The 57671-nt window shown below is 59.1% G+C and carries 37 protein-coding genes and 12 pseudogenes (1 of these 49 only partly in view); 20 read left to right on the top strand and 29 right to left on the bottom strand.

The features are described 5' to 3' along the window. The 3 genes and pseudogenes from ABIA42_RS01540 to ABIA42_RS01530 form a co-directional block, all read right to left on the bottom strand. A protein-coding gene (locus ABIA42_RS01540; protein WP_370115734.1) for a porin crosses the window boundary here: on the bottom strand, positions 1–351 show its 5' end (the start). It extends 1221 nt beyond the left edge of the window; 351 of the gene's 1572 nt are visible here — the first part of the coding sequence; its start codon is at positions 349–351; its stop codon lies beyond the left edge, outside the window. 107 nt (positions 352–458) lie between these two features. After that, a pseudogene (locus ABIA42_RS01535) lies at positions 459–665 on the bottom strand (hypothetical protein); the annotation flags it as partial. 1224 nt (positions 666–1889) lie between these two features. Beyond that, a complete protein-coding gene (locus tag ABIA42_RS01530) occupies positions 1890–3224 on the bottom strand; it encodes an IS5 family transposase (protein WP_370115736.1) in 1335 nt (444 codons plus the stop codon). Between ABIA42_RS01530 and ABIA42_RS01525 the strand changes: the two genes are divergently transcribed. Next, the gene (locus ABIA42_RS01525) at positions 3217–3522 is read left to right on the top strand and encodes a hypothetical protein (protein WP_370115738.1); all 306 of its coding nucleotides are present in this window, start codon (positions 3217–3219) and stop codon (positions 3520–3522) included. The two genes, ABIA42_RS01530 and ABIA42_RS01525, sit on opposite strands and share 8 nt — an antisense overlap. A gap of 95 nt (positions 3523–3617) precedes the next feature. On the opposite strand, the gene ABIA42_RS01520 is transcribed toward ABIA42_RS01525, so the two are convergent. Then, positions 3618–3866, bottom strand: coding sequence for a hypothetical protein (locus ABIA42_RS01520; RefSeq protein WP_368731219.1), 249 nt, complete (start codon positions 3864–3866; stop codon positions 3618–3620). A 388-nt stretch (positions 3867–4254) separates the two neighbouring features. Continuing rightward, positions 4255–4425, bottom strand: a pseudogene (locus ABIA42_RS01515) (transcriptional regulator domain-containing protein); the annotation flags it as partial. A 948-nt stretch (positions 4426–5373) separates the two neighbouring features. On the opposite strand from ABIA42_RS01515, the gene aepX reads away from it, so the two are divergent. The 6 genes and pseudogenes from aepX to ABIA42_RS01485 all read left to right on the top strand — a co-directional run. After that, positions 5374–6279: a phosphoenolpyruvate mutase gene (gene aepX / locus ABIA42_RS01510; protein ID WP_370123673.1), complete on the top strand. Its 906-nt coding sequence runs from the start codon at positions 5374–5376 to the stop codon at positions 6277–6279. Positions 6280–6337: 58 nt separating this feature from the next. Further along, entirely contained in the window at positions 6338–7528 is a 1191-nt protein-coding gene (locus ABIA42_RS01505) for a pyridoxal phosphate-dependent aminotransferase (protein WP_370115740.1), read from the top strand. Between the two features lie 46 nt (positions 7529–7574). Beyond that, on the top strand, positions 7575–8369 hold the full coding sequence (locus ABIA42_RS01500; RefSeq protein WP_370115741.1) for a phosphocholine cytidylyltransferase family protein: 795 nt from the start codon (positions 7575–7577) through the stop codon (positions 8367–8369). Positions 8370–8479: 110 nt separating this feature from the next. Continuing rightward, on the top strand, positions 8480–8992 hold the full coding sequence (locus ABIA42_RS01495) for a hypothetical protein (RefSeq protein ID WP_370115743.1): 513 nt from the start codon (positions 8480–8482) through the stop codon (positions 8990–8992). Positions 8993–9350: 358 nt separating this feature from the next. Next, a complete protein-coding gene (locus ABIA42_RS01490) occupies positions 9351–9779 on the top strand; it encodes a hypothetical protein (protein ID WP_038937011.1) in 429 nt (142 codons plus the stop codon). Between the two features lie 257 nt (positions 9780–10036). Then, positions 10037–10338: pseudogene (locus ABIA42_RS01485) on the top strand (integrase core domain-containing protein); the annotation flags it as partial. A gap of 150 nt (positions 10339–10488) precedes the next feature. Here ABIA42_RS01485 and ABIA42_RS01480 read toward each other — a convergent pair. From ABIA42_RS01480 to ABIA42_RS01470, 3 genes are all read right to left on the bottom strand, one after another. Continuing rightward, complete coding sequence (locus ABIA42_RS01480; protein ID WP_370143734.1) at positions 10489–12942, bottom strand: CoA transferase; 2454 nt, start codon at positions 12940–12942, stop codon at positions 10489–10491. Between the two features lie 746 nt (positions 12943–13688). Next, positions 13689–14474 (bottom strand): SDR family NAD(P)-dependent oxidoreductase, encoded by a 786-nt coding sequence (locus ABIA42_RS01475; RefSeq protein ID WP_370115749.1) that lies wholly within the window; start codon positions 14472–14474, stop codon positions 13689–13691. A gap of 495 nt (positions 14475–14969) precedes the next feature. Beyond that, a complete protein-coding gene (locus ABIA42_RS01470; RefSeq protein ID WP_049803137.1) occupies positions 14970–15890 on the bottom strand; it encodes a 3-keto-5-aminohexanoate cleavage protein in 921 nt (306 codons plus the stop codon). 881 nt (positions 15891–16771) lie between these two features. Between ABIA42_RS01470 and ABIA42_RS01465 the strand changes: the two genes are divergently transcribed. The 8 genes from ABIA42_RS01465 (at position 16772) to ABIA42_RS01430 (ending at position 27245) form a co-directional block, all read left to right on the top strand. Beyond that, a protein-coding gene (locus ABIA42_RS01465) for an IS3 family transposase (protein ID WP_370115751.1) occupies positions 16772–17961 on the top strand; the annotation gives its coding sequence in 2 pieces (ribosomal slippage) (positions 16772–17018 and positions 17018–17961; 1191 coding nt in all). 89 nt (positions 17962–18050) lie between these two features. Then, the gene (locus tag ABIA42_RS01460; protein ID WP_370115753.1) at positions 18051–19094 is read left to right on the top strand and encodes an IS110 family transposase; all 1044 of its coding nucleotides are present in this window, start codon (positions 18051–18053) and stop codon (positions 19092–19094) included. Positions 19095–19951: 857 nt separating this feature from the next. Then, positions 19952–20482: a carboxymuconolactone decarboxylase family protein gene (locus ABIA42_RS01455; protein ID WP_370115755.1), complete on the top strand. Its 531-nt coding sequence runs from the start codon at positions 19952–19954 to the stop codon at positions 20480–20482. Between the two features lie 188 nt (positions 20483–20670). Then, positions 20671–20850, top strand: a complete 180-nt coding sequence (locus ABIA42_RS01450) for a hypothetical protein (RefSeq protein WP_370115757.1) — start codon at positions 20671–20673, stop codon at positions 20848–20850. A 1376-nt stretch (positions 20851–22226) separates the two neighbouring features. Beyond that, complete coding sequence (locus ABIA42_RS01445) at positions 22227–22877, top strand: gluconate 2-dehydrogenase subunit 3 family protein (RefSeq protein ID WP_370115759.1); 651 nt, start codon at positions 22227–22229, stop codon at positions 22875–22877. Then, the gene (locus ABIA42_RS01440) at positions 22877–24640 is read left to right on the top strand and encodes a GMC family oxidoreductase (RefSeq protein ID WP_370115761.1); all 1764 of its coding nucleotides are present in this window, start codon (positions 22877–22879) and stop codon (positions 24638–24640) included. Before ABIA42_RS01445 ends, ABIA42_RS01440 begins: the two co-directional genes overlap by 1 nt. Next, positions 24637–25695 (top strand): cytochrome c, encoded by a 1059-nt coding sequence (locus tag ABIA42_RS01435; RefSeq protein WP_370115763.1) that lies wholly within the window; start codon positions 24637–24639, stop codon positions 25693–25695. Before ABIA42_RS01440 ends, ABIA42_RS01435 begins: the two co-directional genes overlap by 4 nt. Before the next feature lie 789 nt (positions 25696–26484). Further along, positions 26485–27245, top strand: a protein-coding gene (locus ABIA42_RS01430) for an IS5 family transposase (RefSeq protein ID WP_370115764.1) whose coding sequence is annotated in 2 segments (ribosomal slippage) — positions 26485–26824 and positions 26824–27245 — 762 coding nt in all. Because the reading frame shifts where the segments join, the coding sequence is not laid out codon by codon here. A gap of 56 nt (positions 27246–27301) precedes the next feature. Here the strand turns inward: ABIA42_RS01430 and ABIA42_RS01425 are convergent. The 3 pseudogenes from ABIA42_RS01425 to ABIA42_RS01415 all read right to left on the bottom strand — a co-directional run. Beyond that, positions 27302–28174 (bottom strand): annotated as a pseudogene (locus tag ABIA42_RS01425) (IS3 family transposase); the annotation flags it as partial. A gap of 33 nt (positions 28175–28207) precedes the next feature. Beyond that, a pseudogene (locus ABIA42_RS01420) lies at positions 28208–28822 on the bottom strand (iron-containing redox enzyme family protein); the annotation flags it as partial. A gap of 1324 nt (positions 28823–30146) precedes the next feature. Further along, a pseudogene (locus ABIA42_RS01415) lies at positions 30147–31042 on the bottom strand (IS630 family transposase). A 737-nt stretch (positions 31043–31779) separates the two neighbouring features. Between ABIA42_RS01415 and ABIA42_RS01410 the strand changes: the two are divergent. After that, on the top strand, positions 31780–32094 hold the full coding sequence (locus ABIA42_RS01410) for an N-acetyltransferase (protein ID WP_080588789.1): 315 nt from the start codon (positions 31780–31782) through the stop codon (positions 32092–32094). A 551-nt stretch (positions 32095–32645) separates the two neighbouring features. On the opposite strand, the gene ABIA42_RS01405 is transcribed toward ABIA42_RS01410, so the two are convergent. From ABIA42_RS01405 to ABIA42_RS01360, 10 genes and pseudogenes are all read right to left on the bottom strand, one after another. Beyond that, on the bottom strand, positions 32646–33740 hold the full coding sequence (locus tag ABIA42_RS01405; RefSeq protein WP_370115766.1) for a KamA family radical SAM protein: 1095 nt from the start codon (positions 33738–33740) through the stop codon (positions 32646–32648). Between the two features lie 687 nt (positions 33741–34427). Further along, a protein-coding gene (locus ABIA42_RS01400) for an IS3-like element ISRj2 family transposase (RefSeq protein ID WP_109866565.1) occupies positions 34428–35557 on the bottom strand; the annotation gives its coding sequence in 2 pieces (ribosomal slippage) (positions 34428–35305 and positions 35305–35557; 1131 coding nt in all). Positions 35558–36444: 887 nt separating this feature from the next. Continuing rightward, a pseudogene (locus ABIA42_RS01395) lies at positions 36445–36678 on the bottom strand (IS5/IS1182 family transposase); the annotation flags it as partial. 486 nt (positions 36679–37164) lie between these two features. Further along, positions 37165–38316: pseudogene (locus tag ABIA42_RS01390) on the bottom strand (porin); the annotation flags it as partial. Positions 38317–38454: 138 nt separating this feature from the next. After that, complete coding sequence (gene istB, locus ABIA42_RS01385; protein ID WP_014497900.1) at positions 38455–39264, bottom strand: IS21-like element ISBj11 family helper ATPase IstB; 810 nt, start codon at positions 39262–39264, stop codon at positions 38455–38457. Further along, positions 39261–40811: an IS21-like element ISBj11 family transposase gene (gene istA / locus ABIA42_RS01380; protein WP_080769320.1), complete on the bottom strand. Its 1551-nt coding sequence runs from the start codon at positions 40809–40811 to the stop codon at positions 39261–39263. Before istA ends, istB begins: the two co-directional genes overlap by 4 nt. 166 nt (positions 40812–40977) lie before the next feature. After that, positions 40978–41373: pseudogene (locus ABIA42_RS01375) on the bottom strand (porin); the annotation flags it as partial. Between the two features lie 597 nt (positions 41374–41970). Beyond that, positions 41971–42377: pseudogene (arfB, locus tag ABIA42_RS01370) on the bottom strand (alternative ribosome rescue aminoacyl-tRNA hydrolase ArfB); the annotation flags it as partial. A 141-nt stretch (positions 42378–42518) separates the two neighbouring features. Next, complete coding sequence (locus tag ABIA42_RS01365; RefSeq protein WP_038950801.1) at positions 42519–43883, bottom strand: pitrilysin family protein; 1365 nt, start codon at positions 43881–43883, stop codon at positions 42519–42521. Further along, positions 43880–45223 (bottom strand): M16 family metallopeptidase, encoded by a 1344-nt coding sequence (locus ABIA42_RS01360; RefSeq protein WP_370123675.1) that lies wholly within the window; start codon positions 45221–45223, stop codon positions 43880–43882. Before ABIA42_RS01360 ends, ABIA42_RS01365 begins: the two co-directional genes overlap by 4 nt. Before the next feature lie 667 nt (positions 45224–45890). Here ABIA42_RS01360 and ABIA42_RS01355 point away from each other — a divergent pair. After that, on the top strand, positions 45891–46124 hold the full coding sequence (locus ABIA42_RS01355; RefSeq protein ID WP_148311848.1) for a hypothetical protein: 234 nt from the start codon (positions 45891–45893) through the stop codon (positions 46122–46124). Positions 46125–46816: 692 nt separating this feature from the next. On the opposite strand, the gene ABIA42_RS01350 is transcribed toward ABIA42_RS01355, so the two are convergent. Continuing rightward, positions 46817–48649 (bottom strand): ABC transporter ATP-binding protein, encoded by a 1833-nt coding sequence (locus ABIA42_RS01350; protein WP_370115769.1) that lies wholly within the window; start codon positions 48647–48649, stop codon positions 46817–46819. A gap of 590 nt (positions 48650–49239) precedes the next feature. After that, positions 49240–50383: pseudogene (locus ABIA42_RS01345) on the bottom strand (TlpA disulfide reductase family protein). Between the two features lie 988 nt (positions 50384–51371). Between ABIA42_RS01345 and ABIA42_RS01340 the strand changes: the two are divergent. Further along, the gene (locus ABIA42_RS01340) at positions 51372–51695 is read left to right on the top strand and encodes a hypothetical protein (RefSeq protein WP_370115771.1); all 324 of its coding nucleotides are present in this window, start codon (positions 51372–51374) and stop codon (positions 51693–51695) included. Positions 51696–52004: 309 nt separating this feature from the next. Continuing rightward, the gene (locus ABIA42_RS01335) at positions 52005–52286 is read left to right on the top strand and encodes a helix-turn-helix domain-containing protein (RefSeq protein ID WP_080584305.1); all 282 of its coding nucleotides are present in this window, start codon (positions 52005–52007) and stop codon (positions 52284–52286) included. 52 nt (positions 52287–52338) lie between these two features. On the opposite strand, the gene ABIA42_RS01330 is transcribed toward ABIA42_RS01335, so the two are convergent. The 3 genes from ABIA42_RS01330 to ABIA42_RS01320 form a co-directional block, all read right to left on the bottom strand. After that, positions 52339–53193: a carbohydrate ABC transporter permease gene (locus ABIA42_RS01330; RefSeq protein WP_370115773.1), complete on the bottom strand. Its 855-nt coding sequence runs from the start codon at positions 53191–53193 to the stop codon at positions 52339–52341. A gap of 12 nt (positions 53194–53205) precedes the next feature. Further along, the gene (locus tag ABIA42_RS01325; protein WP_011084695.1) at positions 53206–54168 is read right to left on the bottom strand and encodes a carbohydrate ABC transporter permease; all 963 of its coding nucleotides are present in this window, start codon (positions 54166–54168) and stop codon (positions 53206–53208) included. A 69-nt stretch (positions 54169–54237) separates the two neighbouring features. Further along, a complete protein-coding gene (locus tag ABIA42_RS01320) occupies positions 54238–55623 on the bottom strand; it encodes a sugar ABC transporter substrate-binding protein (protein WP_011084694.1) in 1386 nt (461 codons plus the stop codon). Positions 55624–55981: 358 nt separating this feature from the next. Between ABIA42_RS01320 and ABIA42_RS01315 the strand changes: the two genes are divergently transcribed. Next, the gene (locus ABIA42_RS01315) at positions 55982–56200 is read left to right on the top strand and encodes a hypothetical protein (RefSeq protein ID WP_161966258.1); all 219 of its coding nucleotides are present in this window, start codon (positions 55982–55984) and stop codon (positions 56198–56200) included. Positions 56201–56244: 44 nt separating this feature from the next. Here the strand turns inward: ABIA42_RS01315 and ABIA42_RS01310 are convergent. The 3 genes and pseudogenes from ABIA42_RS01310 to ABIA42_RS01300 all read right to left on the bottom strand — a co-directional run. Next, a pseudogene (locus ABIA42_RS01310) lies at positions 56245–56500 on the bottom strand (IS5/IS1182 family transposase); the annotation flags it as partial. A gap of 79 nt (positions 56501–56579) precedes the next feature. Then, on the bottom strand, positions 56580–56942 hold the full coding sequence (locus tag ABIA42_RS01305; RefSeq protein WP_026312353.1) for a Wadjet anti-phage system protein JetD domain-containing protein: 363 nt from the start codon (positions 56940–56942) through the stop codon (positions 56580–56582). Then, the gene (locus ABIA42_RS01300; protein ID WP_014497905.1) at positions 56939–57283 is read right to left on the bottom strand and encodes a hypothetical protein; all 345 of its coding nucleotides are present in this window, start codon (positions 57281–57283) and stop codon (positions 56939–56941) included. Before ABIA42_RS01300 ends, ABIA42_RS01305 begins: the two co-directional genes overlap by 4 nt. Positions 57284–57671: the final 388 nt, after the last annotated feature.

Genomic DNA, 57671 nt, shown 5'->3' with positions numbered 1-57671 from the left:
CGCCGTTCGTGTATCGATATTCAAATCTCCTCGGGAGCGCGACGTATAGGCATTACTGAGGCGCGTCCGGGCGCCCGCCACTCCATTGTAAGCCGGATCGAAATCACTGTTGCTATTCACGACCAAGTCAGTGCGCAGGTAACCGCCGAGTTTGACGCAGGTGTCCGTGCCTGGAATGTAATAGAAGCCAGCGCCATATAACGAGCAGACCTTCACGTACGCGACCGTTTTGTCCCTCAGCGGCAGGTCCGCCGCTTGTGTGCCGCTCCACTCCGCCAATCCTGCGGCAAAGCTGAGAATACCTAACGCAGTCCTGTAGTTAGAATGAGAATACTTACGCCCGAACGTCATTGCCTCTCTCCTTGCCAGCCTTTGTGGCCCGCCCAAGTAGCGTCGGGGAACAACCGTTCGGTGACACGCATCGAATAATGCGATCGAACCCTCCAATTCGATGATGCTTATAGGTAGGTTATAATCAGTGGTTTGATGGCCATCCAAATGGCTGCCTTCGCGGATGGTCGCCGAAAGAACGTCTCAAGGACTGACTGTGCGAACCGCGTGCGCGCCTGGTATGGCAGCGGCGCCGAGAAACAGTCCGATCTGCTCCAACCGCCCAGCGAAATCAGGATTCGAAGCTCCGGGCTCTGCTGCTTCAATTCGGCGAGCTCAGCGAATTGCCACTGATGGAATTAAGGCGCAGTTCTGTCGCAGCAGTCGATATGACCGCCGTATCGACGCTCAGCCGACAGGGCTGATCGTATCGGCGGCGCGATCCAAAGCGGGGACGGGCCCTTCTTGAGAACGGACGTTCTAGGAAGGACCTGAGTCCGGGTCTCATTCGGCTTATGCACCTGCCTAGCTGACGCCAGCCGAATCCGGAAAATCGATGATCCTGTCCGCGTTTAAGGTGTCCTTCCACGGGGGCGCGCAGTGCAACGAAGGCAGCACCCACGACGGACGATTTCCATAACGCAACACCAGTATTTTGCCGCATTCGAGAAAGGATCTCTTTAGTCAATCAATAGAGACCGCCAAACGCCTACAGGAGACCGGGACAAAGCGAAGTTTTTCGCATCAATCGCCACGTTCGCCGTTGCGACACCAACATCCTGCGGACCAACAATCGGCCATGCGCCGCTTTGACCGTCAGCGCGCTATGGCTACGCATTACCGCGACTCTCCCGTTGCTAGAACTGATAGGAGAACCCGGTTCGCAATTCAGGTACCCTACACCAGCTGTGCTTGGCACGACCTAACCGCATTAGCCTATGCGGCCGCCACGAAGATGATCCTTGATGTCATTCCATCATGCGCAGTATAAGTCGCCTGGTGAGCCCCGTTCGCGTGACTCCGCCCCACGGATTGTTCTCGTTGGCCGAGATCGGGCCGGTAACTGGGTCGCCTGCGAACGACGGGGCGCGTTTGGCGGCTTCTTTATCAGCCGCACCCAAGCTCTGAGATATGCTCTCTTCGAGAACGGCGGCCATCCGGAGTGCATCATCGAGGTAACGCGTGCAATTGAACTCGATTTTCGGACGCCACAGCCCGAACAGTAGGACGCTCCGCGGCGTCATGCGCTCCGCTACGGGCGAACTCGTATAGTATTATCAGAAGAGCTTTCAGGACGGCCCCGATGCTTTGCTCTCGAACCCTTCCGCACATCACCACGGTGTTGAGCTAAAGCGCAGATCGGCTTCGCCGGCTCAACTCCCGACCCGGAGATCCCGCTTTTCTCTTAGTGTCACCTACCATTTCGAGCAATTGATCGAGATGACAGAAGCACATCATTTGTCGAGCGATGAACGTTGATCTATCGTCGCGCGGCAGTCTGCACCGGCGCCTGGCCGGCGTGGTGTCGTCCGCCGTGAAGAACGCGGACGAGCGCTGATTTAAGCGATCTTTTGTGGCAGGACGGTTTCAGCCAACGCCCGGATGATGACGCGCAAAAGCTCTGCGAGCCATCGTAGGAGCAGGCCGAAGTTGTAGCCGGCAGCGGCGAGGACGGCGTTGATGCGGTCGCCGAGGCGTCCCTTGAGATAGTTTCGATCCATGCGGTGCTCGGCCTTGATGTGGCCGATGACGGGCTCGACAGCCGCGCGACGCTTCATCTCGCGACGGATGGAAGCCGTGACGCGACGAACCTGACCAGAGATCCAGACCCTGAACCGATGCGGGTGGTTGTGACCGCGGTACCCTTTGTCGACGTGGATGCGACGAGCCTCCACGCCGGTCAGCTTCTCCATGTCGGCGATCACGGGGCCGAGCGTGTGGCCGTCGAAGGGATTGCCGTGCAGCGCTTTGGCATGGAGCACGAACTGTCCGCCCTTCGGAGACGTCACGGGGGTGGCGATACTGATCTTGCAGCCGAACTCGTAAGGCGCGCGGGCTTTGCCTTTGCCGATGCACTCGACCTCCGGCGCATGTAATGCATAGACCTTGGGGCCGCGCTGATGCTGATCCTGGCTGCGCACCTGCTGCGCTAAACCGAGCAGCGGGCCGAAGCGAGCTTCCAGCACCGCATCGCCATCAATCTTGCGGCGGATGTCGCGGATGATCCGGCCAAGCCGTGTCCGCAGGAACTTGAGCTGGCGCCGGGCGCGTTTGAACTGGTGGGCGTGGGTATAGCGGCCGACCATGATGGCGGCGCGCTTGGCCAGGCGCAGATAGCTCTGGCGCAGCGGCACACGGTTGCGCTTGGCGAGCCCGACGAGCTTGATGATGGCCCGATGCATCAGCCGCGCGTCGGTCGGGTGCGCAACTGCCTTGGGCTGCACCGTGGTATCGACCACCACCCGCTCCAGGTCCTTAGGGCCGATGGCGCCAGTCTTGTGCGCCACCGACAGACTTTCCTGGATGAGCGCGACGAGTTGCTCCTCGCCGAGCCGCTGGCGCCAGCGTGTCATCGACGATCGATCGAACGGCAAACGGTGGCAGAAGCTCAACTCGCCACAGAAGTATTGGTAGTAGGGATTCTCAATCCACCGGGCGCACAGCGCCTCATCTGACAGATTGTGCATGTGCTTCAGGATGAACAGGCCGGCGACAAGCCGCGTCGGCAGGCCTGGCTGCCCCGGACCGGCCTGGCACACCGAACCAAAGCGGTCATCCAGAAACTTCCAGTCGATCAGCGCCGCCAACCGCACCAGCGGGTGGCCCATGTCGAGGATTTGATCAAGCGCCGGAAGCAACAGGTCCTTCTGGCGATCGTCCCGCGGTTTGCTCATCGCCGTTCCCAATGCCGATGACCCGCGGTCAGGGAATCACGAATCGCGCGAAAGCAAAATCCCAAAACGCAAGAATGCGCGGCCCGACACCCGGCTTTCCTGCAAAATCGAATACTTTATCGAGACAACTTCTGCCTATCTCTCAGGCCGATCTGCATTCTTCACGAACGACGGTGTCGCCTTGCTGCATCAGCACGCATCCGCACCGAACGCAAACAACCCAATCGCTGATCTTTCGGCGATTAACTGCCTTCTTCCACAGCCTGTAGCCGCCGACCGGAACAGCTTCACGACATGAGCCTTCATGGTACGGCAGGCTGACGGGCAACCATTGATCACTTAGCTGTCAGCTCATGTTTTACGATCCGACTTACTATTGATGTCGAGAGCTCTTCAACTTTGATTCGATTGAACCGACGTGCACGCGTGATTTGGACTAGCGCTCAGGATTCGTGTGCTTGTCTTTGCTCTTGTAACGGAGCAACTCACGATAACCGCCCGCATGAGGCGCAGCCCCACCTTAACCAGGCGAATGGACCGGCTGCGCAGATCGTGTGTTTTCCCGCCTCGGTAATGCGAGCTTTGCCAAAAAATGCCTACCGCGATGTTGCGATGGCTGTTGCCTTCCAGCCACCCATCCACTGCACGCAAAGCGAGAATGTGCCGGGTGTCGCGTTCCGATTGATCGACTAAGAGGGGACGATCCAACGGGACGCTGTTCGAGTGCCAACCCGAAACGATGTGCAGCTTGTAAACGGATGGCGAAGTTGCGGTCGAGCGGCAAGTCGAACACGATCATTGTTCCACTCGGCGGGAGTTCTGTTAGCCAAAGCCGATGCTTCGCTCCACCGAGTGGCACGACAGCATGCCATCCGGCCGGTGCTTCACGCAACTCGCTGCCTGTCAGGTCGGCGAAATCAAGGTATACACGGCTTAGACACCATCGAGCCGACCGCCGTGTGGACGATCAGCACGCTCGACGGCGCCTCAGGCGACCAGAAAACAGCCTGTTTGTCGAAAGTCTTCCGGATCAGCCGGAAAACGTCAGTCCCCAGTTACGCCGGAAGTGGTCCGTCGTGCTGGACCGTTTGCTCCTGTGCAGAGTCCTGAAGTCTTTTTGATAGTCGTGGTCGCGGCGTAGCCACTCCCACGCTATGTCGGCCGCTTCTGCCCGCTTGACTTCGTGGTATGCGCACTTTGATCTCCAGTCGGCAGCATGGCACTATTTCCCCGCATGTCCGAATGCACGTGCAAAAGAAACTGCGCGGTCGTGACGATTTATGGCTGCACAGCCACAAACCGTTCAAGATTGATGCGTTTTGGCGATGGAACAATCAACTTCAGCGATTTGAAAAGGACCCACCTCGGCTTCGGAACTGTCACTCTTCCTTCTCGGCAATTCGGTGCGGGCGATCGCGATTACTTCGGCGTGCCCTACCAACAGGCTGGTGGTGCGCGAATACGAGGAAATGAGGCATTGGCCGTGCCTCGCGCACCACGCGATCCCCAACTGTCCGCGAACCGACACTGGGCATTCTTGCTTTCGTTTCCGCCCAACCGAGCTCCGGACTGGTATGGCTCCCCTAAGCCTCAGTCCGAGGTTAATCGGTTATGCCGAAGCGTAAACTGGGACGGAATGCTAGTCGACCAGGCGCCAGCGACGCCTGCGACGATTCTTGATCACTGCTTCCAGCTCGTGATGGGCGCCCTTGTGCCTCGATAACCGCCCGATCGACGGATGATGGCTTTAACACGCCCGCTCACGGATGACACCGAAGCACACATCTGGTCACCAGCGAAGGGCGGCCTGGATTGGATTTGATGCTGCGTATCCGAATGTGTAACCAGCAAGACCATCGTGGCAGGCGCCGCGGCAAAGCATTGGTCCAGGACGCGCAAGTGACACTATTGCGCACACATGCAGCGGCGGAACATGCCCCCTCCGTCTCAGCCAAGTTCCTGCGGATTTGACGCAACGATCTAGGGTCCAGTCAACTACCAAACCTCGCAATTGATTCACATGACAGATGGATGTCATCTTCACTGCACGAACGTCGGCCGATCAAGCGAGGAATTTGGCATGCAAGATCAATCCCAATCAGTTCTCGCCAATCGTCCAGATCATTCCGCTGATTCTTCAGTTGCAGAAATGTTGCGGGCCGAGGTCTGCTCCAGCAGCCAACTCTCGTTCCTTATGGAAGCACATGACGGCCTCTCCGCCGCGATCGCCGAGCGCGCGGGCTTCAAAGGGCTCTGGGCATCTGGTCTGTCGATCGCGTGCTCGCTCGGTTACCGTGACGCGAACGAAGCGTCCTGGAGCCAACTCGCCGACGTAGTCGAGCGGATCGTGGACTCGAGCCGACTGCCTGTCCTCGTCGACGGTGATGGAGGCTTCGGTAACTTCAACAATGCTCGTCTGCTGGCACGCAAACTCCATCAACGGGGTGCAGCCGGTGTCGCGCTGGAGGACAGCTGCTTTCCCAAGATGAATTCGTTTGTTGGCGATCGACATCCGCTCGCCGAAGTCAACGAATTCTCCGGCCGTCTGCGCGCGGTGAAGGATGCATTGGCCGAAGACTTCGTTCTTGTGGCCCGCATCGAGGCACTGATTGGTGGTAAAGGGATGGACCAGGCCATTATGCGCGCTCACGCTTACGCGGACGCCGGAGCCGACGCGATCCTCATTCACTCGCGAAGGAATGCCGCAGATGAGATCGTTGCGTTCGCACGCGCTTGGCAGAACAAGTTGCCTCTCGTGATCGTTCCCACGAAATATTATCGAACACCAGCCTCTGTGTATCGCGAAGCTCGCATCTCCACAGTGATCTGGGCCAATCACTCGATGCGAGCGGCAATGGCAGCAATGGGGCAAGTCTGTCGTCGTATTATGACCGAGGAAAACACTGCGAGCATTGAGCCTGGTATCGCGACCCTTGATGAGGTCTTTGAATTGCTAAGATATGACGAATTGGCACGAGCGGAAGCTCGATATCTGCCTGGGCAGCGATGCGGGGCTTTTCATTCAGACGGCGGCATCGATTTTGTAGGGGGCTGACATGAAAGGTTCGCCTCGCAGCGCCAATCGTGACATGCCGGGTTAAAGGAGAGCGCACATGCTGGCGGAGCGAACAGCCCTGTTCAAACACTCGGACAGAGCTGCGGCATGGACCGCGGCCAAAGCGGCTATCTTGAGCGCCGAGCAGATCATCGATCTGACCGCTGAAGAGATCCGGAGTGATCTACCGCCGATGGTGCGCGAGGGCACCATCATCGCGATCAATCGCAGTATCAACCGCGACACTGAGACAGGCGCCCCGACGGAGCTCCGAGAGGCGATCGCTCGCAGAATTTCCTCCGAGACTGGTCAACCCTGGTCAATGGATGAAGTCGCAGTTACGAACGGCTCCAGCCACGCTCTCTTCAGCGCAGCTATGGTGCTTCTGAATCCGAAAGATGAGGTGCTCATCCCCGTTCCGCATTGGACTTCTTTCCCCGCGCAGGTTCTCTTGGCAGGCGGAGTTCCGATTTTCATCGAGACCAGGGACAACAATTACGTGCCGAAGCCTTCAGATCTCGCTGCGGCAGTTACGTCAAGGACTAAAGCGATCGTTGTCAACACCCCGAACAATCCGACAGGCACGATTTACGACCGCGAAACTCTTACTGAAATTGCGCAGCTTGCGGCTGAGCGGGATCTCTGGATTGTGTTCGATGAATGCTATGGGGCTTTCGCCCATGCTCCACACACCCATCATCCGATTGTGTCGGTCGCTCCTGCGGCGCGTCGTCGCACGCTAATCGTTAATTCGTTCTCCAAATCCCTCGCCCTGAGCGGCTGGCAGATTGGTTATCTCGCCGGCCCCAAATGCGTTATAAGCGCCGCGCTGGCGCTACAACGCGATACGGCCTGCAACCCAGATGTTCTTTCCCAACATGCACTGCTCCATCATTTGGATTCGGGTGATGACGTCTTCCAACAAAAACTTCAACGTCAGGTCAGCGAGGCGCGAACGCTTGGGCTCTCGGTTCTTTCGACCCTGAAGTCGATCCCGCAACCTGCAGCTCAAGGCGGATTCCACTTCTATCTAGATATCAAAGGGTGGCGGCAAAGCACCAAGGGACCAGGCCCCGAATTCAACGCCGATGACGTCGTTGACGTATTGCTGATGGACGCTGGTGTCGCGGCAGCTTCGGGCACGATCTTTGGCGATTCAGACGGGGTCCGGCTCTCCTATGGAATTGACCTTGGCTCGCTCGACAAGGGCTTGCGGCGTTTGTCCGCAACTCTAAACACGTGGCATTGAAGTCCTGGTGGGTTCGGCATGCTTAGCGTTGCGGAAGGTTAGCACTATGGCTGAAGTTCCTTGCCGCGCTATCGTGCTTGCAGCCGGCCTCGGCTCGCGCCTGCGGCCGCTGACGGATCTGCGGCCAAAACCACTGGTCGAGGTTAACGGCATGCCGATCCTGCACAACGCCCTGCGGAATCTGGAGGCCATCGGCGTCGGTGAGGTGACGGTTGTCGTGGGCTACCGCAAGGACGCCATCCAGTATGCCTGCGGCAGCCGCTTCGGCGGGGTTGAGATCAACTATGTCGAATCGACGGTTTTCGATCGCACCGGGAGCGCTTATTCCCTGTGGTTGGCGCGTGAGGTACTGCTTTCGGGAGACTGCCTCCTCCTCGAGGGAGACGTTTTCTTCGAGCAAGATGCATTGCGCCGCCTGAGCGGTCCAGCGAGCGATGTGGCAGCAGTAGCTCCCTTCGAAAAATCGATGGAAGGGTCTGCAGCTCTTTTGTCTGATGACGGCTTCATCACAGCTTTCCGCATGAAGCAAACGGCGGCCAACATCATCACAGCCGGCCCGCAGCTTTTCAAAACTATGAACCTGCTACGATTTTCAGGCTCGACCCTCAAGGCAACGATCGTTCCAGCACTGGACGATGTTATCGGGTCCGGAGCCAGGCAGGCCTACACCGAGGAGCTTCTTGGCTATTTGGTGGAGAGGCGTGGCCTGCAGCTTGCAGCCGCGCGATGCGATCGTCTCAGGTGGTGCGAAATCGATACCGCCGAAGATCTGCATCTCGCAGAGCGCATTTTCTCACGAGCGCATGCCGCTCGCCAATCGTATGACCAACGGGATCAGTGAGGTGCCAATGCTAAGATACCTTTTGGATCCCGCAAATGCCATCACTGCGTGGGGCTTGTTTTTCTTCCGCTAGTCTATTCCTCGCTCTATCCGGAGAGCTTGAGCTATCAGTGGCAGTGGCTCTTTGGGCTGTCCTGGCAGATCACATCGACGGAATCGTGGCCAACCGGACGCCGAACCGTGACCCGGACGCTGCAAAAATGGGCAAGAGCCTGGACGGGTTCGGGGACATTATCTATGGAGCCGTCTTGCCCACGGCAATTGTGATTCAGCTCAGCCACGCCTCCATTCTTTCCCTTGCGACGGCCACTGCTCTGCTCGTGGCGGGGGCCATCAGGCTTAGCTATTTTGCAAATTTCGGCCGATCATCCGACGGGCGCTTCTTGGGTGTGCCTTTGTCGTACGACGTGCCGCTACTGGCTCTCTTGTTCCTTTTACAACCGTTCATTGGAGCCGAACTATTTGAGTGGTTCGTCAACGTCTGTTTCCTGCTGCTTGCCGCCGCCCACGTGGCGTCTATTCGCGTGCCGTCACCCAGCCCGGCAATGTATGCGGCAATCAGCATCTTCGTCGTGGTGTCTTCGGCCGCCTTAGTCATGGGCAGATTGTCGAGCCACGTGTAGGCGGGCATGATCCGAGCAGCTGGTAGGGTTCCTGGCCGGACGACCTGCTATATTCGGGTCCGTAGCCGCTTGCCTGAACGTTGTACCTCTCTGAGCTCCGAAACAGCTCGGCATCACGTACTTGGTCGTGAGATACTTATTGTCGGGGCGTTCATCGTACCTGCATCGAGGTGGCTGGCATGACCATCCGGCCTGAACTCTTGCAGCGACCCGATCTGCGTCAACGAGAGCACGAGCGAGGCTGGATCTTTCGGGAAATCGGCGTCGAGCCGTTCATTCAATGCACCGGTGTGCGCACATTATTTGGAGCAAGCAATCCGAGTGAAGAAGTCACGCGGCTGCAGAGGCTTTCGTCGATATGGATGAATTGGCTGAGGCTGCAGGTCGACGGCTCGCTGAACTCACGGGCGCCGAATGGGGTGTGATTACCGCCGGCACTGCGGCGACACTGGCGCTAGCCACAGCGGCGTGCATCGCCGGAAACAATCCTGAATTGATGTTGCGATTGCCGGAAACATCGGTGCTACCCAACAAGGAATTGATCCCCTCTGACCAACGGTTCTCCTATGAACAGGCAATCCGTATCGCAGGCGGCGAGATTGTGAGTGTTGCCACTGTAGAACGGCTTGCAGAGGCATTGGACGGAAGCGCCGCGATGATCTGCCTGCTCGGCCGCATGGATTCAGCGTCCGTTTTGCCATTGAGCGCAGCCGTCCCTCTCGCGCGATTTCCTCACGTTCAGCCAATGAAAGGTAGCGCCCGGAGAGAGGCTTGCCCGAAGATCTAAACATCGCTGGTGGCATGCCGCCTGCCTTTCGGAACAATCTGCTTCCGACAGGTTGCGATAGTCCGGCCTCAAGCGCAGCATCTTCGCTGCTCTGCCCTGTGGCAATCGCCTTCCAAAATCTATTCTGTTCATCGCGTCCCGTCGCAGACGGCCGGCCTGGCGATGGCGATGGCGCCCGTCCTGACCGCGGCGAACGTCGACTTACAACTTTCATCGCAACCTCCAACTTCTTGGTGTTGCGACGACCGCTTGAATCCGCCCAATACGTCTCGATCAAATATACCGAGCGCCTGGCTGAAGCAGGCGTGGAGCCCTCCGTCGGCAGCGTTGGAGATTCCTATGACAATGCTCTCGCCGAAACCATCAACGGCCTCTACAAGGCCGAGGTGATCCATCGGCGTGGGCCATGGCGCAGCTTCGAGGCTGTCGAGTTCACCACCCTGGAATGGTCGATTGGTTCAACAACCGAAGGCTCCTGGAGCCCATCGGCAACATACCGCCGGCCGAAGCCGAGCAACGCTGCTACGCCATGCTGGAACAACCCGACATGGCGGCATAACTTAAACCAAACGGCCTCCGGCAAACCCGGAGCGGTTCAGTTGATCATCAGCCGACCGGCATTCCACTTCCAGGCTTCGACATGGCAGCTCGAACGTGGCTCTATGATCCCCTGGATTTCTTCTTCCAACCTGGGCGAAATTCAGGTTTATCACCCTGATGCACTGCGCTTTCTCTTTGTTCTTGCGAGGTCGTCTTCGGAGAGCATTTTCGTGCCGATGATTCCCGCGCTCGTCAATTGCGCGATTTCGGCATCCGACAGTCCCAAAAGTCCCGATAGTATCTCTCTGTTATGTTCCCCGAGCGTCGGCGCCGCTGCTCGGATCGGATACGGTCTTTCTCCTTCGCGAATTGGCATCGAGGGCTGCGGGTGCAACCCAACGAAGGCGCGTTCCACTTCCTGCATAAACGCGCGCGAGCGGAGATGTCGATCTTTGAGTAGGTCAATCGGCAGGCGGGCAACGCCGGCAGCTACATTTGCTGCTTGCAACTCAGCCATAGCCTGATCTGCATCGCGGGTCGACGTCCATGCTTCGATGCTAGCCTCAATCACATCTTCGATGTCGCGTCGCGCTTCCGCGGACATCAGTGAAGCGTCTATGGCCCAGTCAGGTCGACCAATGACTACGGCAAGGTTCCGCCACATATCTGCGCTGGTCACAGCGATCATGATCCAGTTATCTTCACCCGCACATCGGAAGCAGCCATGTGGTACGAATTGCGGATGTCGATTGCCATACTTTCGAGGTGGCTTACGACTAGTCGATTGGACAATGATCCATGGCGCCGCGAACGGCATCATGCACTCGATCTGCGCAAGATCAATGAACTGGCCTTCTCCATTTGTACGGGCGTGAACCAGTGCAACCAGAACAGCAGCGCAGCCATTCAATCCCCCGACGGCATCGCCAAAGGCGATGTGGCTCATCACTGGGGGGCCGTCTGACTTTCCCACCACCCTCGGCAAGCCAGAGCCCTGTTCGAGCGTAGAGCCGTAAGCCCGGCAATTGCGATGAGCGCTGTTGGCCCCGAAGCCAGACATTGACATCATGACGAGCCGAGGGTTGAGCGTTCTAAGCATGTCATAGCCAAGCCCGAGCTTGGGCAATACGTCGACCGAATAGTTATCGACAACGATATCGGCTCCCGCCAAGAGCCGCTTGGCGAGAGCGCATCCTTCGCTCCGCGTCAGGTCGAGTGTGATACCGCGCTTGTTGCGATTCATCACACAGAACACCGGCGCCTTTTCGTACATGTGCGCGTCGACATAAACAGATCTTCGGTCAACGCCGCGCCACCAGTCCGGATACTGGATGGCTTCGATCTTGATCACGTCCGCTCCGAGGTCAGCCAGAATACGTGTACACAGTGGCCCCGCCCACCCCATCGAGAAGTCGATGACACGAATCCCCTGCAAAGGCAGCGTGTCGGACCCGCTGGGACCGACCAGCGCCGAGGCCATGCGGCTCAACCGCTTGCAGGAGGAAGGTGTATCCTGCTGTTCGCCACAAGCCGGCACCCTTCCCCCTCGGCGGGGCGGCGTCAACGTCAAGCGTTGCATCGATCCGGGCGCAAGAGCCTCCTCTCGGCCAAACAGGATCGGCACGATTGCGCCCCGCTTTCTCTTCTCCGGGTCCTCAAGCAGATCCGCTATTTCCGGTACCGGAACGATGGGAATTTTCCGCTTCAGTCCCTCCGCAAACCAGTCCTGCGCTGTCCTCGTTCTTAGGAGTGGAACAAATTGTCGTTCAAGCCGCTCCACGTGGCGCAGACGATCAGCGCTGTGTGCCAGCCCCAAATCGTCACCCAATTCGGAGAGGCCGAGCATGTCGCAAAACGCTCGCCATTGCGCTGGCGTACCTGTCGTAACCCCCAGTAAACCGTTCTTGGTTTCGTAAATTCCGGCCGGAAAGGTGGGCCAAAAGCGATTGTTGCCAATCCGGCGCATCATGTCGCCGGTCAAAACCTGCTCGAACATGACATAGTCGCAAAGCGCGACGCTTGATTCGAGGATACTGAGCGACCACGACCGCCCTGATCCGCGCTGCATTCGCGCAAACGCCGAAGAAGCCGCGGCGATGAAGCCCCAGAGACCGGCCAGAATGCCCGTCTGGAAATCCGGCGCGTGCGATGGCGGGCCTTCGGCCGGGCCGACTAGCTTAACAAGACCTGCCAGCGCTCGGACAGTCGAATCGGTTGCTGCGTAGCCGGCATAAGGCCCTTTGCCGCCGAACCAGCTCGCGCTGAGGTAGATCAAACCTGGGCAGCGCTGCCGGATGCCAACCACGTCAATTGGGGGGCAACCGGCAGGATCGACATCTCGGCCATCCACCAGAATGTCGCAGTCTTCGATCAACGCGGTCAACCGTTCTGTCGCGTCCAACTCATTTGCATCAATGATGATGCTTGACTTATTGAAATTCAGAAATGCGAACCACGCGCTATGACCGCCGGGCGTAAATGGCGCACTATTGCGAAGGGGGTCTCCTGCTGGGGGCTCAAGTTTCTGCACATCTGCGCCGAAATCCGCCAACAACCGTCCACAATAGCTGGTTGCGGCTGAGCTCCCAATCTCGAGGACACGAAAATCCGACAACACGCCCATGGCGGCTCCCATGCTACCCGAGACGCCGAAACTGCAGAGATCGCGGTCCCGGAATTTATCTCTTTGACCTACAATGGCGCGTCTCGAGGGCCCCTATACAGGGGCTTTTGTGCTGGTACCCATGGTCTCGCGGAGACGATCGCAGCGACACCGCGCCGTAGCTAGGAGTATTCCCACAACGTTCGGTTCGCATGATCGTGCTCAAGAGAACGGAGGCAAGTTCCAGCTGTCTAGAAGAAACACCGACTTAACGCTCGGAGACCACATGCTCGAGAACGTCGCGTGGTCCTCGCCAAAGCAAACTAGTCTGCACGACCTGGATGTGCAGCTACCAAGTCGAATAGGCAGGGCCTGAGATGTGCGCAGTCCTTTGGGAGACGCTGCCTCCTCTGGCCCGCTTATCTACATCGTCTGAGAACTGGCGGCCTCTCATCCTAAGAGATTTCACGTCACTTTTCTCAGAGTGCGGGGATCCTTCCGAGAGGCTTTCCGCTCACCTTGATTCTCGTAGGGACTCCCACGAGGCTGAGGTCTCCTATGTTCACAGCGCGACGCAGCCGCCTGTGCGGCAATCGCTTTCAACCAAACGAATTACGAGTCATGACGGCATTGCCGATGGCATGCTATCTATCTGGCATACCTGGACCTGATGGTGCGACATTGCGCGGTTCATCGCAATCGCCCTTGGCGCAAGTTGATGACTACGCGTGGACAGGCTGACGTGATAGATTGGAACATCAACAGCTTCAGGTGGTCAGATGCAAGCCGCAGTCGATGCGCACGCATTCTCCCGTCATGCTGCTTGATTCTGGGCTAGCGAGGAAACAGACGAGATGTGCTACATCTTCTGCTGTAGGCACAAGCTTGAGGGGTGAGCTCGCCCCGACGGCATCGCGCACCTCTCGGGCAGCCTTCTCGCCACGCGTTTTTGTGAACCACGGCGTGTCAATATAGTCGGGACAAATTGTGTTGACGCGAATAGAAGGTGCTAGCGCCCGTGCCAGTGGCAGTGTCATTGCATTCAGCGCGCCCTTGCTTGCCGAGTATGCGATCGATGAGCTGGGACCGCTGATAGCTGCGACCGAGGAGACGTTCACAATTGCGGCCGAGCGCTTGCTAACCTTAGCGCCAGCTTCGAGCAGCGGGCGCGCCGCACGGATCATTTGGAACGCACCGACCGTATTGACGGCATAGATGCGTTGAAACTCATCCGCCGAGAGTCCAGCGAGATCGTGATGCGGCACATGTTTCGTCGTAGCGGCATTGTTGACTAGAACGTCGAGCCGCCCCCACCTGGCCGCGGCCGCGACAATCTTACGACAATCGTCATCGCGCGAGACATCGCCCTGCACAACCAACACCTCGGCTGCGCCCGCCTTCCGGCAGGCCTCGGCGGTGGCATCGGCTTCCTTCTGGCTCTTAGAATAATTCACCACGATGCGGGCCCCGCCTCTGGCCCAGAAGGCGGCGGTCGCCGCTCCAAGTCCTGACGCAGAACCTGTTATGATCGCGCACAATGGATTCTTCGACATCAATCCTCCTTTTTCCGCGTTCAATCCGGATCTTACAGTCTAGACGCTTGGCGCCACAAAAAGCCGTCAACCTACACAGCTCTATCGCCAATACCAGACATTCCGGCCTGCATCCGCTGCCGAGTTTGGCTGGAGCAGCTTCTTCTCGGATCGATTCCCATCCCGGATGTGCATGGGACTGGAAAGATGAGAACCCGTTCGTCCTCCGGAAGAAGAGCTTGTGAGTACGCAGATGGCATCGCCAAGAGTTCAGTTCTGAGATGCATCTCTTCCTGTGCTACGGATGGACCTCGATCGATATTCGTCCATTACGATCTCGACCAAGGCAGGCCACCGACGGCAACATGGCTCATCATAGTTATCCAAACGGTTGATGTGTGTTGACTTGTTGAAGCCAACCGGAGCTTTTGGTCATCAAGGAGCGCCGTCGCGACCCCCTGCCCCAAGCGCGAGCGCCATGTTGCCGCTCCCGGGAAACAATGCGCAGCAGGTCGGTCACTTCTGATCTGCTGGAGTTGAAGATCGGCTTCTACCACCTGTGAGCGCGAGCTTTTCGCGAACCTGATCCGAGCTCATTACTCGTACACCGATACGTTCGAGTATTTCGACCGCGCGCTGTACGAGTTCGGCGTTGGTCGCGAGCCGCCCACGGGAGAGGTAAAGGTTGTCCTCTAACCCTACCCGTACATTTGCGCCAAAGAACGGCGCCAATGCTGCGTACGGGAACTGCATTCGTCCAATCGAAAAGGCAGAGTAAATAGCGCGCGGCGGCAGGCGGTTTACCATCGCCATTAATGTGATCGGATCGCTTGGCGCTCCATAAGGAATTCCCATGCACAGCTGGATCATTGGCGGATCGTCAATCAAGCCATCTTTGATCAACTCCGCGACTAACACGAGATCTCCAGTGTCAAACACCTCGAGCTCAGGGCGCACTCCAATCTTCTGTAGGTGTGCCGCCATCTTACGTACTGTCGCGGGCGTATTAACTACGATCAACTCGTCGCGAGTGCCGTAGTTTAAGGTGCCGCAATCCAAGGTGCAGATCTCGGGGCGCAACTCTTCGATGTGCACCAAACGCTCGAGCGCGCCCGCCATGTCCGTACCGGCCGTTGGCGGCAGCGGAGACTCCGGCCCACCCAGCACGAGACCGCATCCCATCCCCGTAGTCAGGTTGATCACCGGGTTCACATTCGACATTCGAATGCGCCGCACCACTTCTCGATACAGCAGCGGATCACGCGAACCTTGCCCAGTCTCGGGATCGCGCACGTGGATATGCACCACAGCCGCCCCGGCCCGAGCCGCAGCGATTGCAGAGTCAGCGATCTGCTCCGGGGTTATGGGCACATTCGTGGTGTCCGGTTTTCCTCCGCCGCCCGTGAGAGCGCAGGTGATAAACACCTCGGAATTCATGCATCTTCTCCCTTTCAAAGGCTGACCTGTCACGGCCAGGTACCAATGTCTGGACCGCTAGCCGCAGCTCGTGACTTCAGGACTCAGGTAGCAGTCATCGGAGGTCCGAAACCTTGGGCCCCGCCCATCATCCAGCAAGCCTCATGCCACTCACGGAATACGGCGCGTGCGCGTCATAGGCCGTTACGCCTTGATAGCGCGGCACGCATAATCGTTGTCTGTGCGCGGAGCACGATTGGCCGGCTGAATCGCCCTCGGCTGAGGCTCTCGCCCTGAGTAGCGCGCAGCGAGACAAGAGGACGCTAAGATGCATATTTGGCGAAAACCACCAATCAGCCAGTTCAAAATCTTCGAGGCTGTTCCCGCCCGTCGATGGCAGGCTCAAATGCTACAATGTAGGAGGCGAATTGTATGTACGCCCCCACTCGGGCATTACGCTTTTTCTCGCTCGTCTCGGTCTCACCCTGAACTATTTGAGAGCCGCACATAATCCTAGCTGACGAGCTTTGCTCGGAAGCCAGGCGCCTGAGACATGCTCGAAAAACAAAGCAGCCTAGCTCGCGACGCGGGGGGTGATACTCCCGGCAGCTCTTCCATGAAGCGCGCGTGAATCAGCATACGTGCGGCCCCCTTTGTCTGAAGGACGACAATTGCGAACGCCAAGCTAGACTCTCCAAACCGTGTGCGAGAGCGACAGTGCGGCCGCTAGCATCTCGTTTGTTGCAGGTTCGACGTCCAGATCCCGCTGTTGGTCTCATTCAGCAACTGGCAATCGCAAGAAATCGATCGATACTCTGGGTCTCATCCACGGCGCTGCTGACCTTGCCCCACGGGCTTAATCCAGTTTGAAGTTCGCTCTGGTCCACGACAAGGACCAGAGCATGAAGCGCAGCCGCTTTTCGGACGAGCAGATCATCGGGATTTTGAAGGAGCATGAGGCCGGCGTGTCGGTCGCCGATCTGTGCCGCAAGCATGGCGTCAGCGACGCCAGCATCTACAAATGGAAGGCCAAGTTCGGTGGCATGGAGGTGTCGGAGGCCAAGCGGCTAAAGACGCTGGAGGACGAGAACACGCGACTGAAACGGCTGCTGGCCCACTCCATGCTGGACAATGCGGCGTTGAAGGACCTCTTGGGAAAGAAGTGGTGACGCCCGCGGCCAAGCGGAAGGCTGTCGCGCATCTCGTGGCTGCCCACGGGATGAGTGAACGGCGGGCGTGTAAAGCCATCGGCTGCTGCCGCATGACCATGAGATACCGGACGACCCGGGCGGACGAAGCCGGCGTTCGCCAGCGCATGAAGGCGATCGCCCAGGAGCGCCGCCGCTTCGGCTATCGGCGCCTCCATGTTCTGCTCAAGCGGGAAGGCTATCTGATCAACCACAAGAAGCTGTTCCGGCTCTACCGGGAAGAGAGGCTTGCGGTGCGCCGCCGCGGCGGCCGCAAGCGGGCGATCGGGACCCGGGCGCCGATGATGGTGCCGATGGCGCCGAACGACCGCTGGTCGCTCGACTTCGTGTCGGATCAGCTCACCGATGGCCGCCGCTTCCGTATCCTCACCGTGGTCGATGATTGCACCCGCGAGTGCCTGGCGCTGGTAGCCGACACCTCGCTCTCCGGCACCCGTGTGGCGCGGGAGCTGGACCGGCTGCTGATGGAACGCGGCAAGCCGAAGATGGTGGTCAGCGACAACGGCAGCGAGTTCACCAGCAACGCCATCCTGACATGGGCCGATCAGAGCCGTGTTGCATGGCACTACATCGCGCCGGGCAAGCCCATGCAGAATGCCTTTATCGAGAGCTTCAATGGCCGGCTGCGGGATGAATTGTTGAACGAGACGCTGTTCACGTCGCTGGCCCATGCCCGCGTCGCGCTCCGATGCTGGCGGACCGATTACAACGACGCACGACCACACTCGCGGCTCGGATGGAAGACGCCGTCCGAGTTCGCCTTCACCTGCGATCCGCGCCGGGATCTGGCGCTGCGCTATGCCGAGGGCTCCGCGCCAGCTCCCGTCGCTACCACCGCCCAACCGGGCAAATCCAACAGCCGGGGCGAACTCAGGACTGGATAAAACTTGATGTGGTGGAACGGCCCGCTCCAACAGCATCAAAGTGCTAGAACGTGGTCGTTGTTCGAACGCCACAAAGGAGGGACCGTTCCGTGAAACAGGTTATCACCATCGGGCTGGATCTGGCCAAGCACGTTTTCCAGGTTCACGGGGCGGATGCCGAGGGCTCACCCGTGTTCAACCGGAAGCTACGGCGCAGCGAAGTTCTGCGTTTCTTTGAGAAGCTGCCAGCATGCCTGGTGGGGATGGAAGCATGCGGTAGCGCCCACTATTGGGCGCGCGAGATCGCAGCTCTCGGTCATGAGGTCCGGCTCATTCCGCCGGCTTATGTCAAACCCTTCGTCAAGCGTGGCAAGACGGATGCGGCGGACGCTGAGGCCATCAGCGAAGCGGTGACCCGAAAGACCATGCGCTTCGTGCCGATTAAGACGGCTGAGCAACAGGCTGCCGCGATGGTGCTGAAGACCCGCGCTCTTCTAGTGCGGCAGCGAACGCAGTCGGTCAACGCGTTGCGCGCGCATCTCGCAGAATTGGGGATCATCGCCACCGCCGGCCTGGCAAAGGTTGAGGCGCTGGTCGCAATCATACGGGATGAGACAGATGCACGCCTGCCCGCAGCAGCGCGCTTCGCGCTGATGGCTATTGCCGACGAGATTGAAGCTTCAGCCGACCAGATCGAGAGGCTCGAGCGCGCAATCGTCGCGGAGGCCAAGCACGACGAGGACATGCGTCGGTTGACCACGATCCCTGGCGTCGGCGCCATTACGGCGGCGACCATCAAAGCGCTTGTGCCGGATCCCGGCGGGTTCAAGTCGGCTCGCCACTTTGCCGCCTGGCTGGGATTGACGCCGCGGCCTCATTCAAGCGGAGGCAAAGAGCGGTTGGGACGAATATCGAAGATGGGAAATCCAGAACTCCGCTCTCTCCTCGTTGTCAGGGCAACGGCCGTCTTGCGGCTTGTCCGAAACGACGTTCGGGCGCGGCCGTGGCTGAAGGCGCTTCTCGCCAGACGCCCCTTCAAGGTTGCCGCCGTCGCGCAGGCCAATAAGACGGCGCGGATCATCTGGGCGCTCCTGAACAAGGGCGGAATTTATCGGCGTCCCGACCCATTGGCGATTGCCGCGGTGACGCAGTGACCGCCAAAACGATCTGACCGGCGCAGGCCGGCAGAGGGCGAGGTGCAACAACAGGCGATGAACCCTGGGACGAAACCCCGAAACGAGTGAAGCTATTGCCCCCAATGCGCTCAAGCGCGTAAACTTGATTTAGCTCCTCGTTCCGCGGATCTCATCGAGGCCAGCGGCCTTATTGTGCCGCGCGCAAAGGCCGGACATATGACCGCACCGTTCCAATGTGTGAAATCGACTGAAAAAGCTCTTGCCTCGCGGGCCGTTCCACATATGGGGGCAAGGTCACAATACCAGCAAGACCTTCCCCGAACTCCATCTGCTCGCTGGGCTACAACCGAATAGCTCGAAGCCAACACTCGACCTTGCAGTCACATGTTGGCACCGCACCATCGGCGCGCCTGCCGGCATAAATTTTGCTGGTGGTGAGCTGAAACCGTACTTCCAGTGAAATCTCGGATCGATATTCCTGTTTCTCGAACCCAGGTGACTTCAATTGATGTCAAAGACGCAACTCCAGTCCGGACCTCCACGAGAAGACGAGACAGAGCCTGTTTCGAGAGGGTGGGTAAGGAACGCCGAGGTGAAAATAGCGGCTAATGGGACACGGATGAGCGGTTGCGGTGCTTGTTAGCGACGCGCGCCCCGAAACAGTTCTGCGGGACCAGCAAGTAAACGCTCCGTCATCTGACTATCTCATCAAGAGGACGATGGCATTAAGATTGGGCAGCATGTTCGAAGGACTACAACAGCAGTGAACGACGCCAGAATAGCTGCCGCTCCCGCATCACCTGCTTCCGAAAAGCGGCTCCTGGCGCTGTAAACAGCCGGTCGCGAGACGCTCTGAAAGTCGAGTGAGAGACATCATGTTGATGAACGAGTTAAAGGACCAGATACCGGATTTTGCCAAAGACGTTAGGACTAACCTAGCGGCTATGTTGGCCGACGAGACACTTACGCCAAAGTGCAAGTGCAGTCTATTGCTAGCCGTCGCGATTGCGACTCGCAATCACAAGATCATTTCCGCGATGGAATGCGAGGCTAGATCTGTAATGACGCCAGATGCCATCGCTGCTGTTAAATCCGCGGCTTTCTTGATCGCGATGAACAACGTCTACAATCCCTTTGTTCAACTCGCGTCAAACCTGGAATACAGGAAGATGCCTGCGCGGCTCCGGCAAGACCTCATCGAGAGTTCGAACGTTGACAGGGGCGATCTCGAGCTATGGTCACTGGCCATCTCGGCTATCAATGGCTGCGGCGCCCTCATGGACGAGCACGAAACAGCTCTGCAGCAGGAGTGGTTCAGTCCAACGGAGATCCAGACTGCCGTACGTTTTGCTGCTATTATGCAGTCAGTAGCCATCGCTATCGAGACAAGCGGTGACGTGAATTAATCTGAGTGGATCTACTTGAGCATGAACGGCATGTGCAGGCTGAGGCAAGAAGGCGATCGCTAGAATTCGGAGCTCCGACCCAGGACTGCCTGTGGCGCTCGAGAGAAAATGCCACGTGGGCGTCGTCCGATGGATTGCCCAACGTACTGCGTGATCAGGCCCGCTGCGCTTTCGGCGAGGTAGATCTTGTGACCAAACTCGACCAGCATGCGAACCTTACCGCGCTTGATCAGGTCGCCATGAGGTTCCAAGATGCAATAGTTCTCGTCGGTAACGAGCTGCTCACCAAGCATCACACGGCGACGTGCCTGATCGATGACACGACTTGCCAGCTGGCAGAAGTCTTCGACCTGCGCGCGGTTCTTTGATGGCTACGTCGGCGCAGACGTCTTGAGCACGGATCGCGCGGGTTCGTCGAGCCCAGTGCGTGCGTTTCCAACGCTCGCCAATGTCGATGAGCAGCCGGTATATGCGAGCCTGCTGGTCGTGACGCTGCCTCCTCGTGATACGCTGGACCTGGACATACGCCACCGCGCTGAGCGTGTACGGACACAAAACCCCTTGATTCTTCGCAATAGCAGGGCTTTGGCGAGACGGCGGACCAGGCGTGTGACGACGCGGACCTCATCACCTAGCAACGTATTGGCGGTTGGACGATGAATGCCGGTCTGCACCACCTCGTGTGGACCCGCAACTTATCGCAGTCCTTCAATGCTAGCTCGATCGCTGGCAGCCCCCCCAAATTGTTGGCCGCTCTCAGCGCCTGTGGGGTCAGATGGATCAAGCCACGCTGAAGGGTATCATGCTTCGGCGCCGGCACCCAGTAGAAGGCAGGGAACTGGACGAAGCGTCAGGATCAAATGCTTAAGCTCTGATCTAAAGCATCTGGCGGCGCGCTCAATACAACGTAAAGCTCTACGAGATCCTGACTCAGAGCGCGAGCTTTCTAGATCAAGTACTCCATAATCTCTAGTTGCGCTCGTGCCAGACGGTGTTCGGGATTATGCCCTTTCATGCAAGGTGGGGAGCACTTTTGGACACCGAACGTCGACTGGCCGGACCGGCTCTACTCGATCTAGTAGTACCGACTTGGCCTCCAAACAGAGATACTCATCTGCTCGATACTTCTAGTTTGAAGCGCCCTTTGCCGGCGGCACGGGCGTCACTGGTAGGAGCGAGTGGGAAGAATGAAAACATCCGACCAATCCGATCAACTGGCGCGTGCGAATGTCCACGTTAGGAGCTTGAGCCCCACCGTCATGCCAACCAATGGACACCAGGCCACAGCTTGTAACCCACCACGCCCCTCGCTTCGAGCAATCGGACGAAATACGCCGCTGCAACATGCTTGACGCCGGCAATCCGCATCGTCGTCCCAAAACGCTGCGTGCTATCGCCACTCAAGCGCTCGGGCGTGAAGCGGAGATTTCCTGCTCCACTAAGCCGCTGCTCGAAAGTAACCGTAGTCGCATCCCACAAATCAAACAGTGTCTGCTCATGTGGAGCTAGTTGCGATCAGACATTCTGTGGCCGGATGCGTGATTTCCTGGGACTCTACAGCAGAAGCGGCTGTCACCGATTACACCTGCGAGGCCGGATCAAGATGAGAGATTTGTCCGATGATTATCCCTTGCCTCCCATTGGGCCCCTCCAAGGGAAGCATGGAAACGCTCACGTAACGCGCAGGAGTTTGCTAGCGGGTGCGTCTCTTTTTATCACCATGGGGGGGGCAAGCGCGCGGGTGATGACGAAGGCCTTGCCTTGGGAGCCCAATAAGGCCGATCCGGTGACGCCAGTCGTATCCGGGGGATATTTGTTCTTCACCGCAAAGGAGGCTGCCATTGTCGATGCGTTCGTGGATCGTCTAATTCCGACTGACGAACTCGGCGCCGGCGCTAAGGACGCCGGCGTCACGACGTTTATCGATCGTCAGCTGACCGGGCCGTATGGCGGTCATGATTCACTGTACATGCAAGGACCATTTTCGGAAACGCCACTGCCGAGCCAGGGACTGCAATCGCCGATGACACCTCGCCAGCAGTATCGGTTAGGGCTCGCCGCTCTCGATCGCTATTGCAGCGAGACCTATGGAGGGCGCGGCTTTGCCGAGCTCAGCTGTGAGAGGCAGGACAGTTTAATTCACGCGATGGAACAGGGCGAGGTTCAGTTCCAGAATTTCGATAGTCAGATGCTGTTCTCAGCCATTCACACTAACGCCATTGAAGGTTATTTCGCCGATCCGATCTATGGCGGCAACCGCGAGATGATAGGCTGGGACCTCGTTGGCTTCCCCGGTGCTCGCTACGATTATCGAGACGTGATGGAGAAACCGAACAAGCGCTACGAGCTACCGCCGGTCGGGTTGCAGGGCCGTCCTGCCTGGGGGAGCCGCTGATGGCCCGCCGTCTTCCCCGAAAGGACGTCGTTATCATCGGTCTGGGCTGGACTGGATCGATCCTCGCTTACGAGCTGTCCCGTGCCGGTCGCGAAGTGGTTGCAATCGAACGAGGCCCATGGCGCAATACCGCTACGGAGTTCAATATCGGCACGGTGCCGGATGAATTGCGGTATGCCGTGCGGCATGAATTCTTCCTGCGCCCCAGGCAGGAAACGCAAACTATGCGCAACAATCCTGCGCAGACCGCGTTGCCAATTCGCAAATGGGGCAGTTTCCTGCCCGGTAACGGGGTCGGTGGTAGCGGCATGCATTGGGGTGGCCAGACCTGGCGCTTCCTACCAGACGATTTCCGCCTCCGTCGCCACTTGACTGAGCGCTATGGCAACAAGAGCCTGCCTTACGGGAATGATATCCAGGACTGGCCAGTTTCTTACGACGAGCTTGAGCCCTATTATGACAAGTTCGAGCGCATGACAGGCATTTCGGGCAAAGCCGGCAATCTCAAAGGCAAAATAAACGCTGTCGGCAATCCCTTCGAAGGCCCGCGCTCGCGCGAATATCCAACGCCACCGATGAAGCAAGGCTATGCGCAGGAGTTGTTCACCCGGGCTGCAGTCGAACTTGGCCTACACCCCTTTCCATTACCGTCGGCATGTATTTCGGTGGCCTACACCAATACTTACGGCTGCGCTTTGGCCCCGTGCACCTATTGCGGCTTTTGCGAGCGGTTCGGATGCGCGACATATTCGAAGGCCTCGCCGCAGACCTGCGTTCTCCCGGCGCTAGTCCGCGAGCCCACCTTTGAAGCCCGCACGGATTGCGAGGTGACCAAGATCAACCTTTGTGTAGACGGCAAAATGGCGACCGGAGTGACCTATGTTGAGGCCGATGGTCAAGAGTGGGAACAGCCCGCGGATCTCGTGCTGGTCTGCGCCTACAGCCTCTTTAACGTTCGCCTCTTACTATTGTCAGGCATCGGCAAACCGTATGATCAGGCGAGAGACGAAGGCGTGGTCGGCCGCAACTATACGTATCAGACCGCCACCGGCTCGACAGGTTTTTTCGACAGGGCCATATTCAATCCGTTCGGAGCCGCAGGCGGCCTCGGCCAAGCGTTGGACGACTACAACTGCGATAATTTTGACCATGGCGCACACGGCTTTGTAGGAGGCGCCTCCATTGCGTGCGCCTGCAGCAACGGACGGCCGATCCTCTACCACCCGGTGCCGCGCGGCACGCCGAGTTGGGGTAGCGCCTGGAAGAAGGCGGTTCACGACAACTATCTGAAGGTGGCTAATGTCGACGCGCAGGGCAGTGTCATGAGCTATCGCAACAATTACCTCGATCTTGATCCGACTTATAAAGACCGGATTGGCCGTCCATTGCTGCGCATGACCTTCGATTACCAAGACAATGAGCGAAAGATGGCGAACTGGATGGCCGGCCGCTGTGACGAGATCGCAAAGGCCATGGGGGCCAAAGCCACACAGGTCAACCGCCTTAACGGTCCTTGGTCGGTGGTGCCTTACCGGTCCACCCACAACACAGGAGGCGCCGTGTTTGGTAGCCATCCGAGCACCAGCGCGCTCAACCGGTACCTGCAGTCCTGGGACGTCCACAATGTCTTCGTGATGGGCGCCTCGGCGTTTCCTCAGAACCCTGGCTACAATCCGACGGGCACCGTGGGCGCCCTGACCTATTGGGCGCTGGACGCCATCTTCGAGTATATGAAGTCGCCGCGCCCCCTGGTGCAGGCATGAAGCGCATCGTAAAGAGAGTAGCGGCCCGACTCCGCCAGGCCGTAGAATTTCTACTGTTGTTTGTGAATGTGGTGGCTGCTGACTCTGACCATTATGTAGACCCTACGCGCGGCAAGGCGCTGGTGATCTCACGCGATTTTGTCGCCCGTCACATCTCCCCCGGTGGGACGCCATTTGGGGAGTGGCTCCCACTGCAGATGCCCTTTGGACAGATCATTGCCCCGAACATTGCGCCGGACGATACGGCCTTCATTGATAGCTGGTCATCTAATGATTTTGCCCGCGCTATGAATGAGGGGAGACGGCCGAGCGGCGATGATCTGAATGCGGCTTTTCCCTACGCCTATTATAACAAGGTGGCCCGCGCCGATCTCGATGCCATCCATGCCTACTTGTGGACACTCGCTCCCATCACCAATCAGGCCAACCGCATTATGTTGCCGTCTCCTGCCAACATCCGTCTTTTGCATGCCAGTTTGGGCAAATTGTCAATCGACGAGATCGTGCGACATCTGAGTACGGGACAGACGGCGGCAAGCGTCGCTTCAGGCCCAATTGAAGACGTAATCGAAATCTCCACTTCGAGAATGTCGGACGCCGACCCTAGAGCTATCGCGGTCTACCTAAAGGAGCGCGGTGCGACCGTCCCCCCTGCATCCGAGACGCTAGCCGCTTCAGATCCGCTAATGCAGGCGGGCGAAGCGATCTTCATAGACACCTGTTCGGCTTGCCACACTCGAAGCGGGGGCGGCATCGAGCCGATCTTTCCGAACCTTGTCGGCAATGGCGTAGTCACTCAGGACGATCCGACGTCGGTGATCCAGGTCGTCATCGCCGGCGGGCGAGCAGCCGCCACCGACAAGCAACCCACTTCGCCTGCAATGCCCTCTCTCGGCTTTCGCCTGACCGATGGTGAGATCGCTGCGGTCGCTACCTATATCCGGAATTCCTGGGGCAATTCCGCTCCGCGGGTGGCGGCAGACACCGTGAAGGCCGTTCGTTGTCGCGTGAGCGGGCCGTCGATCGAAAGAGGTGGCCGGCTGCCTTCCTGTTAGAAGTGATGGGATCACATTCATTAGCTTTATATAGTTGAGGCTTCTTGGAGATGAAAAGATGCGGCTCATAAGGTGCACCCCAGAATGACAATCGACGTTCAACATAGCTTGCCAATCGCGCGGCCGACGCAAGTCATTTGGCTGGGCGAACTGTCCGGAGTCGGACCGCAGTTGCCGCTACGCCGCATAATAAACCGTAGCCTTCCGCGATTCAGGGTCCAAAACGTCTGCAATCTGCTGGCATGGACGGTTGCGCTTCGCGCCATCGATCCCGTTCAATATGTACTTGTGCGTTCAACGCCGCTGGGCACTCACAACCGCTACTTCCCTGCTTGCAGTATACGTTGAGCTCAGGTGTGAATGCCGGTGCCGGCATCCTCGAGGTTGCCTATTAAGATTTGCGACTGGACCCGGCAAAGCTTCCGGCAGAGAGCGCGTGCCGGCCCGGACTTGGGCTACACGCAGCTCGCATTGTTCCCATCCGTCAACTTTCCTTCAGAAGCGAAGCCATCAACGCCCATTACGCCTGCATCAATCCCTTTGAACCTTTCGAACTGCGCAATATCAGGAGCCTCTCTACTTTGTTGTGCGTGAAGGAGACATCCATCAACGACTCGGATGCGATGCGGGATCTCAGGTGCAGTCCCTGCGGCATCGCGCAAAATGGAATGGCTTGCAATGGATCATTCGTTTGAGATAGCTCAATGAAATCGCACATCATGTCTAGGGTCTGTACCTAAATAGCGCCACGTGATTCTCTTGCCTACGTGTTGATTCGGGGGCGAGAGAATGCGCGCTGGTTTGTTTTGGCTGAACGACAGGCAATGGGCGCGTATCGAACCGCATCTGCCGAGGGGACTGACGGGGCCGGATCGGGACGACGACCGACGCATCGTCAGCGGCATCATTCACATGCTGCAATCGGGTGCACGATGGCGTGATTGTCCACGTGAATACGGCCCTTACACGACGATCTACAATCGCTTCAATCGCTGGGCCAAGCGAGGACGATGGTGCGCAATCTTCGAAGCGCTGGCCAAGCCTGGCGAAGACGGCGTCGTACTGTCGCTCGACTCGACCTCGATTAAAGCTCACCGGTGTGCCTCCGGCGGAAAAGGGGGGAGCACAATCAAGCAATCGGCCGCTCGCGCGGAGGCCGCACGACAAAAATCCATGCGCTGAGCGATCCGCTCTGCCGGCCGGTCGTCCTGCATCTGACTCCAGGCCAGGATGCCGATATCGCTGCGGCTCCCGATGTCCTGGCGCTCGCGCCACCCATGAGCGTGCTCCTCGCCGACAAAGGGTATGATGGCGACAAGCTTCGCGGCGCAATCATTCGTCGTGGCGCCAAGCCCGTAATCCCCCATAAATCTAACCGTGTCGTCATCCATCGCTTCAACAAACGCGCCTACAAAGGACGAAATGTCATCGAACGCTGCTTTTGCAGGCTCAAGGACTTCCGGCGCATCGCCACGCGATATGACAAGCTCGCCCGTAATTTTTTGGCCGCTGTTCATCTCGCCGCTCTCGTCGCATATTGGCTCAATTGAGTCTGGACCCTAGCACTTTGATGCTGTTGGAGCGGGCCGTTCCACCACATCAAGTTTTATCCAGTCCTGAGTTCGCTCCGGCTGTTGGATTGACCCGGTTGGGCGGTGGTAGCGACGGGAGCTGGCGCGGAGCCATCGGCATAGCGCAGCGCCAGATCCCGTCGCGGGTTGCAGGTGAAGGCGAACTCCGATGGTGTTTTCCATCCGAGTTGCGAGTGAGGTCGCGTATCGTTGTAGTCGGCCCGCCAATGTCCGAGTTCGACTCGGGTCTGGCCCAGCGACGTGAACAGCGTCTCGTTCAGCAATTCGTCTCGGAGACGGCCATTGAAGCTTTCGATGAAGGCATTCTGCGTCGGCTTGCCGGGCGCGATGTAATGCCAGGCGACGCGGCTCTGATCGGCCCATGTCAGGATGGCGTTGCTGGTCAATTCGGTGCCGTTGTCGCTGACCACCATTGTGGGCTTGCCGCGCTCGATGATCAGTCGATCCAGCTCCCGCGCCACCCGGGAGCCAGACAGCGAGGTGTCGGCCACCAGCGCCAGGCACTCGCGGGTGCAATCATCGACGACGGTGAGGATGCGGAAGCGGCGGCCATCGGTGAGCTGATCCGACACGAAGTCGAGAGACCAGCGGTCGTTCGGCGCCATCGCGACCGTCATCGGCGCCCGGGTCCCGATCGCCCGCTTGCGGCCGCCACGGCGACGCGCCGCAAGCCTCTCTTCCCGGTAGAGCCGGAACAGCTTCTTGTGGTTGACCACGTAGCCCTCCCGCTTGAGCAGAACATGCAGGCGCCGATAGCCGAAGCGACGGCGCTCTTGGGCGATAGCCCTCATGCGTTGGCGAAGGCCGGCTTTGTCCGGCCGGGTCGTTTGGTATCTCATGGTCATGCGGCAGCAGCCGATGGCTTTACACGCCCGCCGTTCGCTCCGTGCGTCATAACCTAGCTTTTCAAGCGCGGTCGCCGCTTCAGCGATGAGGCGGGTATGCGCCTCATCTTCTCCAATGTTCGCGTGAAGGAAGCTTTTGTAGTCTGCTGATGGCAAAGCGGCATCGAAACAAGCCTCCACGGCTCGGTATTCGGCGAGAAGCATTTGCTCATTTCCGACACCAAGAGCTCCAAGCGCTCGCATTGGGTCAGCCTCAGTTTGCTGCAAAGCCTCGATGAAAGATGCTACCGCCTCGGTTACTTTGACCGGTTGATCTGATAGCCCAATGGACCTGCACAACTTCCAAATGAGCCAGGGGTGAGAACGATCTGCAATCCCGCCACGGACTGAGCTGTGCTCGCCATCGACGACCGGCATCAGGAGTGAGCGAACGTGAACATGCGCAATCCTGGCAATCACTCGGAGCAGGATCTGCGAAAACGGGTTGGTGACGACAGCCTCCTGGCTCGCCCAAAGCGCTAGAGCATCTGGGTGATTCTTTGCGTACTCGAAAAAGGGATGTACCTCTATTCTAGCGCGCCGCTCAATCGCTTCCGCTTCGGCAATGAATGGGGCAATCGGCCAATGGACAATTGGCTGGAAATATTTGTCCACTGGAAACGCGGTCCTTGGCAACGCATCGCTATTCATAGCTTCCCTCAGCATTCCCGGTACCCCCCTCCGTGCGAGCTCATAATAGTATCAAAGTACGTATTCACCGCGATTTCATCGTCTTTCGCAGCACTCCAATCTGCTCAAGACTCAGAAGCACGCCCGTCATGACAGGTTGTGAGATTACGGGCGCACGGCGCTCTTCATTTAGGATGCACTAACGCAATGGCGAGCGGCTGCGGGGCCCTTACAACAAATGCCACCTATTCGTCCAATACCGCCTTCCTGGTACCGGCCTTGCCCATCCCGCCGAGCCAGACCCGGAAATGTTCGCAGATGGCTGCTTGCAAGACATTGCGCATTTTCGGCGGATTGAAGCCCTACCTGCAGTTCGCTGCTCGACCGAGCTCTTTTAATTGGAACAACGACGAGAAATTGCGAAACTAACGGCCGAACGGCGCAGGAATTCAGCGATTTTTTAAGTCTTTGCGCAGCATCGAGGCCGACACCATCATCTGGAAAACGTCGCGAGCTCACGAGACCGCGGTCCCTAGGGGCGCCCCCTGGGATGTCGTGAGCCGAACCAGCTCCTGATAAGGAGCGGGCAGCGCTGGAGACCAGGCTCCAGGGCGAATCCGCCGGGTTCGCCTCGGCGCTTCGCGTCGCACTGAATGATCGACAGCTGGCGCGTACGAATGGCGGTTAGACACCTGGTCCAGGTTTGACCAAGGAGAAGGTTTCGATCGGGCTTCTGGCAACAGCTGCGTAACGGCGCCCCCCAAGAAGGCGCAGCGCAAGCATCCGATCAACAGCTAAAGAGTGGAAGATCGGCAACCTGTGCGAGGACGTAAAGACAGGGAATGACCTGGCTCTCTGCTTATCGATCTTTGAGAACGCATTGATGAATTGCAGCGGGATCTCGCGGCCGGCACGCGCGAGCGTCAAGAGATTAGATCAGACTACGGGTATCTCAAACGGCCCTGGATCTATGGGCCGATCCGGGCCGTAGGGAGAGAAGCCTACGTTCTACCAAACGGCTGGGCAAGCGGGAGAGGCTCATCCTTGGACCACACCATGCCCGGTCTCTGCTCGCGGTAGCGAAGGCCAGGGTTTAAAAAGGGGCACGCGAGCCGGGGTGGTGGCCGAGGACAGTAAAGTGGGCGCGTCTGCACGGGGCCCTCGGCACCTTCCCTGCTTTCAAATGAAGATAGTTGCAGATGCGCAGCGATGTGCCGCTGTATGGGCCACCATCGGCCAGATCTGTCGAGCCTGCGTCTCGGCCGTTCCTCGCCTCGCCACCGAGTTGCGCGAGCTCCTCAACCGGCACATCCGCGCCAACCGCTATGGCCGCGCCTAGAGCGTTTCACGGTTTAATAGAAGAGTATCCGGCGTTTTCGAAGTAGTTGCTGCATTCGTCGGGCTGGATGGTTGTGACGAGTCCGCCGATATGGCGACAAATGTCGTCAAGGGTGCGCTTCTGGGCGGAGTGCATGCAGTGCTTGATCTTGGCGAAGGTCTGTTCGATTGGATTGAGGTCGGGGGAGTATGGCGGCAGGTACCAGAGCCTGGCGCCGGCGGCTTTGATCGATATCGCCCGGCTGAAGCTGCGGGACGAGAACCTGCTGAACATAGGCGCGGAAGCATTCTCCGTTGATTGGACCGTCGAATAGGCAAGGTGCAGTGAGGCGGTCGCAGCGCAAGGCGCCAAGGAACGTCAACGTCTGCCAATGACCGTGCGGCGCGAAACTCCGCACCCGCTCGCCTTTTTGGCCCCCATCCGCGCAGTGGGGCCATGTTGGTCTTGATCCAGGTCTCGTCGATAAAGACCAGGCGCCGAGGATCGAGCTTGGCCTGCCATGAACGGCAACGCTGGCGTCTACGCGCGATGTCGGAGCGGGCTTGCTCGAGAGCGAGCAGCGTTTTTTTGAACCGCAGCCCTTCGCGGCGTAGAAACAGCCAAACGGCATTGTGGGAGACCTTAACCCCGCGCGCGGCGAGTTCGTCCTTGAGGGCGTGAAGCGTCAAATGCGGCGTCTGGCTGATTTCCTTGATGAAGGCGCGATGCGGCTCGAGGATAGGCTTGCGATGGCCACCCATCTTGCCGGGCGCCACCGAGCCGGTCGCTCGATAACGTTGCGACCACTTCACCACTGACGACACCGCAACCCCAAACCGCACTGCCACCGCGCGGCAGCTCTCACCCTTCGCTACAGCCGCCACCGCACGCTTACGCAGATCGTTGGAAATGGGTCGGACCATCGGATGCTGGCCTCCAGCCCAGCCAGCATCTTGAATCATATTCGCCCCAGTTCCGGAATCCCTTCCGATTCAATAAATCTGTGAACCGCTCTAGGCCTTCCGAAAACCAAGAGCAGGGTAGTGCTCAAGGCCAAGGCGGCCCGGCGCAGCCCTCGCTGCCCCGACGTGCTTTGCGGGGCAACAGCCATGAAATCAACTATCGACCTTGATAGTTTTCGAAGCGCAACCCGCCATATAGTCTCGCTCAGGCGCCGTAGCCTCATGAGAAGACAGTCGGGTGACGAAGAAGCATTCGCAATAGTTACTCTGCTGGCCAGCACTCTTGAGCAAATCTGAAACATGGACCGCTATTCGACTTCGCTGAACCTGACGTCCACCTCGAGAGGCCTTTAAGACACGGGAACGCGACGCAGCGCGGATATTCGCTCCGCTCAAGGGATGCTGTCGCAGCAAGCATGCGGGCAAGGCGACTGGCCGAGGATCAACAAGAGAGTGTAGAACGAGAGCACTGCCAAGCAGCTCCTGCATAGGTTCGCGCCCGTCAGTTCGATCGGCTTGCGTTTTCTCGAATCGCAGCCTCGTCAGAGGCTACGCTGCTATAACACTCTGTACGTAAGGAGAACTCATGCCGGACATCGTCGTAACGGATGTAATTGCCTCTTCCATGGTACAGGCGATCCGAGCGGCGTAATGAGGACTTCGGTGGTGTCATCACCGCCGTGGGCAACAGCCGGCCCATGGCCGTGGTATTACAGGATTCCCAAACCAAGCGCGCTCTCGGCGGTGCGATAGGACTTTCATCGGCAGGACTGCTGTTCCTGGACTCGTTCTTTCTGCCATGGCAATTGCGCGAAAGGGGTTTGGGAAACGCGATCTTGAAGGCATTTGAAGAAGAGGGCCGACAGCGCGGCTGTCGATCGGCCTTCCTTTACGCCGTCAATTTTCCGGATTTCTACACGCGGAACGGATGGAAGGCCTCCGGCCGAACGCCTTGCGACCCGCCCGGAGCATTCCGCGTTTTTATGATCAAGAGCCTGGAAGCGCGCTCGTAGCCTTCTGCCGGAGATCAGATGGATAAACCAGATGATTGCCCAAAAGAGTACCCCAAATCGTAAATTCGGATGGCTATGGTTCGCTGTTGTGACTCACAGCTGCGCGGATGTGGTCGCAAGAAGAGCGAAACAGACGGATGGCGTCTCGGAACCGAACTCCAAAATGAACTGTATGATGCAGGCCTGAAATCGGCATCAAGCCGAACAAGAAATGCACTTGCAAAGCTAGGAATGCGGCCTACTGAGCAGGGCTCGTCCCGACGCCGTACTCTCACTGGAACGCATCCCCAGCGTGGCACCGGTCAATTTGAGCCGTGCCCTAACGATCAAAGGCCGATATCATGTTGTCTCGGGAAGGGCCGGTATTGGGAGCAAATTTCTCCAGCTCGGCCAGACGCCAACCAAGGCCACATGTCGAGACTCTTGCAGTAGTGAGGTGGCGTGCCCTGCACTGCGCGACGCAGTTTCAGCCGGGCTTGGCCGGCTCGGATGGGCGTCGCCGGCGCGCTGCACTCGCTCGAGTCGTAATCAGCATTGAGCACCGTTAGATCTCATTGTTCTGGCAGATCGTCCAACCAGCAGGCAGCCTCGACGTGAGGCCGGGAAAAGATCTGTCCGATCTTCTCGGGAACTTTATTTTGGTGGTATCGCATGTACACGCGGCCATCGTCTGCCAAATCCAGTATTTCGATCTTTCCCGTGTAATGAGACATGATGTATTTGAACGTCTTCTCGATACCACTAAGGCGCCGGTTGACGCCGCGCGCAATCTCTATTCCCCGTCGGAGCGCAACCTGAAAATGGGATGCGCCCTTCACCGGCCTCGCTTGAAAGAGGTAGTAAGGGCGCACTCCGGTATCGTGGCATTTGGCGAACGTTTCTGCGAGGATTTTAGGGTCATCGTTGACCTTCGCGAGAAGTACGGCCTGGTTGAGGAACTGCACGCCTTGCGCTCGCAACGAGCGAACTTTGTGCTCCGCATCGGACGAGATTTCACCCACGTGATCGAAATGGGTGACGATTATCGGAGTTTTGCCTGCCTTGTGAATCCGCTCGAACAGTGTCGGCAGAGCGGAATCTTCAAACCGCCTTGGTTGATAGGCCAGCATTTTTGTGCCAAATCTGATCGAACTCAAATGATTGATAGGCAGCAGGTGGTCAAGGATCCTGTTCAGCTTGGCCGTACTAAGCACGAACGGGTCGCCTCCCGATAGTAGCACGTTGGTCATCTCAGGATGGCGAGTAATATACTGCGCGACCTGATCGAAGTCCGGTGCGATTTCATCGGAAGCCTTGCCCACGATACGCTTGCGAAAACAATAACGGCAATATGAACCGCAGCGCTCCGTCACCAGCAACAGGCCGGTCTGCGGGTACTTGTGCTGCAGTCCCGGAACGACCGTGTTGTCGTGTTCGTCGCTCGTATCCAAGGTGCCTGGGCTCTCGAACTCGTCCAGTGAGGGCTCTACAATGCGCTTCAGCTGATCGTAGTACCTGCCTTTGGCAATCTGCTCGCGATAGAACTTTGTGACATGATAAGGCGTGATGTTGTTGATCTGCAGTTCGCTCTCGCTAACTTCGCGCGTTTCTTCGATGAACTTCAGTACGCGTGCTTTGCAATCCAGCGGATCAGCTATGGTTTCCATTGCAACACCTCGTCCGTCCTGATCAGCGCATTTGATCGGTACGATCTGCTCGTCTACAGTACAGCACCAATAGTAGATCGATACCTACCTGGTGTGGTGAGGGCTACCAAATGCGAGAGTTGAGAGAGGCACTCTCGTACTCGCCGGATAGCGGGGTGCCGGGGATCAGGGCGCAGCGGCGTGCCTAAATCGTTGCCATTAGTCGACCGCGCGAGCATGCCGAAGGTACGCGACAAGCGCGCGCAAGCTTTGCCGCGCGTACAAACCCGATCGCCGCCTGCTGAAGCAAGGTGAACACCAACCCTGATTTCGAAGCGCTTTTTGAAACGCGCTCATCGATGATCAGAGCTCTGTTCTTGCGGGCCTCATATTCATGAGGTTCTTCACTGTGCTAGGCCCCTTTTGGACAGCGCCTCGCAGCCACAGGCTCGACCGCTCCATCTTTTCACTATCCAGCACAGATCCAGAGAACGCGGGCAGCCAGAACGCCTCGCCCCCGGGCGAGATCAAATCGGAAAGGTGGGTGACGTCGTCTCAGAATAGAGCTGGCCCCGGTTGTTTGGACAGCGCCCCGCTGGATTTAAGTGGATTCCTGCCGGGTTATGCTGAACGCGGGGCTTTACGATTTTGTCGTTGCGTCGGGAGGGCGTAGCCCGACCAGAGCGACGACAAAATCGTCGGCGACGGTCATGCGGCCATCACCATAGCTTGCGTGCCGAAGTAAGCCTCGTCGGGCGTGCGCCCGTCAAGGCTCGAGTGAGGGCGTCCCTGATTGTAGAAGGCCAGATACTTGGCAATTGACGCTCGCGCCTCGGACACGCTGTCGTAGGCGCGGAGATAAACTTCTTCGTATTTGACCGTGCGCCAGAGCCGCTCGACAAACACGTTGTCGCGCCAGGCGCCCTTGCCATCCATGCTGATGGCGATCTTCGCGTCCAGCAGCACATCGGTGAACTCGAGGCTGGTGAACTGGCTGCCCTGGTCCGTGTTGAAAATCGCGGGCCTGCCGTGCTTCGCCAACGCCTCCTGGACCGCTTCGACGCAGAAGGCCGCCTCCATTGTGATCGAGACGCGATGGGCCAGGACCCGTCGGCTGAACACATCGACGACCGCCGCGAGATAGACGAAGCCACGCCGCATCGGAATGTAGGTGATGTCCATTGCCCACGCATGGTCGGGCCGCTCGATCTTCAATCCGCGCAACAGGTACGGGTAGATCTTGTGACCCGGAGCCGGCTTGCTCGTGTTCGGGCGACGATAGACCGCCTCGATCCCCATGCGCTTCATCAGCGTCGCGATGTGGCGGCGACCGGCGTATACCCCCTCCCGCCGCAGCAACGATCGCAGCATACGCGCTCCCGCGAAGGGATAATCGAGATGCAGCTCATCGAGCCGACGCATCAAGGCAAGGTCCTCGGCCGAAACTGGCCGAGGTTCATAGTAGACCGTGCTGCGAGCCAGCTTCAGGACCTTCGCCTGGCGCACGATAGAAAGATCATGACCGCGGTCGATCATCGCTTTGCGCTCAGCAGGCCCGCCTTGGTGAGCGCGCCGGACAAAAAATCGTTTTCCAACGCCAGCTCGCCGATCTTGGCATGCAACGCCTTCAAATCGACCGGCGTCTCGGCCGATGTCTTGTCATGCCCAAACACGCCGGCGGCGCCTTCCAGGAGCTGGTTTTTCCAGATCGTGATCTGGTTCGGATGAACATCAAACAGTTGCGCCAGCTCCGCCAGTGTCTTGTCTCCTTTGACCGCAGCCAAAGCAACCTTCGCCTTGAATGCCGGAGAATGCGTCCGGCGGCTCTTCTTCGTCATCTTCGCTCCTGATTCGCAGCAAGAATCCTCGCCGCTGTCAGGCAGAAAATCCACTCAAGCTACTGTCCGAATTTGCGGGGCCAGCTCTGAATCGCCGCGCGACTTCATCGGAATCAGCACTGGGTTCCAGATACTGCTTGACCAACATCTGCGCGACGCGGTCCGCGACGACCAGAATGTCAGAGGACGGATGCCGCCGTTGCCTTGGGAATCTACATGCGCCTTACCGCTGGCGCGAAGTAGCTTCTCGACACAAAGCGATTCCGGGGATTGTAGAGGTTGTTTCCAAGATCCCGCGCAAATTCTCCAAGCTCTGACCATCGACGCCCGCCGCCTTTCCATTCAATGCCACCAGCTGGTAGGCCTCCCAGACCATACGCTTGATGATGGGCAACGGTTTGTCCGGCGTGATAACGCTCCTCCTGACAAAGCCTTGGCGTCCGATGTCGGACAGGGTAACGCATCCCCTTCGCTCCATGCATGGCTATTGCAGCCACTTCAACGCTACTACAAGCTGCACCGCCCCTGTCTCGGAGTATTGGTATTCTCCCTCGTGGTGAGCGCCACTTGCGGATTTCACTTAACACCCCGAGCCAAATTCCCTCGTTCCCCATTGAAGCCTGTGATGAGGTCATGCCGCCTATACACCCCGTTATGACAGCGTCTGGACCCATTTCGATGCCTCATCGGCGGTTCGCTTGCGCTCATCTTCTCATCGCTCACCTGATGGCGTAGTCCGCCGCCTTTTTCCCCAACGCTCACCACTACGTCTCTTAAACGCAGCAGCGTGGGGTGGTTTGAAGTCCGCCCCTGCAGGCCGGCTCCGGGAGGGCAACTCCCGTCTTCAACACAATTGCGGCGGCAGATACGCACCAGCTATGAGGCACACGGAAATACGGGTCGCCGACCCAGCGCTTGCACAGCCCCTCATGACAGCCAGTAAATGTGCTTGAGCAGCAACGGCCGGATCATGAAGCAGGTCGCGATCCCGGGGTGACCATTCTCGCTGTAGAGCAGCGCGGCGCGATCTCGCAGTCGATCCAGTCCCAATCGACCTTGCCGGCGAGCTGAACCAGCTCGTGCTTCATATTGATGATCTGGTCCAGCCTGGCCCGGAACAGATCCCCCGATCACGTCGTACTGTGCTTCTTCGGTCGCATCGCCAACTCCGATGCGACGACGGAAGCACAACGGGCGACTCGACGGAATCTTGAGTGTTCTGTGAGGTTCGCGGGGCAAAGACCAGCGGCGCGCTGTGCCGCGGGTGGCGACCTCATAGAGGCCGGGATTGAACGAAGCCGCGATTTGTAAGCCGTATGGCTATAGTGCAGCCAGTGCGGCTGCAGGGAAGGCGCGCCTGTGGTCGTCGTGCGGTGGTGATCCTCTAGCCAAAAATGCTCCAGTGTGCAGGCCGCAGCTAAGCGCCGCTGGACCGAAGCTTCAGGGGCAGGTCATCGGGCGAATAGCGCGCAATCACCGCCCCCCAGCGAACATCGTGTGCGGCGCGACCATTGGCGCCAAAAAGGCCTCCGATGGGCATACCGGAGGCCTTTCTTTGGAGGTTTACCGTAGAACTACTTTTCTCTCCTTCCGTTCACCGAACAATCTCACCAATTGCGCTGAGCACGGAGCAGCAGACTAACCGTGTTTTGGTCCTTCAGCTCGTATGTAGCTGCGGGCTTTGCCACAAGTGGAACAGCCGCCGTCGTCGTAATTGTCCCGTCAAACTTTTGGTCGAGGTGAGTCCAGACCACGTCTGCCGAGAACGTAAGGTTCTTCACCGGCGTCCAGCGGGTTATAAGACCGAGCTGTGCGACATTGAAATCCGGATTGCACGTGGTGATACCAGCAGTCGGTGCGCCCAAGCCCAGGATCGCAGCGCAAACGAGAGCCGAACCACCGCTACCGTACTTCAGCTGAGCGTACGCGCCGTAGATCGCACTGTTCCAGTACGGATTCCAGTTGTGGGTATAAGCGCCCCGGAAGCCCCAAGTCTGGACCGTGGAAATGCCAGCTCCGGGCCCAAACACACCGTCAGCAGCGGCTGCAAGCCCAATGCTCTGGTAGGCACCCGGAACGCTGGTACCGCCAAACATAGCAAAGTTTTGCGGAGCCAAGCTCTGGAAGTTGTAGCGGGTAGCACCATCGGTGTAGACCGCTTGCATGTTGATGGTGTCACCGGGGCCGGTCGGAAGATTCTTGATCGACAATGCCAGCTGAGCAGCCCAACCCCATTTGTCGCCCGGATGACCGGTCGGCTCTGTCGCGCCGTAGTACGCAGCATGATTGTTATGCGCTGCGACCGACGCCTGAAAAAGGCCCCAAGCCTGATCGACGCGGAACATGCCCTGTATATCAGGAGCCCTCGTTCCGCCAAAGTCATTGGCGCCAAAGTTGCCAGAACCGAAGCCTGCCACTGACGTAAGGCCGGCACCGACATTATATAGGTTACTCTGGTAGTAAGCGGTCGGATCAACAGCCGAGATCGATGCGGTGATGCCCTCGCCGAAGTCTGCGGTGTAGGTAAGCTGGTTTACTCCAGTCACTGTGCCGCCGCCGCCGACCAGACCGTCGAAGTTGTTGCCAGGGTAATTAGTCCAAGGCGCGTCGAACTGCGAGACGGCCTTACCTATGGTGAACCCAGCGAATTGGATGAAGGCGTAGTACACGCCAAGCGTGCCGCCAGCAACCGCGCCCGCATTGGCGTTGCTCGGCGCACCAACGCCCGTGCTGCCAAGCTGTGAGTACACCGTAGCACCGGCAGTTATAGCGCGACGATCTGGGTCGGAAGAGCGCGGCGATCAGGATGGCGAGTCAGTGTCGCGGCGCGATGATGATCGCCGCGATGATTGTCGCGCGCAAGAGTTTTGTTTGCTTTGATTGTCGCGGAGCGTCAATCAAGCGAGCGTTTTTTGTGTCGCGTGCTCCGGTGGCCGCCCTGGACCACGCTTTCGCTCGAGGGCAGTCCGCCTGCGATAGCTCTCGACGTTCATCTCGACGATGGTGGCGTGGTGAACAAGGCGATCGATCGCCGCGAGGGTCATAGCTGGGTCCGGAAAGACCTTGTTCCATTCTCCAAAGGGCTGATTGGCGGTGATCAGCAAAGAGCGTCGCTCGTAGCGTGCGCTGATGAGCTCGAACAGCACACTGGTCTCGGCCTGGTCCTTGGTGACATAGGCAAGATCGTCCAAGATGACGAGATCGAAGCGATCGAGGCGGTTGATGGCGCCCTCGAGGTTGAGCTCGCGGCGAGCCACCTGGAGCTTCTGCACGAGATCGGTGGTGCGGGTGAACAGGACGCGCCATCCGTTCTCGATGAGGGCCAAGCCGATTGCTGCCGCCAAGTGGCTCTTGCCTCCACCGGGCGGACCAAACAGCAGCAGATTGGCGCCCTTGCCGAGCCAGCCGTCGCCGGCGGCGAGTGCGGTCATTTGCGCCTTGGAGATCATCGGCACGGCCTCGAAGTCGAAGCTGTCAAAGGTCTTTCCGGTAGGCAGCCGCGCCTCGACGAGATGGCGCTCGATGCGGCGGCGGCCGCGCTCAGCGATCTCGTGCTCGGCAATGGTGGCGAGGAAGCGCGCCGCCGGCCAGCCTTCTATATCGGATTGCTCGGCAAATTGCGGCCACAGCGCCTTGATGGCGGGCAGCCGCAGCTCGTTGAGCAACAGATTGAGGCGCGCGGTGTCGACTACGTTGGTTGTGCTCATGCGGCGCCTCCGATCTCGGCGGTACCGATGAGGCATTCATAGGTGGCGAGCGGTGCGAGGCGTACCACGACGTTCGGCACCTGGGCGGGATCCGGGGCGAAGTGAGTACGTAGCCGGTTGAGGTCGGGCAGCCGGCCGTCGTTCAGGTCAGCCGTGAGCTGATTGGCGAGTTCGGCCTCGCAACCGCGCTCATGGGCGAGTGCGAGGAGATCGACCATGATCCGGCAGGCCTTCTTGTCCGGTAAGCGTTTGCGCAAGACGTCGAAGGCTCGGCGGTAAGCTTCCCGGGGGAACAGCTGGTCGCGGTAGACCAGGTTGAGGAGCGCCATCGGCTTGCGCCGCAAGGAATGGATCACGTGTCGATAATCGACGACCTGATCGTGCTTGCCATTGGGATGCGGCCGCCCGCGCGGCAAGGTGAGGAGATGCGTGCCGCCGACAAACACGTCGAGGTGATCGTCATACAGGCGCACCCGCAGCCGATGGCCGATCAAGCGCGACGGCACCGTGTAGAACACCTTGCGCAAGGTGAAGCCGCCGGACGACGTCACGTGGACGATCACCTCTTCATAGTCCGACGTGCGGCGGTCCGGCAGATCCTGAAGTGCGCTACGTTCACTGTCGATCCGCTTGGCGTTGCGGGCATTGCGGCGGCTGGCGATCTCATCGATGAAGCCACGATAGGCAGCTAGATCGTCGAAGTCGGCGGTGCCACGCAGCAACAGCGCGTCGCCGATCGCTCGCTTGAGATGACCATGCGAACTCTCGATCGCCCCGTTCTCGTGGGCGATGCCACGATTGTTGCGGGAAGGCCGCATGCCGTAATGGGCACAGAGGTCTTCGTATCGCCGCGTCAGATCGTCTTTGGCGTCGCGGTCGAGATTGCAAAAGGCGGCCGACAGGCTGTCGGTGCGATGCTCCCGTGGCGCCCCACCGAGTGACCACAAGGCATTCTGCAGGCCTTCGGCCAGAGCGACGAAGCTCTCACCGCCGAGCACGACATGGGCGTGCTCAAACCCGGAATAGGCCAGCCGGAAGTGATAGAGACGATGGTCGAGCGGTACGCCCGCGATCGTGACACCCAATTCGCCCATGTCGGTGAAGTCGGACAGGCCGCGCTGACCGGGTTCGTGGGTCTGGCGGAAGATGACCTCCTGCTCCTCGCCGTGGATCGCCCGCCAGGCCCGGATCCGGCGCTCCAGCGTGCGACGGATGCCGGCGCCGAGCTCGGGATGGCGTCGGAGCAACTCCTCGAAGATCGTGACCGGCCGCACACCGGGGGCGGCCTTCAGCATCGGCGCGATATCTGTCTCAAATACGCGGGCCAAGGGATCTGGCCGGCGACGGCCGCGGGGAGCCTTCTTCTGCGACGGAAGGCGTCGATCCTTCTCGATCCGGTAAGCGGTCGAGGTGCTGAACGAAGCCTTGGCGGCGGCCACGGGTGGGCTATCGGTCTGACGGTACTTCATGTAGAGCCTCATTTGGTGATCGGTAATGTGTCGGCCTGGCACGCGAGTGATTCCTCTTGGCGGAAGAACCACTTGCATAACCAGCCGGCCGCGATCACCAGTCGGCGCGGTCCGCTGTGGATCGCGCCGACGCCGGGCTCGTAACTCCGGTCGGGCTACGCCCTCCCTGCGTCACGAGCCCGGCGTAGCCCTCTCATCATGGTCGACGCTCCACTTCCATCCTGTTCGCCGCGCGGCAGGCAGTAGTACCACTTCCCGAGTATGCGTCGGTTGTCCAACTGAACGTCGCGTCAAAGAACGTGCGGACCACGCCGTACTCGGTCGCGGTGCGCGTATCGATGTTGAAGTCTTCGCGCGCCTTAGTGAAGTAGTAGTTCGTCAGGCGGTTCTGAGCACCCTGAACACCACTGTAGTTACCGTTAAATACGCTCGCACTGAGAGACGTTTCTGCACGCAGGTAACCACCCAACTTGATGCAGGTATCAGTGCCCGGGATGTAGTAGAACCCGGCGCCGTACAGGGAGCAAATCTTCACAAACTCGACGGCTTTTGCCTTTACTGGTAGGTCGGCCGCCTAAGCCGTCCCCATGCCGATCAATCCGGCGGTTGAGCCGAAAAGAACGCTCCTCACGTTAATCATGTATTAGACCTCCAAGTTGCCTCAACTCAAAAGAAGTCGGCTCGACGTTTTCCGACGACTACCAACTGCTTTCGCCCCCAATTCATCCTTGACTTGCGGGGCCACCTCGAACGCCACCGATCGATTGACCAGCTGACTAGCGTCGCGATACGGATGATTCCGCTCTCGCCAAACAATGCCTGATCGAGCTCGTGAACGGCGCACTAACTTTGTACGAAACAAACAAACACGCGGGTTGGCTTCACAGCTGTGATCAATTGGAGGCACAACCGTCCGATCCGTACATAGAGTCGCAACGAGTGACTCGAAAACTCGCTGTGCGCGACAGCATTGCAGAGCGCCAGTGCGGTGATGAGTGGGCCTGGATCTGAGCGACCTATTGCGGAGCTCTTCGCACCACTCGCGGCGCCAGCATGGTGATCGCGATCACTACCAGCTGACGCTATCTGCACGTGGATCGGGTTTTTTGACCACAGAGCACGGTGCGATGGGTACCTACCAAGTGGCGGGATCTTACCGATATCGAGGTCGGGTCGGCCCCGCGGCGTGATCGGCAATCGACAGCCCAGTTTGCTGCAGACACGCTGGCGCAACCACGAAGCCGCGACCGCGCTTTGCCTTGATGTCACTACGGCGCCTCTTGCCTTCGAGACGGCGCTGCTTGGAGGCGAAGGTCGACCGCTTCGCGTGGCGCGGCCTCGGCCGCGCCACGGCCTTTTTGAGGATTTCCACGAGGCAGCCGACGGCGTCTTGGCGGTTGCGCTCCTGGGTGCGGAAGCGCTGGGCGTGGATCACGATGACGCCGCCCTTGGTCATGCGCTGGCCGGCGATGCGGGCGAGCCGGATCGCGGCATCCTCGGGCAAGGTTAGCTTGCGCGTGTCGAAGCGCAGCTGGGCCGAGGTCGAGACCTTGTTGACGTTCTGCCCGCCCGGGCCGGAGGCGCGGACAAAGCCGATCTCGAGTCGTCCTCGTCGATGACGAGTTCGAGGGATATCCGCAGCATGATGGCACCGTTCGTGATGTCCGGACATATCGCGGACGTCCACGTTCGGCAAATGGCGGTCATGGGAAATGCAAATGGCCGGGGCGGGCCCGGCCATTTCAGGAAGCAAGAAGCGGTCAGTTCGACTGCTAGTTCGAATTGCTAATTCGACTTGGGCGACGTGGCCGCCGGTTGCGCGGCGGCCTGCGGGGCGCGGCCGACGACGACCGTCAGCAGGCCCTGGCCCCAGAGCCGCTCGGCGGCGACCTTGGCATCATCCAGCGTCACCGCATCGACGAGGGCATTGCGCTTCTCGATATAGTCGATCGGCAGCTTGTCCTGCTGGTACTGCAGCAGCGCCTGGGCGAGCTTGGAGGAGGTGTCGAGCGCCAGCATCTGCGAGCCCTTGAGGTAGGACTTGGCCTCGTCGAGCTCCTTCTGCGTCGGGCCCTCCTCGGCGATGCGGCGTACCTCCTTCTCGATGGCGTCGATGGTGTCGCCGGCACGGTCGGCGCGGGTGCCGGTATTGCCGATAACGACCGCCGAATGCTCCATCCAGAGCAGCGATTCGAACACCGAATAGGCGAGGCCACGCTTCTCGCGCACCTCGCGATAGAGCCGCGACGACAGTCCGCCGCCGCCGAGGATGTGGTTGACGACATCGGCCGCCATGAAGTTGGGATCGCTGCGCTTCACGCCGGGGCCACCGAAGGTGATGACGGTCTGCGGCACGTCCAGTGGAACGAAGGCGCGCTGTGGCGGCTTGGCCGCCTCGATGTCGGGAACCGGCGTGAGTTTGGCTTTTGCGGGCAGGCTGCCAAAAGTGTGGTCGAGCAGCTTGCCGAGGGTCTCGGGATCGACGTCGCCGACCACCGCGATCTTCAGCCCATCCTTGGCGAGCACGCGGCCGACATAATCCTTCAGATCGGCGACCGTGAGGGTCGGCACGCTGTCCAGCGTGCCATTGGTCTGCCGGCCATAGGGATGGTCGCCGAACGCGACCTCCAGGAATTTGCGGCTCGCCAGCGACGACGGATTGGTGGTCTCGCGGCGCAGGCCCGAGATCACCTGTGAGCGGATGCGCTCGACGTCGGCGGTGTCGAAATGCGGCGAGGTCAGCGCGCTCCTGAGCAGGTCGAAGGCCTCGTCCTTGTTGTCGCGCAGCATCCGCAGGCTGCCGCGGAACGTATCGCGGGTGGCGCTGAAGGAGAGCTCGATGGCGCGGCGGTCGAGCCGCTCATGGAAGGTCTTGGAGTCGAGATCGCCGGAGCCCTCGTCGAGGAGGTCGCCGACCAGATTGGCGACGCCGGATTTGTCCTTGGGATCCTGCGCCGAGCCGCCGGCAAAGGAATATTCCATGGCGATCAGCGGCACGGTCGCATCCTGTACGAACCAGGCTTCGATGCCGCCCGGCGAAGTCAGGTGCTGGATCTTTGCGGCCGCCTGTGACGGCGAGACCGTAGCCAGCGCGAGTGCGGCGCCGGTGGCAAGCGAGAATGCAACGCGTCGAAGGAAGGGATAGGTCACGAACGCTTCTCCTCGCGCTTGGCGGCACTGGTGTCCTTGATCAGATAGCCCGTCACCGAACGCTTCTTCTCGAGCCATTTCTGCGCGACGGCGCGCACCTGTTCGGCGGTGACCGCGCGGATGCGGTCCGGCCAACTCCTGATGTCCTCGATCGACAGGCCTGTGGTCAGGGCGCCGCCATACCAGCTCGCCAGCACGGCCTGATCGTCCTGGGCGTAGATCGCTTCCGCAATGAGCTGGGTCTTCACCCGCTCCAGGTCCTCGGCGCGGATCGGGTTCTGTGCGATGTCGGCGATGACGCCGTCGACCACTTGCTCGACATCGGCAAAGCTGACGCCCGGTTTCGGCGAGGCCGAGATTGCGAACTGGGTCGGATCGAGCGAGATGCTTGAATAGCTGGCGCTGGCGGAGACCGCGAGCGGCTTGTCGACCACGAGCGCGCGGTAGAGATAGGAATTGCTGCCGCTGCCCATCAGCTGCGCCAGCACGTCGAGGGCTGCGCTCTCGCCGGCTGCGGCCGTCGTTGCGGAAGGTGCCAGATAGTAGCGGCACAGGCTCGGCTGCTCCACGAGCGGGTCGGCCAGCGTGACGGTGCGCGGGGCGGCGGGCTCGGGCTCCTGCGGGCGCACGCGGCGCGCCGGTATCGCGGGCTGGGCCGGAATGGCGCCGAAATTGCGCTCGACCAGCGGACGGATGTCGGCGGCTTCCACGTCGCCGGCGATCACCAGGATCGCGTTGTTCGGCGCGTAGAAGCGGCGGTAGAAGGCCAGCGCGTCCTCGCGATCGAGCTTCTCGATCTCTTGCCGCCAACCGATGATCGGCCGTCCATAGGGGTGATTGAGATAGAGCGCTCTCTCGATCTGTTCGTTCAACCGCGCTCCGGGGCTGTTGGCGACCCGCATGTTGTACTCTTCGAGCACGACGTCGCGTTCCGGCAGCACGTCCTCATTCTTGAGGATCAGGCCGGTCATGCGATCGGCCTCGAACTCCATCATGGTCGGCAACTGCTCCTTCGGCACGCGCTGGTAGTAGTTGGTGCCGTCGACCGAGGTCGAGGCGTTATCGTTGCCGCCGACCCGAAACACGTTTTGGGAGAATTCGCCGAGCGGGTGCTTCTCCGTGCCCTTAAACATCAGGTGTTCGAGAAAATGGGCGAGCCCGGATTTGCCCGGCTCCTCATCTGCGGAGCCCACTTTGTACCAGATCATCTGCGTCACCACCGGTGTCCGATGGTCAGGGATTACGACCACCTGCAGGCCGTTGCCAAGCGTAAAGCTGGTGAGGGGCATGGACTTCGCAAGAGTCTCGGCTGAGGCGCCATCTATTAAGAAGGCGCGCATCAGCACCAGTGCTAGAACGCAAACGACCGTTCGAGGTGAGGACGTCGGCAGCATTGACAGCAGTCGCTGTCGAATTTTCGAAAGGAAAGACCGATCGTGCGGCCGATTGGACGCGGCATCATTATCAATATCGTTCGTCAGCTGCGGGATCGGGACGGCTTTTTGCAAGCTACATTGCATTTCGGTCTGGATGAGGAATGAGGTCATCATCGAAGTCATCTAGAGGATGCTCCATGCTTTTGGCTATCAATCGACAGATCGCGCTTGCTCCAGGGGATACCATCGGCCGGCGCGTCGGCGGCTAACCCAAAAGCATCAGTCGTGCCAAAGAAGAAACTGTTTAAATTACAGCGTGGTCACCCGAAGCACTCTGTCCGTATCTTTACACATCGTCGTACATCAGACACGGTGTGGCTATCTAGGGACCCCTCTTTTGCGGACCCGCTTGGCGTTACTGGTGCCGACCACTATGTGTAGCAGGAGACTCTAGAATGGCATGATCGAGTGCATGGGTGGCCGCGATCAGCGCCAGTCCGAGAGCTTGTGCAAGGTCCCCGTGCAGTGCCACAAGCGCGCGAGTTTTCATGCGCTAGACTAAACATGCGATGGCAATTCCTCGTGACGTCGAGGGGACAGTTTTGCACCGCGCGCGACATCAAGCATTCACGTGTCGAAAATCGTCGCGATGTTTCTTTTTCTGATAAAAGCGGCGGCATTTGTGAATGCGGTCGGTCAGGCGCCCATGCTCTCGCGTAATTCTGGATTTAATCCCGCTGAGACAATCGATTGGCGCCGGCGCTTCGAGATTCTTGGTGTGCGATCGTTCTTAGTCCGCCTGCCGAAGAGGATGCAGCTGTCCCCACCAGATGTTCGACATGGATTTGAAAACTCACTCGAATGAGCAAAGCGCGTAAGGCTTTCCTCCGGACGCGGCGGTTCTCTGCCATAGGCAAAACCCGCCGACATTCGACTTCTAGCGCCCCCTTACCTGTTCTGACCACGTTGGGCGGAAGTCGTTAGGGTCCTCTGCGCCTTCGGCAGAAACCAGATGCGAACTTGACTGAAGAACTCCTAGTGCCAGTGGGGCATGCTCATGCGCGACCAACTCGGGCAGGCGAGCATGTCCTGATGTGCAGGCTTGCCTCGACGGCGGTGCGGTCAAGATCGAGCCCAAGCGGCATAATGTTGATGAACAGGCCCATCGTGCGGCGGCACCGGCGCCGCCATGCATGCGGCCGAACAGCACCGTGCGAACACCACCTGCTCACGGCCGCTGCTGCGCGCGACCACCTACCCCACACCAGGTGGCAGAGGCTAGCCAGGGTCACATCAAGCCGCCGCGCCTGGCCGCGCACCCGCGCATCCTGCGGCAGCGTCCGCCGTCCCTCCGTGATCCCGCTGCCGTCGCCGTCGGACCTCGCTTAAGCCGAACGGCCGGCCCGGCTCAACCATATCTGCGAGCCACGTCCGGAAGAACTCCTCATGCGCCTTTGCATCAACGCTCACGCGCGCCTCCGTCACCACATTGCAAAAGGGATGTGGGATTATCAGGCTATGCTCATGTCCCTCCAGCACGGCCAAATAGCTCTAGGGCTACGGAGATGCGGCCAGCGGTGTTTTAGGCTCCCCTTCCGCCGAGAGCGGACCGAACTCGATGGCCTGCCGCTCGAACAAACTGCGATAGATGCCACCGGGTTGCACGATGAGTGCCGGATGCGTGCCCTGCTCGACGATCTCGCCGCGATCGAACACCAGGATGCGGTCGAGGCCGCGCACCGTCGACAGGCGGTGCGCGATTACGATCGAGGTGCGGTCCTTCATCAGCCGTTCCATCGCTTCTTGGATCAGCGCTTCCGATTCCGAATCCAGGCTCGACGTCGCCTCGTCCAGGATCAACACTGGCGCATCGGCAAGGAACGCGCGCGCCAGCGCAACGCGCTGCCGCTCGCCGCCCGACAGATTTACGCCGCGCTCACCCACCAGTGTGCCGTAGCCCTTCGGCGATCGTATGATGAAGTCATGCGCATTGGCGAGCCTCGCCGCCTGTTTGATCGCCGCCATGCTGGCGCCCGGTCGGCCATAGGCGATGTTTTCAGCCAGCGAGCGGTGAAACAGGATCGGCTCCTGCTCCACGATCGCGATCTGGCTGCGCAACGATCGTTGCGTGGCCAGCGCGATGTCCTGCCCGTCGATCAGGATCCGGCCGCCGGAGACGTCGTAGAGCCGCTGAAGCAGCTTGACGAACGTGGTCTTGCCGGAGCCGGAGCGGCCCACCAGACCGATCCGCTCGCCGGCGCGGATGTTGATCGACAATCCGTCGTAGAGCGGCACGCGATCGCTGTCATAACGGAAGGTGACGTCCTCGAACGTGATCATCCCACCGTGAATGTCGATCGGCTTGGCGTCGGGGGCATCGACAATTCCGATCGGCTCGCCATAGATGGCAACCAGTTCCTCCATGTCGTTCACCGAGCGCTGCAGATTGTTGATGTGCATCCCTACTTCGCGCAAATAGGCGTGGATGATGTAATAGCTTGTCAACACATAGGTGACGTCGCCCGGAGAGGCGCGCCCCGCTATCCACAGCAGGATGGCGCCGCCGATCACCGAAGCACGAAAGCACAAGAGCATCACGAACTGCACCGTACTCGTGCCGTTGGACCGCAGCCAGGTGCGCTGCACCCTCGCCCGCCAGCGTCTGACGACACCGTCAAGCCGCGCATCCTCACGCGCCTCAGCACCGAAAGATTTCGCCACAGTATTGCAAGTGAGCGCGTCCGCTAGCGTGCCGCTGACTTTGCTGTCCCAGGCGTTGGAGACCCGCGCCGCCGGCGCGATGTAGCCGATCGTCAATGCCGTCGTGATGGCAACATAGATCACTGCGCCGAGGCCGATCACGGCGCCGAGCTCGGGCCAATGCAGGCCGAGCAGGATCGTCGAGCCCACGAGCACCGCGAGCGACGGCAACAACGCCATCAGGATCGAATTGTTAAGCAGGTCGAGCGCCCACATGCCGCGGGTGATCTTGCGCACGGTCGAGCCGGCGAACGAGTTAGCGTGCCAGTCGGTTGAGAAGCGCTGCACGCGCATGAAGGCCCCACGGGCCACATCCGACATGGTCTTCAGCGTGAACGGCACGATCGCCTGCAAACCCGTAAACCGCAACATAATCGAGAGCAGACCAAGGGCGAGGATACCAGCGAACGCAATCAGTGCCGCATGTCGCGCCGCTTGGTCGGAGGGGCCCGACGTCAATGCATCCACCAGACGGCCGGAATAGACCGGCATGAACAGGTCGGCGACCGTCGCCCCTAAGAAGCCAACGAGGATGATCGCGGCACGGACTGGCTGCTTCAGCCAGTGCTCCAACGCAAACGGGAGAACCAAGCCGATTGCGGCGGGTCGTTTGTCATCTTGACTGGTCATGGCGCTAGGGGTTTGTGGCGCACGCGGTGTAAAAAACGGTCGATCCAGACCCGATGTGCCCAATGCTTGGCGCGCCGTACGAGGGATGCGATAAATGCCCGGAGTCTGGGGGCTGCGGCCGAAATCTTCTACCCATTTCACCCACTCGTCGCGTAAGCGCTTAGCCGAAGCGCCTCACGCTTTGCGAGCTCCTCGTAGCTGAGAGCATCGATTTGAGACAACAGCCAGGCTTGCGCGATCCGAGCTTGTGTGAGCCAGGTAGGCGGGATCGGCGTCACTCATCTTTGCCCGCCTGCAGAAGCATGGAGGTGTCCACCTAGCTCCGGCCTCGGCCATGGCTGTACGCAAAGGTGCATTTCGATGAAGGAAGTGTTCAGCATATGGCCGCCAGAGACTTTGCGTTATCGGATCGCGGCGCGACTTCACCTGGAAGATCACCTCGGCGTCGATCCGGGTGGGCGGTCATAGCAATCCGAACCTCCAACGTGCCACAAACGATCCACCGCCCTGCTCGCTGATCGTTAATTGCCGATGGCCCACCGGATAAATGGACGAATTAACCAGTGAGCAGCTCAGATCGTCGCCCTTTTTCATCTTCTCTCCTCGGGCGCTTGCGCTTTGGTACTTTGCGAGACTCCGGGTTGCGGAGTCGCACAAACAGACCCATAGCAAGCCTTCTGACCCTTGTAGTTGGCGAGCGTTTGGACCGATTCCGACATAACCTCCTGTTTCAGGTTGTCCGGGATAGGTGCGGGGCCGTCCAGCGACTTCAGCGTCACCTCGATCAACTCGCTCGCGCGATCCTTGTTGCCGCTCTCGTAATAGTACTGAGCGACCGCCGGATAGGACAGGAACTTAGGGGCGTCGCCGCGTTGCGGAGCATTTATTGCCAGAATGTGTCCGGATAACTCATTGCCCATCGCAAAGCGCTCGGCCTGCGGCAAATGAGAGTTGTCATTCGCCGGATCAAAGAGTTGGCGCATCGCCCCGGCCATCCACAGCGCGGATTTTTTGTTGATCGCGTCACGAACCAATTGGCGCATCACCGGCAGGCCGGCCTGCAAGTCGCGCATTTTGTGAAGCAACAGATCCGCCTGGAGCACGCGGAAGTTCACGTCATCCGGCAGAACAGCGACGGCTTCTTCGACCACCGAAAGCGCCTTCGCCCAATCCTGCGCCTTCATCGCCGGCGTCAGTTTGACGAAGATCGGCATTGTGCGTTCGCCCTTGGCGATCCGCTCAGCATCGGCGGCTTTCGCTTCATCGCTGATGCGCCAGCTGCCAGTCAGAATCTTCGGCAAAACCTCTTCGAGTTGCGTCGGGGAACCGATAAAGGCGATGTGGCCATCACGGTCGACGACGAACGAAGTGGAAATCCCGATAGAAAAAGCTGGAATCCATCCAAAGCTCGTCCATTTCGCGTGTGTAGTCGAGCCCGACCCGATAGTTGAGATTCGGCAACTTTTCGGTCAACCATGCGTCCAACTTGCTTCGGGCCTTTTCCGCTGTTTGAGCGCGCTCACCAGCTGCTATTCCGAGGACCTCAACTCCGCTATCTCTGTATTTCTCTTGCAGCTGTACCAGATCGGACAGCGCCGCCACACACGATGCGCACCAAGTTGCCCAAAATTCGACGATGTACACTTTCCCGGGCTGGAAGCTCGTGAGGGGTTGACCACGCAGCCAGTTCTCCACCTTGATCGGGGGAGCTGGGGATTCTAAGCCCAGCGTCATGTTACGCTCCAAAGTTATTGTCAGGGACTGCGCGACGTTTTGTGCTCGCTGATCTCCGATCGCGACCGCGACCGAGAAGTGGGGTGCCGTGGTGTAGACGGGCTGCCGAACGAGAGCCGTAGCGAATGTCGGTGTCGCAGCGCTAAGCACGCCGACACACAAAGTTACAAGGAACAAGCTCGTCCTCTCACGAGCAGGCCACGTCGATTCAAGGAAGGAGAGCATCGCTCGACTCGCATCTGGGTGGGCTCAGCACTTTCAGTACTGCTGCACCCTTAGTAGCAACGTCCGTGCCAGCATCGTCTGCGCGCATTAAGCGCCTAATTGCGCATGAACAGCTCAACGGCAGTTCACGGCGACCAGTGTTTTGAACCCGACGGGCTTTGTGCCGGTGTCGGAATTTGGACAAGAATTGCGCACTTCGCGCCGCCAGATAACTGATTTGATGTTGTGAGCCGCCGAACGGAAACTTGGTAATCCCTGTCCCCTAGCAAACAGGATTAGAGGCGAGCGACGATTTAGATTCGACTCGAACGAGCCGAAGCCCGTTGACCGGGACACGTGTTCTGGGCGATGACGATGGAACCATTCGCCTGAACCTGCGGACGGTGCCGCGGATCAGGGAGGCTCTGAAACTGTGAGTGCTCGCCATCGCTCCAAGCGGTTCCTGCACCAAAAACTGGTACTTCGATTAGTTTGCTGTCCAGCCGCGTGTACCAGGCGTCCATGATGCCCCCTTCAATTCGAAAACCGTTTCCCTCGTATCGAAACAGACGCCGCCGATCGCCTCGATGGAGCTAAGGCTTATACAGGCGTTCACCTCCAGGTTGCTGACCGGGAGGCCGGCTGGCACCACCCGCTGGCGGCACGCAGCACTTCCTTGCCGGCTTGAAAATCTTTGGCAAGCTGCGGGCCTTCAAGACCCATCGTGTCACAGCCGGATGACAGGTATCGAAATAAGTAGACGGAAAACCCTGCACTATGCGATGTGGCCGACATCGACACAGGCTATGGCAATGCGATCAATGTCATCCATGCCATTGGCGAGTATGAAAGGACCGGCGCCAGCTCCGTTGTCATCAAGGACAAGACATTTCCCAAGGTTACGAGCCTTGCTGCGGAACGTCCAGATGATGAGTTATGGCAATTTCGGATCCGGGCCTCAAGCACAGCCTTGAGGGACACCTTCCGCCGTATCATCGCTGATGGCGGCGTCCAGAACGTCCACAAGGATATTTTAACGATAGAGGACCCCTTCAGACTGCAGAGAATGGACGAGATTGAGGCAGCTGAAACGCGCTTCCTGCGATGATGCAGTGCTGCAGGCCGACTCTAATCTCGCCTGAACGGCTGTCGCTGCAATCTCGACGGGTTGGGGCGGCACGTTCGTCGGGCTACCACTCCATTTCGTTGAATGGAAGACTATCGGGCCCTGTCAGTCAGCATCTATTGCGTTTGGCTCGAGGCTGATAGCGCAAATGGGCAGCGGAATCGAACGGCCGCCGAGCCGGCGGAACGACGGCGCTCGGGTCAGCGCCGGCAAAACCCGCGCAGTTTTGTGATGTTTTTATGTCGGTTATAGCCAGTGGTTTGATGACCATCGAAATGGCTGCCTTCGCGCATGAGAGCTCGTGCGCTTGTGGCATACAATGTGCGCCGGATCCGCGTCGAGCGCGGTATTCCGCAAGAGCAATTGGCCTACGATGCAGGTATTGATCGCTCCTATATGAGCGGACTTGAGCGCCAACAGGCAAACCCCACAATTGATCTTCTCGATCGCCTTGCCAAGACGCTCGGCGTTGCTGTCTCCGAGCTGTTTGTTCGGCCATCCAAGGGGGCGCCGCCACCTGCTACCTTACGTAAAGGTCGCAAGCCGAAGCCGGCACGCCGCAAAAGGACCTAGCCCCCCTGACAACACCGAGCCATTGAGGCCGATCTTGTGCGGTGGCCAAGCATCAATGCGCTCCGAGGCGGATTTTGTGCGCGGCCGCCCCCTGATTCGCGGCAATCCCGATCGGCACAATCATGGTCACCACCAAACCCGCAGCCATGACCGGATAGAACTGAACGCCTGGATTAAGCAGCTTGAGCAGGGCCACGGTGACCGGTGCTTTCGTCGAACTGAGGATCAGGCCGAGAGCGAAATTGTGCCAGGCAAGCAAGAAAATGAGCAATGAAGCGCCGATTAGGCCGGGCTTTAGAAGCGGAAGAACGATGTGCCAGACTACACGGAACGGCTTTGCACCATCCATGGCCGCCGCCTCCTCAATGTCCTTTGGGATGTCCTCGATATATGATCGGCTTAGCCAGATGATCATTGGCAGCGTGACGACCTGATAAACCCAGATCATGCCGAGATAAGTGTCATAAAGGCCAACTGTTTGGAACACGCTGAACAGCGGTATAACGACAAGGAGTGCCGGCGCGAAGCGGAAGCCCAGAATGAAGAACGCGATGTCCTCCTTCCTAGGGATATCACGTCTTGCCAAGACGTAACCTGCGGGTACGCCGGCGATCAGCGATACGAGCACCGCGCCAAGCGATATCACGACGCTATTGGCGACCGGCGTCAGGAAATCAACCTTGATGGTGCCGTAGCTTGTCGCCCCGGCCTGGGCGGCATCGAACAAAACGCGGAAGTTTTCAAATGTTGGAGTGAAGACAAAGCGCGGCGGCAAGGTCATGACCTCGGCCTGCTGCTTCAGCGACATCATCACGATCCAGACCAGGGGAAATGTCAGGATGAGCGTACAGACAACAACCAGTCCATTAAGGAACAAGCTTGCGGGCGTTAAGCGTTTGAAGCGCATTGCCAGCCTCCTCTAGCTTACGCGCTGCCGAACCAACCGCCACAATTTTACCATGGCCAAGGTCCCGAGAAGCACGATCAACCAGTTGACAACCATGAGCGCGGCACCACGCCCGAAGGCGAGGTTTTGAAAGGCTGTGATGTAGGCGCGAACCGAGAGCACGGAGGTACTGTCACCTGGACCGCCCTGGGTTGTTCCGAAGATGATATCGAACTGATTGAGCGACTCGATCAGCCGAAAGACTGCGGCGATCAGGATATACGGTGCAATGAGTGGAAGCTCAATATGGAGGAACGTCGCCCAACCCTTAGCGCCATTGATCCGCGCGGCTTCTCTGATCTCCTCGTTAATGCCCTGCAAACCGGCGAAGATGATGAGCGCAAAAAATGGTGTGTAAGTCCATATGTCGATGAGAACTAGCGAGAACATCGCCGTACCGGCGTCCGAAATCCAGGCGAAGCGGCCGATCCCGACGAGCGAAAGCAAATAGTTCAGAATCCCGTTTTGTGGATCCATCATTGTGGTCCACATCAGGGCGACGCTCATGGGCGGCAATACCAACGGAAGGAGAATGACAGGCCGCATCAATTGTGCAAGAAACACGCGGCTTGCGAACAATTTGGCGAGCGCAAGCCCAGAGAACGCTTCCGCGAGGACCGCGGAGCAGGCATACACCGTGGTCGCCCGCATGCTGTTCCAGAAATCTTGAGTCTTGATTGCCACTTCATAGTTGGTGACCCCAATGAAACGAACCAGGGGACGGCCAAACTTGAGATCGGTCAGCGATTGGAAGACGCCATAGAAAAACAGAAAAAGAAATCCGAGCAGTATGATGATCGCGGGAGCAATCGCAGCAAGGCTCCACCAGTCAAGAGCATGCTGCCCGGCGCTTTGCACCTGCTCTTTTTTGGGCGGTGCCAGTTGGCCTACCGATGATTGTAGCATCACGGTTGCGTCGATGCCTCGAAGGTTCATCGCTCACTTCTCGAAAGATACGCGGGGGTAGTGGAGGCGGCAATCCGGTGATGCCGCTCCCCGGTTGCCTTACATGGAGGAGCGAATCTCGGAGGCGAGGTCGGCCAATGTCGCCTTCACGTCCGCACCATTAACCATCTTCTGCATGGCAACTGCCCAGGCGTTCATGGCCTCGGCAAACCCTACGCGCGGCGTAAAGGCGAGCGCAGCCCGGTCCTGAACACTCTTGAAGGTATCCACGAAATTTGTGAATTCCGGTTTAGCCGCATAGTCGAGCCAAACCTTGTCGCTCCAGGTCGAAGCGCGCGGCGAGTTGACGAGCTTGCCGGCGATGGCACCGTTCAGCTCGACCTGCTTTGACGTCGCCCACTGAATGAAGAGCCAGGCCGCTCCCTTTTTCTGGGAAGCAGCATTCATGGCCAGGGACCAGATCCAGATGTTCGATTCGAAAGTCTTGCCGTTCGGAGCTCGCAGTGGCGGAGCGAAGGCAATCTTGCCCGAAGCGGGCTTGCCGGCAACATCGTTCCAGAACCCGAACATGTTAGAATCGATCGCCATCGCTGTCCGACCCGAATTGATGCCATCGACCACTTGGTACCAGTTGTCGTTGGCAAAGGATGGGGCAGCACACCTCTTGATCATCTCCACGTAGTCTTTGTGGAAGGCGATCGACTCGGGAGAATTGAGACCGGTTTCCAACTTGCCGTCCTTGACGACGAAGTCGTGTACACCATAGGACTTGGCGATTGAGATCGCGGCCGTGTGGATGCTGCTCCAAAAGCGCACTCCTCGCACACCCAGGGGCGTGATCGCGGGATCGGCAGATTTTAGCTTTTCGCATGCCGCCGACATTTCCGGCGGGGTTGTCGGAACCTTGATACCGTGTTTGTCAAGAATGTCCTTACGGTAGAACAATTGGATGTTTTCGAACCCGTGCGGGATGGCCCACACCTGACCCCGGCCCGGTTCGATCTGCCCGCCATTGACTTGCCAAGTCAGCGCGTCACGCAATGCGGGGAAGAAGTCCTTGTAGTCATAGCTTGCCGATGTGAGCTTAGGGTCGTTCAGATAGCGGTCGAGCGGCTCAAGCAGTTGACCGGGCGCAAGATCCCAAGCCGGTTGAATTCCTGTGCCGACGACATCCCACGAGGGCGATTTTGTGCTCAGCTGGATGGTCAGCTTATTCCAATAGGCATCGTCCGGATAAAGCTCGGGCGTCACCTTGATGCCCGTCAACTTCTCGAACTCAGGAAGCTGTGCTGCAACCGCGTCAGCATATGGATGGATGTCGTAAGCCCAAACGATCGAAGCGCCCTCGAACTGGCGCCAGTTGATATCCTCCGCTTTGGCCTGGCCGAAAGATGCGGCCGCACCGGACAAGAGAGTTGAGCAAATCAGAGCGGCTTTGACGAAATGGTAAGAATGGCCGCGCGGTGCGGCTAGCGTCCTTGGCATTGGTCCCTCCTCTGGGCTCTTCGGCCCTCAAGTTCACGTGCCTGTCGTCTTCCAGGGCCGCGAGTGTTGGTAACGCTAGCCGTGATTTTCCGCCCTTATGCACCCATTCAGATCGAAGTTGGGTATTTTTGGGTAAGTCAAGAAAACAGCGTTACAGCAGCCGTTGCAAAAGCCATGGGGAGATGATCAATGCAGGCCCATGTTCAGACCCCGCGCAGCCAGCCTACAAACGAGGGCCGAGCCGGGCCAACCGCCCGAGCTGATGCATAGTAGCTCGTTCGAATCCCTCTGTTAATCTCACCTTGCGGCACGGACGCCTCGATCTTGTTCTTGATTGTGCTGCTTTTAAGAGGGACGAGTGCTTGATGCATTGCCGCAACCTTTCTCGATCCGCAAACAATCTGGTCTCTCAACCCGCCATATTGCAGGACGAAGCTCGAGCGCGACCGCGAGCATCAGCAACAAGGCGTTGCGGATTAGGCCCAACGAAAGCCTCAGCCAGGCTGAGGGTGAGGCGGAGATTGTGGTCGACGGCGGTGAAGGCGATGTTGGCGGCGTCCCCCTCCCGGCCCTTTGAGATGGCAGCGACCGAGATGCCCGTCGCTCTTCATGTGGCCATTCACGGCTCGATGACTGAGAGGCGCCTGAGCCGATGCGCAGATAAGATTGCCGCAACTTAAGGCCGCACTCGCGGGCCAGCCGATTGGTTAATCGCCGCATATTCCAGCTTGGCATCGGTCGGGAGGTGATGGTCTTGGGCTGAACGGTGGTCTCCACCGTCGCTGCTTGAGATCGCGCGTCCGCAACGCGCCGGTCTCATGCGCCCCCTCAAGCTCTCGGCCAGCAAGAGCTCCAGCTTGTCACCGAGCCGCTTACGTCAATGGCCAAGCGTGCCCGTTACGCAAGCTGGCGCCCTCGTCAGTCCGAACGCCTACGTGGGCGTAGGAAGAATCGGATCAAGCTCCTCCTGCTCGAGGATCTTGGATCCATCTTTGGCCAAGTATGCCGCCAGTGAAGCGATGCCGGAGTTTGGTGGGCAACGAGCGGGTGCGGACTTTTTGGTCGGCGCCCGCCCCGAGATGCGGCAGGATCGGTCGTCCGACGGCGCGCTCCATCGTGTGGAATATCCAGGTGCCGTCCGGATCGATATCCGACCAGTGAAAGATCGGGGTTTGTTCGGACACCATTGCCGAGATCGTGCGCAGGGCCTGTTGGCTGGCAAGCGAGGGATACCCGCCAACATACAGCGTAGCACCCAGTCGAGCGGCGTCGGCCTCGGCGACGTGCCTGTTGAAGCTTGCCAAGTTTTCGATCGTCAAAACATACGCCGGCGGCTCCCGGAAGCGGACATGATCTGCCTCCTTAGGCGCGATCCCGAGATGAGCGGAGTGGCTCCGGAGAGATCGGCCCCAAGAAGATCGATCTTACCCGCGATCAGCAGCGGCGGGGCAAAGCGTTCCAGCCCGATCGCCCGCAGTGCCTCGCGGGGCCGCGCGCCCGGAGGAAACTCGAGGACGCCACTCAGGAGCCGAACCACGACGCCTTCAACGCGTTCCAGCGTCTTGCTGTGCCTCACCGTCCGTCGCGAGAAGGTCTTATAGTCCACGTCGAGATGCTTGTTGTCCAGGATGGCCTGGGCGAGATCGAAGGCGTGGCGCAACGTATCGACATCGGACGAAGCGACCCGCGGGCTACCGCTCCCGGTCGATCAACGACGGATCGACTGGTGCGCGCATCCGCACCTGAAGCGGTGGTTCGATCTGGTCAAGGCAGGCCGGGCGTGATCCGCGCGCAGCGGCGTTCATCGAACCATGATCGCCGCCCGGCGCGACCCTAACGATCAGCTGGCCGGCGTATGGTAGCCTTTCGGTTGCCATGCGCGACCCTTGAGGCGATCCATGGCCATGATCGAGTCCGCCGCCCCATCCGCGCCGCAAGTCCAGCGACATGGCTCGATCTTTGACTGTAGGAGGCGCTTCATCCAGAATAAGAGTTTAGGACTTTGGTTCTTTGAATGCCTTCTTCTTCAAGGCGGATAAATAATTTCC

Origin of the sequence: Bradyrhizobium sp. USDA 327 (genome assembly GCF_041262065.1) — a bacterium.
Lineage (GTDB): Bacteria > Pseudomonadota > Alphaproteobacteria > Rhizobiales > Xanthobacteraceae > Bradyrhizobium > Bradyrhizobium liaoningense.
The sequence above is the reverse complement of the archived record's forward strand: the minus strand, read 5'-3'. Positions and strand labels throughout refer to the sequence as shown.

Excerpts from the sequence above, each read along its gene's own strand:
- ABIA42_RS01530 (WP_370115736.1), bottom strand. The coding sequence starts at position 3,224 with ATGAGCAAACCGCGGGACGATCGCCAGAAGGACCTGTTGCTTCCGGCG.
- aepX (WP_370123673.1), top strand. The coding sequence starts at position 5,374 with ATGTTGCGGGCCGAGGTCTGCTCCAGCAGCCAACTCTCGTTCCTTATG.
- ABIA42_RS01505 (WP_370115740.1), top strand. The coding sequence starts at position 6,338 with ATGCTGGCGGAGCGAACAGCCCTGTTCAAACACTCGGACAGAGCTGCG.
- ABIA42_RS01500 (WP_370115741.1), top strand. The coding sequence starts at position 7,575 with ATGGCTGAAGTTCCTTGCCGCGCTATCGTGCTTGCAGCCGGCCTCGGC.
- ABIA42_RS01490 (WP_038937011.1), top strand. The coding sequence starts at position 9,351 with ATGGATGAATTGGCTGAGGCTGCAGGTCGACGGCTCGCTGAACTCACG.
- ABIA42_RS01480 (WP_370143734.1), bottom strand. The coding sequence starts at position 12,942 with ATGGGCGTGTTGTCGGATTTTCGTGTCCTCGAGATTGGGAGCTCAGCC.
- ABIA42_RS01475 (WP_370115749.1), bottom strand. The coding sequence starts at position 14,474 with ATGTCGAAGAATCCATTGTGCGCGATCATAACAGGTTCTGCGTCAGGA.
- ABIA42_RS01470 (WP_049803137.1), bottom strand. The coding sequence starts at position 15,890 with ATGAATTCCGAGGTGTTTATCACCTGCGCTCTCACGGGCGGCGGAGGA.
- ABIA42_RS01455 (WP_370115755.1), top strand. The coding sequence starts at position 19,952 with ATGTTGATGAACGAGTTAAAGGACCAGATACCGGATTTTGCCAAAGAC.
- ABIA42_RS01445 (WP_370115759.1), top strand. The coding sequence starts at position 22,227 with ATGACGAAGGCCTTGCCTTGGGAGCCCAATAAGGCCGATCCGGTGACG.
- ABIA42_RS01440 (WP_370115761.1), top strand. The coding sequence starts at position 22,877 with ATGGCCCGCCGTCTTCCCCGAAAGGACGTCGTTATCATCGGTCTGGGC.
- ABIA42_RS01435 (WP_370115763.1), top strand. The coding sequence starts at position 24,637 with ATGAAGCGCATCGTAAAGAGAGTAGCGGCCCGACTCCGCCAGGCCGTA.
- ABIA42_RS01410 (WP_080588789.1), top strand. The coding sequence starts at position 31,780 with ATGGCCGTGGTATTACAGGATTCCCAAACCAAGCGCGCTCTCGGCGGT.
- ABIA42_RS01405 (WP_370115766.1), bottom strand. The coding sequence starts at position 33,740 with ATGGAAACCATAGCTGATCCGCTGGATTGCAAAGCACGCGTACTGAAG.
- istB (WP_014497900.1), bottom strand. The coding sequence starts at position 39,264 with ATGAGCACAACCAACGTAGTCGACACCGCGCGCCTCAATCTGTTGCTC.
- istA (WP_080769320.1), bottom strand. The coding sequence starts at position 40,811 with ATGCAAGTGGTTCTTCCGCCAAGAGGAATCACTCGCGTGCCAGGCCGA.
- ABIA42_RS01360 (WP_370123675.1), bottom strand. The coding sequence starts at position 45,223 with ATGCGCGCCTTCTTAATAGATGGCGCCTCAGCCGAGACTCTTGCGAAG.
- ABIA42_RS01350 (WP_370115769.1), bottom strand. The coding sequence starts at position 48,649 with ATGACCAGTCAAGATGACAAACGACCCGCCGCAATCGGCTTGGTTCTC.
- ABIA42_RS01335 (WP_080584305.1), top strand. The coding sequence starts at position 52,005 with ATGAGAGCTCGTGCGCTTGTGGCATACAATGTGCGCCGGATCCGCGTC.
- ABIA42_RS01330 (WP_370115773.1), bottom strand. The coding sequence starts at position 53,193 with ATGCGCTTCAAACGCTTAACGCCCGCAAGCTTGTTCCTTAATGGACTG.
- ABIA42_RS01325 (WP_011084695.1), bottom strand. The coding sequence starts at position 54,168 with ATGAACCTTCGAGGCATCGACGCAACCGTGATGCTACAATCATCGGTA.
- ABIA42_RS01320 (WP_011084694.1), bottom strand. The coding sequence starts at position 55,623 with ATGCCAAGGACGCTAGCCGCACCGCGCGGCCATTCTTACCATTTCGTC.